Genomic DNA, 57,671 nt, shown 5'->3' on the forward strand with positions numbered 1-57,671 from the left:
TCGTTTTATTGATTAGAACTAGTTGTTCTTTAGTTGGATAGATTCGAAATTTATAAGCTTTGTTTACGACCATTGGTTTCACCCCCTTATAGTTATTATTAACCACAGAACGTATGTTTGTCAAAAGATTACTTTGGCTTATGCCAACCGCCATTCATCTCTCCCTTACCGTTGGGCTCTCGCCCTTCACACGCTTGAAGGGGGAGTCTTCTGGCAGGAAATGATAAAAAGAATCCGTTTTGAAAAAAGATTGATCAAAATGGATTCTTCTTCAGCAGATTTAATTTGGTTTTTATAAAAAAAGTTTGATTATTTTCTACCTATGTTGTTCCACAATCGCGTTCGATAATTGAAGATCGTTCGCGATGCGAGGCTATTGTTTAACATCTTACATTTTTGCGTTTGAAACCAAGCTGCCCTTTATCTACTACCTTTTGAATACTTTCGGAAGCGAGTAGGAAACTGCTTTTTTTCTTGTCCCGTTTGACTTCTACTGGGCCTACTGCCTTTGCGGTCTCGACAGCCTTTTCATGGAGCGGCAAATATGAAGTCCCCACTGTATATATAAAATTATTCATAGCGTATTTAGTTCGTTCTGGAGAATCGTGTATCGTATTTTCCACATTTTCAAGCATATTGGCAATCTTGCTTTCGGAAAATTCACCGTCAGGGCGATTACCCAAAAGCCAGCAGTAGCAACTCCAGCCCGCTGACATTCTCAGCTCTTCACCGCTTGCGATCCATTTATCGGCAACGTCTTGTGCAATATCTGTTTCAGCTAAAGTTACTGCAACCACATAATCGGACAGCATATAAAAATACGCCGCATCCATCCAACGCTCAAAATCCGCCTTAGCCATTGCTTTTGGGTCTGCAATTATGCCTGCAAAGTACATTGCGTCGTAGTTCCCTGTGGCGTAAAGCTGCTCAGCCAAAGGTTGATTTTTTTTTATTTTCTTGGCGATTGGCTTCATAGCGCCTGTAGCCACGCCAAAAAGCGGCTCGTGCGCACCATTGGATTCGTAAATTTTCTTGGTTCGTTCCTTGCCGAGAGCTTCAAGCTCCTGCATAACCATTTGTAAATTCATCGTTTAACACTTCCTTCTTTTTGGAGGTTTTTCCTCCTTAAGGTTTAAGCCCATCTAATCCATCCCCATTAGCTGATAACAAATATTTACATTTTTTAACAAAACCGTCTCAACATGTGCGGAGTGTATGTGGTAACACATATGATGTTGGTAAGTTCACACTCGTTTATCCCTATATTAAGAAAACAGATTCTCTCATATTCAATTAAGGCACCCTTTAATGGAATAACTAAGAAGCTTCTTAGCTGGGTTAGTTCCAGAGGAAAGCTGCCATTTCGGCAATTGGAGATTAAAATAATACACTCGTTATTTTAATCATTAAAACTGGGAGTAATTTATTTGTTTATTCTATTCCTCAACCTTGTTCTATTCTTTTTCTATCAACATCTTCTACCCAATTGAAGTATTTTTCTGAAAGCGGACGGATTCGGTTTGCATCACGAGCAATGACTTCACATCCTCGATCATCATATACAAAGAAGATAATATCTTTAGTGATGTTTACAAAAAAGACATCAGGATAATCAATTGGGTTCTCACCGAACTTTGGTTTTAATGCAAAATCTTCATTACTTGCTGCTTTAAGTAACTCATTAACACGGATGTCAATTCGTTTACATAACAAAGAAAATTGTAGCATCTCAAATTCTTCGGCTTCGTCCACCTCAAAAGGATAAGGGTAAGTTCTCACCTGTGATAGGTGTTATTGAGAATCTATCAAGCTAATAATATCAAGGAGCCAATATCTTATCAATAGTGTGTACCTTATTGATAAAAAATAGACTGAACGGTAAAAACCGATCAGTCCATAAATAATTATCTTACCCAGATAAGCGCGCGCCCTTTAATTGAATAACTCATAAGTTTTTTATTAGCTAGCATTGGAAAATTTTTTTTATCCCTCCTCATCAATCTCATCTTCAAATTCAGAATTCAATACAATAAATTCTTTTAAGTTAGAAGCTATTTCTTTACAGTTTCTGTTTCAAGGACGCTAATTTCCGCAGCCGCTGCCCAGCCGTTAACACCCGCCGTTGCTTCGAGCTTGACATATGATGCATCTGTCGGATCAAAAGTTGCTACTTTCTCCGCATTGTCATTTGCCCAAGTTCCGCTTGCAACTTTAGTAAAGGTCACTCCATCTGTACTTACATAAACGTTATATCCTGTAATATTTCCGTTGCCACCTGATGGCCTTGGTAAATACGCGACCTTATTGATTGGGTAAGTTCCTCTAAGATTTAATGTGATCGATTGAGGAAGTACATCAGATTTATCCCACTTTGTATGCCAAAAAGTTTGTGAATTTCCGTCAATCGCCATGGATGCTGAATTATTTTCACCAACCGTTTCCTGACTTGTCGCCGCTGCCGTCATTTGAGACTGAGGGATCTTATTAACAGTTACTTTAATACTTGTTATCAAAGGGACGTTATTGGGATTTTTCACCCCATTTGGCAAAGTTACAGTTCCAGTTACAGTAAAGGTCTGTACAGTCTTTACTGTGGGATCATACTTTGAAGCATCTACATCCCATGTCACTTTGGCATCGCCACCACCACCATCGGTAACCAAGGATACTGTCTTTGGCAATCCAAGGGCGTCTGCTGTCTTCGCCGCTCCGATTGCCACCCCTGTTTTGTCAGCAGGTGCAGTGATGCTCTCTAAATTAACACCTTGAGGCGTAATGTCAATGTCCTGCGACGAACGGTTATACATGGAATCCGCAGCGAATACTCGGAGGGTATATGGAGTAATCGGCGACAAACCTGTAATCTTGTATTCCCTGTGTTCATCGAATGGCTTGTCTAGCGGCAGCGAAAGACTGTTAAACGATTTGTCAACTTCCCCGGTAAGCTTGTTGATAAGCTGAACATTGTATTCCAACACACGCACATTGTCATTGGCTTGCTTCATTGTAAAAGTAAGTTCGTTGTTTTTGAAGGAATTGATCGTAATACCCTCATCAAACTGCGGAGCGATGAGTTCTCTTGTATCGCTTTTGCTATACGTAAAGGCATCTTTGCCTTCGCCAACGTTGACTACAGAAGGTATGCCTACAAATTCTTCTGTGCTTAAATTATAATGTTTGATGATAACTTTTGTACCATAAACCTCTATAAAATTCGAGATGCGAGGTGTGGTATTATAATTGATATATGCACCTTCAATATATCCGCCGGACGGACCGCCATCAATATAACTAGAATAATTCGTCGAACCAGCATCGAAATACGATGCCGCACCTTGATAGAGTGAACGTTCGTCGGTCGGATCGTAATGCGTATGACCTGACAGATAGACTACCTGCGACAAATTATTGTCAGCAATATATTTACCTACATTATTACTTCCTGCGGTGCTCCATGCCGATCCCCAATTGGTTCCGCTGATAGGGAAATGAGAAGATACAAATATCGGTTTGGTTGGATCGTAATCCGCTTCTTTTTTAATTTGGTCAAGGAAATTTTTAGCTTTTCCAGACGTGTTGTTGTTGTCATAATTTCCGTCAAAAACCACAAGATTATATCCTTTTATCTTGACCCGATAAGCATCGTTAAAGAAATTGTTATCGTACGATTTCGTAGATTCGTTCCACGCGCCCGCCGAACCGACAGGAATTAATTTTTCGGCGCCGCCCATATCATGGTTGCCTCTTACCAAATAAAGCGCGATATTGTCAAATAAACCTTCATCTTTAAGTTTATTGTGGACTTTTGTCAGCTCATTCATCCACAGATATTCGATAGCATTGTTACCGCCGGTAACGTCGCCAGGAATCAACATTACGTCAGCCTGCGAGAATATTTTCAGGCTTTTTCTGAAATCATCTTCCACGCGCGCGATTGCAGCAGGATTACCACTGATTTCCGTATCGCTGTTCACAATCATATTTAAATCGGCGGGCGTTGCTGTTTTATTACTTTTTTGATAGATGAAGATGGCATTGGTTAGTTCACGTTCGTAATAATTGATGGTTTCCTGTGTATATAATTTTACTTTTTGCGTTGTTGCAACCGAAGTTGCCGTATTCAAAACCTTTTTCAAATAATCAAAATCGGTTTTGCTGAAGCCTTTGCCGAGACCTTTTGCTATTATTTTATTTCCCTCTGATATTGTGTCGTTAAGTGCATTCATATCTATTTTATTTACACCGTAACTCTTATAATTAGCTTGAACTACATCACTGCTAAATGCACCTTTCCAAACATTCAGATCAGCTATATCGAATGAATTACCGCCATGCTTGCCTAATCCGTCGCTACCTATATTTAATGGGTTCGAAGTATCTAAAGTTCCGACCCCCAGCGAAGTTTCAGCCATTTTGTAACCATCAATATACAACGATCCGAGCATTTTATCTCTGTCTACAACAAATGTCACGTAACGCCAATCTGACGCATTAAACGTGTCGCGCCCAAAGGAAATGTTCTTTTCTTTTGCGGTCGGGAATGCTAAATTCATGTTGACCGAATTGGCTGATGTGTAAATCGCCCAGCCTGCGTTAGAGCCGTTACTAAAATCCTTGTTTGATAATATGACCTGATTTTTGTTCGTGTCACCCTTATACCAGAAGGATGTGGTAAAACTGTCATTATCAAATTTCAAGCTATGCTTCGTACCGACATAATTACCGTCTCCGCTTTCTAAGTGCAGAGCTTTGGTCCCGGGTAATACACCGTCTACAAAACTATAATTTCCTTTCCCTTCCAAGTTCTCTTGATTTGCATCGTCCTTTAAATTATTGTCAAATTTCATCGATGCAATAAGGTGGTTGGCATTTAATACTGCGTTCGTGGGCAATGAAGTTGAAGTTTTACTGGCACCATTTCGCTTTGAAACTACAACGCGCATTTTTTTACCAATATCATTTAACGTTACGGTGTAGCTTTTGGATGTACCACCCGATTTCACATTAATATATTTATCGCTTATACGTGATTCCTGTACTTGCCATTGAAATGTTAGATGTTTGTCCTTTGAACCTTTACCCTTGATCACACTGGCGGTGATCGTTTGACCGTAAACCGGCTGCATATTGTCGATTTTGACGATTTTGTCGTTCGACTTGTTTGTAAGTGCTTCTGCGGTGGTCGATAACATAACGAATATCATCGTGAATGCGAGAGTAATAGATAAAATTCTTTTCATTACAGAAAACCTCCATATTTTAATTATTTTAAGAGTCTGTTCAAAAAGCTTGTAAAATTGAGTAAAAAACAAAACCGTAGCCAAACTTTGATGCAGAACTCATTGATTATATCGATCATGTCGACGACTCCATTGTGCTGGAGAAGGTCGCCCCGCTTTACAAGGATGGCGGGCATCCTCCCATCGAACGGGATGAGAGGAGATTTTTCATCACGGAAATCCCCCTTTCGTTTCCAATATTGGAACCTTGATTTTCTACTTCTACTGCTCTCATTAAACTGAAATGGTGCTTTAATCCTGATACGCCGATATTTTGAAACATCACCTCCCAGAATAAGGGGAATAGATGACAATAGACGCCACCTTAAAATAAACATAAAATATAACACACCCACACAAATTACCTCTTGTATAAACAAATAATATACAATCATTATTGATTTTCTGTAAATATTGTGTGAATTATTGTTGTTTTATGAAAAATTACACAAAAACACACAATTACACATAAATAACTGATGGTGGAGTTTATTTTCCTGGCTGCAAGAAATAAAAGATTTACTTTGCTACTTGAAATTTGAGGAGAGATGCTAAAATGAGATAAACTGAGTTAAAAAACACATAAAAAAAAGGAAAGTAGACGGCTACTTTTCCTCCAAATTAATCTTATTCACAATTTCAATACCTTCTTTTTTATATTTCTGCAGTACCTTTTCGGAAAGATTTGAATCAGAAATAATACGGTCAACCCTTTCAAAATGGCAGACTTTCAATAATGATGCAACATCAAATTTACTGCTATCCGCTAGCACAATGCAACTTTGAGAATTCTCAAGCATTTTCTTTTTCACTTGGTATTCACCTAACCCGTAATCCGTCAGCCCTTCCGTCAAGGAAATACCACTGATGCTCATAAAAAAAGTATCAATGTGAAATCCTTTAAAAAATTCTTCCGCCAAAGAACCTACCAGGCATAATTCTTCATTTCGGAGTACACCCCCGGGCATCAAAATCGTATAATGAGGCATTTCTGAAAGTTCTTTGGCAATGATTAAGGAATTTGTTAAAACGGTAAGTCTTTGAAACCTGCTTTTTAATTCTTTCGCCAATTCGGTATTTGTGGTGCTGACATCTAATACAATGGATTGTCCTTCTGTAACATAATGTGCAGCAATCTTCGCTATTTCCTTCTTTTCCTCAATATTTTTGGTTTCCCGCAATGAGAAATTGATTTCTTGACTGTTCGCATTATCTAAAACCGCTCCACCGCGCACCCTTCTTATATACCCTTCTTTCTCGAGATATTCAAAATCCCTGCGGACTGTTTCGGTAGACACACCAAACATTTTTGTGATCGAAGACACCTTGACTAACTTATTTTTTCGCAAGCATTCCATTATATTTTCATGACGCTCATGAGCTAACAATATTTTCACCTGCTTTAGTTATTAGGTAAATTTGGTATTTCTTAATTTTCCTTATTCTATAAATAACACAAATTCGCATAATTTCACAACCTAACTCATATGAGATTTTTGTAAAGTTTTTACATATACTTTCTTTAAACGTACATACAAGCTTTCTCAGTATTTTTCTACAAAACTATCCAATATAAATATGATATGTTTGAATGAACATAACTTTTGGAAAAATAAAGAAATAACCAAAAGGCTAGGAAAACATATTGAGGAGAAGAAAGGCCGTTTCATTACTGTTGGTATTTAGTATTTTTACTGGATGCACACAAATTCCCCCGAAAGAGATTTGTCTGAAGAAGGAAGCTGCTCCCTCTTCTTGTTACTGAATGATGGAAGATGTAGGGTGAAGAAAATATTTTTTATCCAATGTCTTCAATTCTTATTTTTTAATATAATGAACACCCTTTCTTCTATGAAAGTGCCATGTCTGGTAACATCTTTTTTATCTTACGCCCCCATTACTTGGCTTGTGATTGGACTAGTGATTTGTTATCTTCTTCCCTTTTTCGTACGAAAAAAATATAAATTAAATGAAAGGCAATAGATACTGGAACACCAAGATATATTGTCATCTTAGTACTTTCATCAAATGCTAAACTTATTTACACTATCAAATAAAACCAAATGCTAGAATTGACACTAAAGGATAGAGTGGTGTGTGAAAACCCAGTTCACTTACCTTTCCCCCTTCAGCTATATAACGTTTACGGAAAAAATACTGGGAAGCAGCGATACTCATCCAAGATAGCATAGATACCATACCTGCTACAGAAAGAATCCATGTATAAATTGTATCCGCTGCCACATTTGAAGCGAGAAGAGAAATGCAAGAGATTCTCATACTGGCAATTAAAGCAAGTAAAGGTGCACCTTTTTTCGTTAATTTTTGAAAGGATCATGGAGCCATTTTAGAACTTGAAAGAGAATACAACAGTCTTGTTGTAGTATAAAGACCAGAGTAAGCAACTGATATAAGCGAAGTAATGATTACAAAGTTCATAATATCAGTTGCATAAGGTATTCCAATGTTATCTAGGGCAGTAACAAATTGACTAACAGTGGGTTTAATCTCTTGCCAAGGTACGATGGAAACCACAATAATCATCGATAAAACAAAGAATAAAATGATCCGATAAACAGTTTGATTGATTATTGTTTGCTTTAGGTATTGTTTTTTTTTGGAGATTCACTTCCCCCTGAGGAAATTCCTACCAGTTCAGTACCACCTAACGAGTAGTTTACTGCCATCATAGCAATAACTACAGTCAATACTCCATTAGGGAAGAACCCAAATTCTGCTAAGTGCTTGAAATAAGGGGCAGATGTTTCCCCATGAATTGGAACAAGACCAAATATCACTGCTCCGCCTATTAAGATAAACTAGACAATAGCGATTACTTTAATACTAGCAAACAAAAATTCTGTTTCTGCAAAGCTACGGGCAGAGAGAGCATTAACTGCAAATGAGGTAACTCCAGCAATTAATGACCCTATCCATGGAGAAATATCTGGGAACCACCTTTGAATTAGCGAGCCTATCATAACAATTGTAGGCATTCATATGAGTAAACATTATAATGAAATTGAAGAATATCGTGACTTTACGAAACGACCTGAAACACACAAAGCAATTATCACAATGATTGGGTTAATCGAGATTTCAGAAGATTTCCTACTTCGTTATATCTATATATTTATCTGATATTATTCTGTAATTCTCATGATGTACTTTAGCCCACTCAGTCTTTTGAAATTTTAAATGCTTGAGACTTTGATTCACACACGCTTTATCGAATAATCGGAACCCTTGCTCAGTCGCCCAACTCCGGAAATAGTTATGCTCTGGGTGAGGAGGATTTTGATAGGCTTCAAGAAAGTGCTCAAATCCAGGCGGACCACCTACATCCTCTGGCGGTGCTTCCCCTGCCCAATCAAGCACGGTTGGAAAACCAAAATAATAATCCTCCACGACTTCCTCTAGTTTCACATGAATGCGCCAATCATCACTGAAATCATACACATATAAAAATTCACCTATGCGCTCCAGATAAGTATCAATTTTTATACGTTGCGGCTGCTTCACCCCAATTCCTTTATACGATTTGCTTTTCGCTTCATCTATTCGTTGTAAATTATTCGTTACAACAACATCATCTAGCTGAAACTCAAACAAATGAATTGGCTCGTACGGATATCCACTCTGAAAATTCGTTACATTTTGAATGACATCGTGCAAACGATTAAACGTAATCCCACCTGGTACAATAACTTTTCTCCACACAACTGGTTCAATATTTTCAAATTGAAATGCTAGGATGTAGGATTTCATAAGGAACCTTTCTTTTTCTTTCCTTCTAGTTCTAACTTTCTTCTGTTTTGATCTTCCTTAGGTGCTGTAAATGTATATGTTGCTCCATTATATGACCATGTTGCTCCATAAACATAACCATTTTGGATTTTCGCAAATCGAAAATTTGTATCATTAGTATAAGATTTCAAAAATCGGCCAGCAGCTTGAATATTATCACATTGTTCCAGTAACTCTCCGTTTTTATAAATTGTTATAGGCACTTTTCTATTACGCATGTAAATCTCCTTTTTTAAATAATTTCTTCTATTTCATTATAAGTTTAATTAACAAGAAATTGGAGCTTTCAGTGTAAAATAGTGGTATTGAGTTCGCAATATAGGAGGTTGAAATAATACCATTTAATATGAATCTGTGGAAAGTAGAACAAAATAAACTACAAGAAATTCAAAAAAATCGGCTTGATAGTGAAGATCGTTTAGAAAACTGGATTGCAGAGGATAGCAACATTTTAGGCTTAGATATTTTAATCATCGGGAAGCAAGTAGTGACTAGCTTCGGTGGACGGATTGATTTAATAGCTATAAAAAGAGACGGCGAACTGGTCCTGTTGGAATTAAAGAAAGATAGAACACCTCGTGACGTAATCGCTCAAGCACTTGATTATGCTTCATGGGTAAAAGAGTTAACAACTGTAGAAATAAAGGCATCACTGTAAAATATTTAAAACATGGCTTACATGGCTTAAAAGAGACATTTGAAAATCATTTTGAAACATCGCTACCACTAGAAATAAACAACCAGCATAGTATCGTAATCGTTGCTTCTGAACTAGATCCATCCTCTGAAAGGATTGTTCAATACTTAGCAGATGAATACAATGTAAACATTAACTGCCTCTTCTTTGATTTTTTCAATGACAATTCACAAGAAATGCTTGGCCGATCATGGCTTATGGATCCTGAAGCAGTAGAAGATAAAGTATCAGCAAAGAAGAAGGCCCCTTGGTCTGGTATTTATTACGTAAATGTAGGCGATGGTATTCATCGGAGATGGGAAGATTGCAATACATATGGTTTTATAAGTGCAGGCAACATCCTCGTTATAGCGGTCATATGAAGAAGCTACAAGTTGGAGATAAAGTGCTCGCTTACTTAAACGGTCGAGGATATGTAGGATATGGCATCGTAACTTCAGAAGCTGCAATGGTTAAGCACTTTGAATGGACATCTGGAAAAAAACTTTTAGCTGAGCCTCTCAAACAGGCAAACATCGTAAATAACTTAAATAATTCTAACAATGCATATTGGACAGTCGGGATTAAATGGATTGAATCATTAGTTGTCAACCAAGCATTAACGCAGCCGGGTATATTTGCTAACCAAAATAATGTCTGCAAACTACGAGATAAAGCAACGTTAGAATTTTTAGGTAGCAAATTTAAGTTAGATTAGCCTCATGTATGACAAAGAGCCGCTGGAGGGCGGCTCTTTTATCGTTATTTCAAGTTACTTATGTAAAAAGTCAACTATCAAAAGAATAGAAAAAGAGGGTTCTCAAAAGTACAAAGAACTAATGGAAAAACCTCTACTTTTAAGCTATATCACGGTTCAACGCTACCCCTTAATAGAGTATTGAAGACAAGCGCTCTATAAAATCAAGGGATATAAGCAATGATTACATCATGCTGCCCATTCCTCCATATTAGGCATGCCCAAACCACCTGCAGCAGCAGGTTCTCTGGTTTGTCAGCAACAACATCTTCTGTTTCCTAAGAAGCTAGGAATCCCCCTGCTGGTTTGAGAGACTCCGGGAAAAAGGATTATCCATTCAATAAAGGACATGCTGAATTTCCCTGTCATGTAACAGGAAACGCTGATTGCTCTCTTAAAAGCCTTTTTTGATAAACAATATTAGACAGCTGTACACTAACTTCATAAAGAACAAGCAAAGGGACAATAACCAATATGTCCGAAATTAAATCCGGGGGCGTAATCAGGACTGATACGATAACAAGGGCAAAATAAGAAATCTTACGTGACTTTTTCAGCCTTGTTGGATTTAATATTCCTAATCTTGTTAGGAACATGACCACTAGCGGCATTTCAAATAAAATACCGAAGGGCAAAATCAGGTTAATCATAAACCGAAAATATTTTTCCGCAGTAAACATCATCTCGAACTGCCCAGCGGAAAGTGAAGTCAGAAACCCTAATACAATAGGAAATAATACAAAATATCCAAAAGAGATCCCTGTGATAAATAAGATAAATAACCCAGGGATAAAACGAAATGTAACCTTCCTCTCATCTGGTTTCAATGCTGGTGCTACAAAGCGCCATACCTGAAATGCAGCTAGCGGAATAGTTGCAGCTATTGCACATACCGCAGCGATAATCATATAAACCCACAGGATCTCACTCGGACCGAGAACTGCAAGTTTTCCTTCTAAATCGTTAATAAGCAGTTCGTATATATCCTGTACGAATATGAAACTCAATATGAAGAAAGCAACAAAACCTATTAGAGTTTTAATAATTCTGCTTCGGAGTTCCTCCATATGCTCAATAACATGCAAATCCTTGCTTTCCATATTTGCTCCTCCTTTTTGGTTACTTTATGTACAAACCAATGGCTTCAAACTCGTGACAAGCAAGCATTTCAATAATCGAGTTTGAAGGAAAAAAACGCGGAAATACTATTTGACCGGTCTAGACTGGATTTTTTTGAACCCATTGGCAACTACTATTCCAATCTTCACATAAAAAGAAGCAGACGAGTCTCCCCGCCCGCAATCTCATCATTCCTATTTCCTATTTATCCCTCTTTTTTAACTGGTGCCACCTCAGACTTATTCTCTTTTTCTTCCTCTTTATCTGAATCGGATACTAATCCTTTTGTTGCACTTTTGAATTCTGATAAAGTGCGACCAAAAGCCCGGCCGATTTCCGGCAGCTTGGAAGGTCCAAAAATAATTAGAGCGATTACGAGCACGATGACCAACCCAGGAATTCCGATATTTGAAAGCATTTTCAGACCCACTCCTTATTTAGATATTTTTTCAACTTTTTAGTATATGTTAACAATTATTAATCCTGATCAAGTTATCACTCTAGATAACTATTAATTAGTGACTTTCCCCCGCTTGTTCATCCTTTGTTTTTCATGTGCACGGTTATGGGCGCGTGTACGATCTTCTTCGACTTCATTAGTTTTTTGGACACCTTCAGCAACGAGGGCTGATGATACTTTTCTGAGTCCAGCTTGATCTTTATCAAAAACAAAGGATGCTCTTGTTGAAATATCTGCCCCAGGTTCTGTTACGAATGGAACCACACGGTAATCCGCCCTCCATTGCTCTGGTGTTACCTTGCATCGGACATACCCACGGTAATCATTGAAGAATTTAATATGTGAATTTTGGCTTAATATTTTGTCAGTATCTGCTCGCTTGTCTGCCCCGTTTCCACCAGATGTGATGGATGTACCGACAAATTCCACACCGAAAGTCTTTGAGTTTGGATCATTGAAATCAGTTTTTAAATTGGAAGCCCAGCTTGCATGTACATCACCAGTCAATACAACCAGATTTTCAATGTTTTTGCTTTTTACTACATCTATCAAACGGTCGCGTGCAGCCGGATAACCATCCCAAGAATCCATGCTATATTTTGGAGAAGTAGGTGTTCCATAATTCCGCTGTGCAAAGAATATCTGCTGAGGAAGCACATTCCACTTTGTTTTTGAATTTGAAAGATTCTCAGTTAGCCACTGCTCCTGCTCTGGTCCGAGTAATGTACGCTTCGGATCAAGAGACTCTGGCGTTTGTGGTGAGCTTCCATCGCCGTTTGCCTGATCATCACGGTATTGTCGTGAATCAAGTACAAAGAAAGAAGCCAGATCACCATATGAGAAATTCCGGTATAAACGCATATCAGCCCCCTTTGGCAATGACGATTTACGAAGAGGCATATGCTCGTAGTAAGCCTGATAAGCAGCTGCCCTGCGTTTGATAAATGCCTCCACTGATTGTCCCTTTTCCGGAATTACATTTGCATAGTTGTTTTCAACTTCATGATCATCCCATGTCACGACCCATGGAAATGCAGCATGTGCTGCTTTTAAATGTATATCAGAACGGTATTGAGCGTATCTGTTTCGATAGTCCTCAAGTGAAATAATCTCCGGACTGTTATGTACACGGACATTACCGGTAGATGAAACATATTCATTTGGGCCGTACTCATAAATGTAATCGCCAAGGTGAAAAACTAGATCAAGATCTTCTTTTGCCAAATGTTTATAAGCTGTATAATAGCCATGTTCAAATTGTTGGCATGAAACAAAAGCGAATGTCAGACTCGAAACACTGGAACCTAATAACGGAAGTGTTTTCGTTTTCCCTGTCTGGCTTACTTCCCCTCCACTTTTAAAACGGTAAAAATAAACCTTGTCAGGTTTTAACCCGCTTACTTCCACATGGACAGAATGACCCAGTTCTGGCCTGGCTATTTCTTTGCCATTCTTTACAATTTTTCTAAAATGCTCATCCTTTGCAATTTCCCATTTAACTGAAACAGCTTCATTTGACATTCCGCCGCCATTCAACGGATCTGGAGCCAACCTTGTCCATAAAACAACACTATCTGAGAGTGGATCACCAGAAGATACACCAAGAGTAAATGGATAATCGCTGAATTTAGGGGCAGCATTAACCTCAACCCCTCCCATTGATTGCGCAAGGGCAAGACCCAATGAAAGTCCGGCAAGCTTACTCGCTCCCTGGATAAAGTTCCGGCGGTCCATATTTTTGCCTAAGCTTTCATCGCTCCAATTCTTTATCAATTCATCCAAAGCTTTTTATTCTTCATTGATCTTTCCCTCCTAAATAATTCTTTGAATCTGGTTTTAGTATAGGGGGGCTTTTTAAAAGACATATTAAGGAATGTAAATCACTAATTTCCCAATTAGGTATTTAGATACAAGTCTTTGGAATCTCGTAAACAAAAAAACAATATGACTTATCCATTAATTGATTAATCCCCATAATATCCCACATAGGTTTACAGTCTTTTTTCCTAATTTTCTTCATAAATCCTTTATTTAATCGTTACAAATATATAGGGTTAAGCCCGTTTAGGTTGCATCTATTATTGCTTCAAATCGCGCGATAATCGTAGCTCAAAAACCGAAGGATGCCGTCGTCGTTGAAGATTTATTCCCCTCGATTTGCGAATCATTTTTGTAACCCAAACGAGAAAATCTGGGTTTACTGCTGCTTCTTTATTTCACTTAATAACATTAACTTTCGTCCATGGCCAGAATTGCTGACTCACCTATCATTTTTAAGTCAAGTGTACGTGACTTTATTTCAGGATGAGTCAAAAAAGTACAAGCTTAAAATGCTAAGATCAGACAAAGTAGGGAAATATTTAGCAGACCAAGAAGGAATAACCCTTTATTATTTCACAAAAGATGATTCTAGCGTCAGCAATTGCAATGGTCAATGTAGTTAAATTTGGCCGCCTTTCCATGCAGATAACATCATCTCCTCTTAAGGATTCGACAAAAAAGAGTTTAAAACAATCATAAGAGATTACGGATAAAAGCAAACAACGTATAAAGGGCATCCACTTTATTATTATGTGAAAGATAAGCAGGCAGGTGATGTAAATGGACAAGGCGTCAATAATGTCTGGTTTGTATTAGGAAAAAAGTTTTTTGAGAAATAATTTTGTTTAGTTTTAAGTTAGAAAACTTAAACTCTCAAAAAACCGTTTCATATTTTTGAACTTATTGAGAAGAAAATTTCAACTTGATGGCAATTGGGTTCTACTACAAAACACAGATATTATTCGAAATCGTACTTTTTACTTTAGACCCCATTAAAGAATAAATAGGCTCTTATGATATTAATTTGCTATGTTTAATGATATTGTTGATATCAATATAAAAATAAGGGAACTTCCATTTGTAGGAAGTTCCCTTTCTTATTCCATTAAAGCCCCCATTTTTATAAAAAGAAATAATTGGGGAACATTATAAATACTTCAATTGACTTCCCCATGATAGTTTGCAATTTATAATATGTAAAGCTAATTACTAAAAGCCCGAATGCAAACAATATACTTCCAGCGACTAAAAAGCTATTAATATAGCTCTTCACTATAATGTTATAAGTGTTTGTATCTGCTCCACCTTGTTTTATCAACCAATTTTCTGCAAGAGATGTACCAAAATAAACACTAAAAAACAACATAACAAATCCAATTATTCCAATTAGAGACCCTAAAATTAATGTACCTTTTAAATTATCTTTAGTCATACTACTCCCCCATATGTAAATAATGAAAATACTAAACCAATATTTCCTTTAACGGAATGACCAAATACCAAAAAATGGTAAAATTTGATAATCTGAGTCTACCATAGGTAGCTTCCATTGAAAACAGGTAACTAAAAAACAATCCTTTTGCTACCCTGGTATCGTCATTTCGATACCTTATTTGGTTACGTTTCCCTATTTCAAAGTACCAGAAGTAGGTCTCATTAATTTCTACGATGCCTTGAAACTACTCAAAATCCATCTCTTTTAAAGCAAATAGGAGCTTGTATCTCCAATAGAAAAGGGTTGCATAGTGAATACCGAGAAGCCCCGAACTCACCTTACAAACCTATTCTTTTCGCATCATAATAACCCCGGATATGGAGGCAACACAGAAGACAATAATTGTTTAGAAACAGGATGTTCTAATCGTTCAAGTTGTTCCATATCATCTAACCATTCAACAACCTCACCTTTGTAGATTACCGCTAGTTGGTCTGAAATGTAATTGACAGCCTGTAAATCATGAGAAATAAAGAGATATGAAAGTTGAAACTCTTCTTTTAATTGTGCCAAAAGGTTTAATATTTGTACTTGAACAAGAACATCTAAAGCACTTACAGCCTCATCAAGTATAATTAACTTTGGCTTTAAGGCAATCGCTCTTGCGATATTGATTCTTTGTAGCTGTCCTCCGCTGAACTGATATGGGTATTTAAGAATATCTTCCGGGCATAACCCTACGATTTCCAAAAGCTCCTTTACTTTCTTTTTCTCTTGAATAGACGTAAGCCTCTCGTAATTTCTTAAAGGCTCAGCAATGATCTCCCCTATAGTCAGTCTTGGGTTAACAGCGCTATAACAATCTTGAAAGACAACCTGCAGATTTCGCCGTAACTCCTTTAATTCTTTTGCTTTTAAACAATAAAGGTTCTTCCCCTGGAACCATACTTCTCCCTCATCCGGCTTTTCGAGACCCAGAATAATTTTGCCCAGGGTACTTTTTCCAGATCCACTTTCTCCAACGAGGCCTAAACATACTCCTTCTTCCAAAGTTAAAGATATGCTCTTAATGGCTTCAACATATTTACGCTTCCCAAAAACAGAGTTTCCCAACAAGTATGTTTTCTTTATACCTTTCAACTCAAGCAAACTCACTCTTCATCCACCCAACTCTTTATCTTGATTTTACACATCTTACTAGATGGTCTTTTTCAAACTCTTTAAATTCAAGATTATAACTTGAACATGTATGATCTGCGTCCTCGCATCGTTCTAAAAAAGGGCATGTTTTTTCTCTATTTATTAGATTGGGGTGCGAAACGCTGACACGCTTATCACTCTTAATCTTTCTTCTTGTTAATCCAAGTCTGGAATCTAACAAGACTCGGGTATAAGGGTGCATTGGGCTATTGAACAACTTCAACACTGGTGCTTTCTCAACGATATAGCCGCCATACATCACAGCTACTTCGTCAGCTACCTGAGCAATCACCCCTAGATCATGTGATACTAATAAAATGCATGTATTGTATTCTTTCCTTAATTTATCCAACTGTTTCAAAACCTGAAGTTGATTTGTCGCATCAAGTGCAGTTGTCGGCTCATCAGCAATAATGATAGATGGACTTAAAGACATGGTAATCGCAATCATAACCCGTTGCAGCATCCCGCCGCTTAGCTGAAACGGATATTGCTTCAAGACATTCTTTGGATTAGGCAGGTCCGTTTTTTCTAAATACTCCACAGCCATTTTCCGCGCTTGCTGCTTCGTAATAGGCAAATGAGTTCTTAGTGTTTCAATAAAATGCCGTCCTATCGTCCTCACAGGATTAAAGGCGATCATAGGGTTTTGCATAATCATAGCGATCTCACTTCCCCGTACTTTCCTTAAGTCTTCTGTGGAAACATTTAAAAGGTCTATATTATTAAACTTGATGCTCCCTTGTACCACCTTTGCCTTTTCAGGTAAAAGATTTAACAAAGACATGCATGTCATCGTTTTCCCTGATCCACTTTCTCCGACAAGCCCCAACACTTTCCCAGCCTCAAGCTTAAAACTGACATCATTGACAGTTTGAGTCAGTCCATTTGGGGTCGTTACAATAACATTCAAATTGTCTACAATTAAAATGGGGTGTTGTCCCATCTTTCAACCTCCCTTCTATTCCTTTTTTAGGTCAAGAGCATCCCTCAAAGCTTCGCCAAACATGTTAAAAGCAATCACAACGATGAAGATCATCATCCCCGGGTACAGCATCAATGAAGGGGATTCTCTAAAAAATGGCTTACTATCATTGATCATCATTCCCCACTCTGCCTCTGGAGGCTGTATGCCAAGACCTAGAAAAGAGAGACCGGAAATTGCTAAAATTACCCCTCCGATGTCCATAAAGATTAATACAACAACTTGAGAAATGATGGCAGGTAAAATATGTTTAATGACAATGACTCTCCTTGGTGTCCCGCATATTTTGGCTGCTAAAACAAAGTTTTGCTCCTTTACACTAAGAACCAAACCTCGAATGACGCGTGCATAAAAAACCCATTGAACAAGCACCATTGCCAAAATCAGATTTCCAAGACTCGGTCCTAAAATTCCGATTATTGCTAAGGACAGAAGAAAGCTTGGGAATGCCATAAGAATGTCACACATTCTCATGAAGAGATAATCAACCTTACCACCTATAAAGCCAGCATAAATACCGAGTGGGATACTAATAATCATCATTAATCCCATGACAAGGAAAGCTGTTCCCAAAGAGGTTTGTGCTCCATAGATTAATCGGGACAATATACATCTCCCTAAATGATCAGTTCCCAATGGAAACTGAGAGGAGGGCCCTTGTAGCTTCTGAACGATATCAATTAAGTTCGGATCATTAGGGGCCAAAAAAGGAGCAAAAAAAGCAAAAACTGTCAGGAAGGAAATAATCATGATGCTGATCATCATGAGCTTATGTGTCATCAGCTTTCGTTTCACGTTTTGCACCACTCTTATTTCACTCCTTCCCAACGTATACGGGGATCCAGGAAGGAATATGTAAGATCCACAAGAAGATTACAGACCACAAAGATAACACCCATAAACAATACACAACCCTGAATCATCGGATAATCTTGATTTAATATAGATGTGACAAATAACTGGCCCATGCCTGGCCAAGCAAAAACTGTTTCAACAATAACTGCTCCGCTTAGCATGTTTCCTAAGCTCATTCCAAGTCCAGTTATCACAGGTAGTAAGGACTTTTTTAAGACATGCCTAATAACGATTAGTCTTTGGCGCAAACCTCTCGCTCTAGCATAAACAACAAATGGCTCATTCAAATTTCCCAGCATACTAGCCCGAAGCAATCGCATATACGTACCTATATACGCAAAAGCCAATGTCAAGGAAGGAAGCACTAGATTAGCCAAAGTCCCCCTTCCCAATACAGGAAATAAATCTAACTTTATAGATAAAAAATAGATCAACAGAAATCCAAGCCAAAAGGTTGGCATAGAGACACTTACAAAGGCTATTATTCTGCTAAACTGATCAATAAATTTCCCCTTGTAAATAGCAGAAATCATGCCTATAGGTAAACTAATAACAACAATAAAGATAAGCGCAGCAAATGTTAATTGAACAGTTGGAAAGAAATGTATCACAATTTCTTCCCATACAGTGTTATTGGACACATAAGACATTCCTAAATCCAATTGCAGCACTTTTCCCAGCCACTCAAAGTACTGGACATATAAAGGCTTGTTTAAACCAAGCTCAACTCGAAGGGCTGCCACTGTCTCATCCGTAGGAGGAATATGTGACGCCCTTAAGTAAGCTACTGCCGGATCTCCAGGAATTAAGTGAAGCAAGATAAAAGTAATGAGCGAAAGTCCAAATAATATTGGAATTAAACTTGTGAGACGTTTAAAAATAAACCAACTCATGTAGCACTCCTTAAGTTGTTTTTAAGTATCCCCGTTTCAATTAACGTCAATTGAAGTTAAAGGGACCTCAGCTTCTTGAGGTAAAAAATCTACTCCACTAATGTTTTTTTGATACACTGCTATATTAGACTGATAAGATATCGGTAAATAAATTGCTTGTTCGTGCAATGTCGTTAATATTTCTGAATATAGTATTTTTCTCTCTTCTTCGTCTGTAGTTAATAATACTTTCTTAATTTTCTGGTCTAATTCTTTTTTTACTGGCAACCCTAGTTGAGCGTTATAATCTGGACCACCATTTTCTGATTTTGTCGTCATAGAAGCTAAATAGGAATGTGGATCAAACGGTACAGCCCAAGTAGATGTAAATAATAAATCAAATTCACCTTGAAATGCATTTGTCCAAAAAGTATTAGTTTCTTGACTAGTCAACTTAACATCAATTCCCAGCTTTCTAAAATCACCTTGGGTAAATTCTGCGATTGACTTTTGGATGTTGTCTGTACTATTAAACAGTAATTCCAATTGCAATTCTTTTCCGTCTTTTTCTCTAAATGGTTTCCCCTTCACTTGTTTCCATCCAGATTCATCCAATAACTGTTTTGCTTTTTCTGTATCATATTCATGAGGCTCTATATTAATTTTCGTGTAAGGCAACATAGGTGGAAACAAAGTATCAGCCTTTTTTTCCATACCATAAAAGATCTTATCAATAACAGCCTGTTTATTAAAAGCATGTTGAAGAGCTAACCGAACTTTAAGATCTTTAGTCGCTTCTCTGTTTGAGTTAAGAAGCAGTGTTCTTGTAGCAGTAGGTTCTGACAATTTAGTTTCATATTGCCCTGAATTCTTCAAAAATTGGAATGAATCTTGGCTAATGACCCCGTTTCCAAATATAAAGTCGAGTTCTTTTTTCTCAAAAGCTAATACTCTTGACTCTCCGTCAGTAATGACTTTAACAACCACCTTATCTACTTTAGGCTTAGTACCCCAATACTGTTCATTCCTTTTAAAAACAGCAAACTCATTTTTCTTATATTCGCTCAACACCCATGGTCCTGTGCCAATCTGAGACTTGAGTCCGTCCTTAAATGTGTTTTGACTGTCAGGAAAAGCAGCTTCTCCTACAAATCTCAACGGTCTGATGTAAGTTAGTTCTTGCAGAGTTGGATAATACGCGTTGTTCAAAATAAGTTTAAATGTATATTTATCTATTATTTCAGTACCTTTGATTTGGTTAATTAATTCCACCCATTCATGTTGTTTGCGATTATCTAAAATGGTATCAAAGTTTTTCTTAACGATTGCAGCATTAAAGAGGGAACCATCGGAAAATTTAACATCTTTCCTCAGATGGAATACATATTCTTTTCCATCTTTCGATATATCCCAGCTCTCTGCAAGCCAAGGCTGAATTTCTCCGCCTTCACCGTAATAAACAAGGGATTCATATACCATAGCCTGGGAAAAAAACTCATTCGGAAAATATGTGTGTGGATTTAAGTCACCTATATCCCCAGGCCAGGAAAAAGTAACAACTTTTTGTTTATCTTTATCTGATGTATTTTCTTGATCTATTGTTGTGTTGCTGCAACCAGTAACAAAAATTGTGAAAATTACTAGTAGTCCAACAAAAGAATGGAATAAACTAGACCGTTTTAAGTACATGTTTTCTCACCTTCAATTATGGAATTTTAACTATTTGAAAATTATACAAAAAAAGCATTTCCAACCAGATTTAACGGTCAGAAATGCTTATTATTTAAGAACAAATTCGTCTTCTAGCACTCTAACACCTCCCTATCTCCCGTAGGTTTAACAGCATTTCTAGAACGGGCAGGTCTTCTGACTTAGGTTCATCATCTCCATGCGTCTTCCCGGATATTATCCAGTGACTTTCTTGCATAGGACTCACCATTACAGCGGCGGGACCGTGCCGGATTTTGCACCGGCTTCCCTTTTAAATATTCGCTATTAAACGAATATACCCATTCCAATACTATATGAAATTTTCCCTCATCTTCATAGTAAAATATAGAGCTTGTCAATCGTAAAATTAGTATGTCGAAACCATTTGGTACTCTTAACAATTTATTAGTTTCATCCCTAAGTAATTTTTGATAAACCCAGCTACTAATCATATCCATCCTAGCAATAAACGAAATACAGGTAGTAAAAGGAGAATAAGCATGTTCTCTTTAACATGTAACAAACATATTAATTTTCCTAAACTTAACTGTTTTACGCTTGCAACTCTCTCAAAATGGAAATATTCACTTTGAAAATTAACTCAAAAAAAGTTTACCTAATACAAATTATATTCGTTATCGCAAATTTATGCTATATCAAATTAAAGTCCTGATGTTTTTTAACGGCTCGTTAGGTATGGATAGGCATACTCTTATACGAACAGTAATCTGTAACGACATATATCGTATGATAGTGAGGAGAATTTTCTTTTTACAGATCTGTATTGCACCCTCCGAATTTACTTTCATTTTTTATAAGTGAATACTCACTTAATTATTTAAAATCATCCTAATTTATGTAATAATAAAATATACTACAATAAAGGAAAGGTCTTGAGGGGATTTTCGTTGGAAAGTATGGAACTACTACATAAAAAAATAGAGACAATGAGGAAAGAATTAATATTTACTGCCTTAAAGCATGGGCTCACCTCAAAAAAAACGTTACATTTGAGCCAAGAACTTGATAAACTCTTGAATTTACTTGTACATGAACAGGAGTCTCTACATCCAATAGGCTTTCAATAAGGAGGAAAGGTTGCTACCACCATAACAAGTAGGCTCGAAGCCTGATTCATATTTATGCCTTTCTTCCATAGGGCTTCATGGTTCAATAGCGGGAAAACAGGTGAATTCCCACCTAAAGCGTTCATTAAAAGGTTGGCAAAAGGGGTTCTATCTAAATGTTAAAACAAAGTTGATTGGAACGAAAGGTGCGAGACTCCTGCGGGAAAAGCGCGTCCAAGGAAGACCCCACAGGCGCAAAGGGCGCCGAGGATGCTCCCGGACCGCCCGCGGAAAGCGAGTGCCCTACGTTCCAATCAACGTTCAAATTTTACAAATCCTCAAAAAAACTGTAGACAAACTCAATTATTTATCGAGTTTGTCTACAGTCTGAAGCATTGGTATAAGTACCAATGCTTTCTAAAATATTAACTTTAACTTCAAAGCTTTACTCTTTGCAGACGAAGTGCATTTATTACAACGGATACTGAACTAAATGCCATGGCAGCACCTGCTAACCAAGGGGCAAGTAGCCCAATAGCCGCAATCGGTATGCCTATTACGTTATAAGCAAAGGCCCAGAATAGGTTTTGTTTAATATTCCGCATCGTTTTTCTACTCATGAGGATAGCATCGGCAATGCTGTTTAAATCTCCACGAATTAAAGTAATATCCGCAGCTTCCATGGCCACATCTGTCCCCGTACCGATAGCCATACCAATATCAGCTAGGGCAAGTGCTGGTGCATCATTGATTCCATCTCCAACCATAGCCACTTTCTTTCCAGCTGCTTGAAGTTTTTTCACTTCTTCCGCTTTCCCTTCAGGAAGTACTTCCGCAATGACCTGGTCAATGCCAACTTGGTTTCCGATGGCATGGGCAGTCCTTTGATTATCACCCGTTATCATGATGACCTGAATATCCATCTCTTTTAACCTTTTTATGGCTGTTTGAGAAGTGTCTTTTATGGTATCCGCCACAGCAATAAGACCTGCATATCCACCATCTATGCTAGCCAGCATCGCGGTTTTGCCTTGCCCCTCAAGGTCTTCCATGGCCGGTAGTGCTTTTGTAATATCCACGTTATTTTGCTTCATTAATTTCCGTGTACCCACCAGTAACACTTTTTGATCCACTACAGCTTTTACCCCGTAACCTGGAATAGCCTCGAACTCCTGAACCACTGCAAGTGATATTTTCCTTTCTTGAATTCCTTGAACAATTGATTGTGCAAGTGGGTGTTCAGATTGTTTTTCAGCGGCCCCGATAAGAGATAAAAAGTGTTGTTCACCCATTCCATTTTCGATGAGGACATCGGTTAACACTGGTGTACCATTAGTAACAGTTCCCGTTTTGTCTAAAATAACCGTATCAATATGGTGAGTAGTTTCCAGGTGTTCTCCACCTTTAAATAAAACACCGAACTCTGCGGCACGCCCTGACCCGGCCATGATTGATGTTGGGGTAGCCAAACCTAAAGCACACGGGCAAGCTATTACAAGCACCGCAATCATCGCTTCAAAGGCTGGTGTAAATTCACCAGGATTAACCCAGATCATCCATACAAGAAAAGTTAAAAGGGCGATTCCGACAACAATGGGTACGAAAACACCAGAAATTTTGTCAGCAAGTCTTTGAATTGGAGCTTTAGACCCTTGAGCGTCTTCTACCACCTTGATGATTTGCGAAAGAGCGGTATCTCTGCCGATTTTTGTGGCCTTCATTTTGAGAAAACCATTTTTATTCAGGGTTGAACCAATCACAGTATCTCCCATGCCTTTATCTACTGGAATGCTTTCTCCTGTTAACATGGATTCATCGACGGCAGAGTTCCCTTCGACTACCTCTCCATCCACCGGGATTTTTTCACCTGGCTTCACCAAAACTGTGTCTCCAACAATGACTTCTTCTAGAGGTATTTCGCGCTCTTCACCATTCCTCAGCACCAACGCTGTTTTGGCCTGAAGTCCCATCAATTTTTTAATGGCTTCTGATGAACGTCCTTTTGCTTTTGCTTCAAAGAGCTTCCCTAAAAGAATGAGGGTGATAAGGATGGCACTAGTTTCAAAATATAGTTGTGCCGTATGGTGGTGGACTCCAATTGAGATGATCGATTGATAGACACTATAAAAATAGGCAGCAGACGTTCCCATTGCAACTAATACATCCATATTCGCACTTTTGTTTTTCAAAGCCTTATATGCCCCTACATAGAATTGCTTACCAATGATGAATTGTACAGGCGTTGCGAACGCCATTTGCACCCATGGATTCATGAGGAAATCCGGCATATAAATAAACGAAGTAAAACTAAAATGACTTACCATCGCCCATAACAACGGGAATGACAAAATAACGGCGAAAATAAATTTTCTCTTTTGTTTTTGAATTTCTTTCTGGCGAAAATCCACCGATTCCTTGTTATCATCCTTGATGAACGCCCCGTAACCCAACTTTTCCACTCGTTGAATAATATCAATTGGGGAAGCTTCAGAAGGATCATATTCAACGGTCGCGTTTTCAAGTGCCAGGTTTACATTAGCCTTGGATACTCCATCCATCTTATTTAGTCCTTTTTCAATACGTGTTGCACAGGCAGCGCAGGTCATTCCCGTAATGGTAAACTCTTTTTTCTCTTTTACCACATCATAGCCAAGATCTTGAATTTTCTTTTCAAAGTCCTGTGGGCTTAACTTTTCTGCATCATAAGTAATGACTGATTTTTCAAGGGCCAAATTAACAGTGGCCTCTTCAACACCTTCCATTCTATTTAACCCTTTTTCAATTCGTGTTGAACAGGCAGCACAAGTCATTCCTGAAATTTGCATACTTGTTTCTTTTATATGGTTGCTCACTTTATCCCCGCCTCTTTATACCACCATGGGGTATAATATATTGTAAAAAAGAAGTGCTATAAAAGCACCCTTATTACTTATTCAACATCGTAGCCTTGATCATCAATGGTTTCTTTTATTTTTTCAAGTGATACTTTTTCATTATCAAACGCAACATCTACTTTTCCTGCGTCTAAATGTACTTTTACACTTTCTACACCCGAAAGCTTTCCTACATTCCCTTCAACTGCATTCACACAATGGCCACATGACATTCCAGTTACTTTCAATGTTACGTTTTCCACCCTAATCACTTCTCCTTTATTTTTTCATTAATTTTTGTATCGTTACTAGCACTTCGTCAATGACCTCGGTATCCCCATCATTCAGTCGGTCTACCACACAATTTCTTAAATGACCTTCTAATAAAATCTTTGCCACACTATTCATGGCACTTTGTGTCGCAGCTATCTGGGTAATAACATCATCACAATAAGTATCTTTTTCGATAAGACCCTTAATACCTCGAATTTGACCTTCGATACGATTTAAGCGAGTTGTTAAATTCTTTTTCACTACTTCAGAGTGATGACTTTTTCGGCCGTGGGAAGAGGTAATACAGCATTCGTCCTTTTCATCTTCAATGAACGCATCTTGCTCATTTATTTTTTTATCCATCTCTCATCCCTCCTTAACATTACAATACCATACCCCCCTATCCTATGTAAAGAGAGAAGTTTATGTGTCAATATTTCTTTATTCTTTGCTTTTTAAGGATATCTATTCCGTGGAAATCTTTTTAACAAAACCACACACAAACTACACAATGCGCAGCTAAACAAAGGATTTAAACTACCTGAGTCTACTAGTCATCCTGGATGCAAATAAAAACACTCACCTCCGGAGAAATGAGTGTTTTAAGATCCTACTACCTTACGCTGGCATAATCCCGATAAAGTTCAAAGGGTATTGATTACCAAACAAATAATCCAACAATCATAGCACTTAACAAGGAAACAGCCATCCCACTAAGCAACAACTTCCAAACATTCCTTCCGATGATGTGCGATTTTTCTTCATCGAGGATAGAATTGAACGTTCCATAAATCATCCCCACTGTACTGAAATTGGCGAATGAGGTGAGATACGTAACTGCCACTGCTACTGTATGCGGAGCCATGCCACTAATTTTATCTTTTAAATCGAGCAAGGCGACAAACTCATTAGTTGCAAGCTTGATTCCCATTAATTGAGCAACATATGTAGCGTCCTGCCCTGATAATCCAAGCAGGAAAGCAAATGGACTAAAGATTACAGAGAAGATTTTTTGAATCGTTAACCCATCCACAAAGAAACCAAATATACCGTTAATGCTGGCCGTTAACGCAACATAACCGATAACCATAGCCATTATGACAATGACCATCTTGACTCCAACCAACATACTGTTAGAAATTGTGGAAAAGAAATCTTTACGTTCCTCTTTAGTAGGAACATAAACGACATCTTCTTCTTTACTGACACTGACAGGGTTAAGCATGTTTGCAATCAGCAATGCATTTAAACAGTTTAAAGGAATGGCGACAAATACATATGTTGCAGGTACCATGGATAAATATGCTCCAATAATGGAACCACTGATACTACTCATACTCATGATTCCAAATGTCAGTAAACGCTGATCTTTTATTGAACTGAGTTGAAGGCGGAGAACGGCAAGTGCTTCGGTATTTCCAAGAAACATCATCTGGATGGAAAAGAAACTTTCAAGTTTTGGCAATCTAGAGACTTTTGAAATGAGCCATCCTACTTTATCGATAATCCATGTGAGTATACCGAAATACGATAATATATCAAAGAACGTTATAATGAAAATAATTGGCATTAAGGCACTGAAAAAGAAATCAACTTGCTCATTTGCCATAACAGACGGAAAGACAAAAGAAATCCCTTCATTTGCACATGAAATCAACCAAGTAAAGAAAGATGCAATTTGATTAATGACCCATGCCCCTATTTTAGTCGATAACATAAACCAAGTAATAAGTAACTCTAACACTAGCAAGGTAAGAATGGCTTTCCATTTAACATTTTTTTTATTAGGTGAACAAAGGTAAACGATGCCCATCACAACTAAAACACCTAGTATATTCAACAAAAAATACATGCTATCATCCCCTTTGATTTATCTTTTCCAATTTATTTAATATAAAAGCATTATTTAATATAAAAAGCCCTTATTTTTCACTCTTTCAGCCGCAGGACAGAAAGAATGAAAAATAAGGGCTTTTAAAAACAAAGTAGCTTGAGTCAAATAAGAACCTTTTATAAGCAGCAATATCAAACTTACTTAGGGAACGAGTGACTTTATACCTGTTAGACCTCTTTTATTTCATACTTCCCTGTAGTCCGGCATTTTTATGGCAGCCAGGTAGAAACTATCAGACCATACCCACTGATATTATACAAGGATATTAATTTAACGCATTTATAGGAATGAGTAACATTGTAAATTAATTTATTTGTAAATACAATACACCCTCTAATAATCGGAATTATTATATTAATATATTTTTTCAGATAATTAATGAAAGAAAACTTATTGTTCCATCAATTAGTTTCATTGTCTTTACAGTATGTTAACCATTACAACTTCTCTTTTACATTAATATCCATTACTTATTCTAAACAATAATATTAGTTGTTAACTACTTCCTAAGGAGCAAAGTCAGCAAGTATCTTATATTAGCTTTTCTATACATTCTCAACATTCACCAACATGATAATCCTCCCGATTCCCTAGATTGTTGAAATGGCTCCGCGAGAATGATCCGAATGTTTACAAAACTTTGCAAAATCATGATTTAGTGTAGAAAATGCCACCTTTGTCCTTCCAGCGGTAAAAAGTTGAATCTCTAGGATTTTTAATTGTTAACCTTCCTTTTAAACCTGTGGCACATTCCACAATACGACTCTTTTACCTATATTTCCTAATTCACTCAACTTAAAGACTATTATTCTAGAATTAAAAAATTGACTTATCTATATTACAAAACTAATATAGATAAGTCAGCTTTATGGAAGGTGGTTTAAGATGAACTATCAGGCACTTTTGCAAATGAATACCATTTTTATTAGTATCTTAATTGAATCCCTTCCCTTCATCCTATTAGGGGTCCTTATATCTGGAATAATCCAAATGTTTGTGTCAGAAGAAATGATCGCAAAGATTATACCGAAAAATCCAGTCTTGTCTGTCTTATACGCAATAGGTGCAGGAGTCTTATTTCTTGCATGTGAGTGTGGAATTGTCCCGATTACCCGCCGCTTAATTGCTAAGGGGGTTCCTCTTTCAGCGGCCATTGCCTTTATGCTTTCTGCTCCTATTCTTAATCCAATTGTTCTGTTTTCCACTTATATTGCGTTTGGGAATAGTTGGAGTATGGTTTTCTATCGTGGCGGAATTGCACTTTTGGTCGTCTTAATTATTGCATGCATTCTACCCTTTCAATTTAAAACAAATCAGCTGAAACATGAACATATCGGACATACAGATCACCATTCTCATACATTTAAAGACAAAGTAAAAGGAATGTTTAGACACTCGATTGAAGAGTTCTTTTCTGTTGGAAAATACTTAATTATTGGCGCACTTCTGGCAGCTGCCATTCAAACCTTTTTGAAAACTTCCCTATTGCTTGAAATTGGTCAAGGAAATCTATCTGGGAATGTAGTTATGATGGCTTTGTCTTATGTCATGTCCTTGTGTTCTCAAGCAGACGCCTTTGTTGCAAGTTCTTTTAGAAGTACCTTTTCGACCTCTTCTCTAGTTGCTTTTCTTGTATTTGGGGCCATGTTCGATATCAAAAATACGATAATGCTTTTAGGTACGTTCAAAACAAAATTTGTTTTATGCTTGATGGCCTATATATTTATTTCCGTACTTGGCTTAACTTTATTGTTTATTTCTTAAAGAGGGTGTTATATATGGTACGTTTATTTATATTACTTGGACTTACTTTTTTATTTATGCATTTACACGCCTCTGGGAATATATCGAAATATATTAATATGGAGTATTCTTATGTTTCACAGATCGCTATCTATATACTTGCTATTTTTACATTAATGGGATCCTATCTTTATTTAAAAGAAGGAGATCAAGAAGAGTGTGAAGAGTGTCATCGAGGACATGATCACTCTCATGAAAACAAGGTTTGGAAAAAAATCATTACTTACTCGCTATTTTTGATTCCTATTTTCACCGGCCTCTTTCTGCCTGTTGCCACAATGGATTCAAATATTGTAGAAAAAAAAGGATTTCATTTCCCTGTATACGATGACACAGATGAATATAGTCAGCACCAATTTCTGCAGCCTGATACGAGTCTTTATTATGGTAAGGATGACTATTTAACTATAATGGACAAGTCGCTCAAAAGCTTAGTTGAACAAAATAGCCTTCATTTAACCGATGAAAACTACCTTAACGATTTAGAAGCCATCTATTACTCTCCTGGAAAATTCACCGGTAAACAAATTACGTTAACCGGATTTTCGTACAATTCAGAAGATGTAGCCAAAAACCAAGTATTTTTGTTTCGTTTTGGGATCATTCACTGTGTCGCAGATTCTGGGGTATTCGGAATGTTAATCGAATTTCCGGAAGGGATGAATCCTAAAAATGATGAGTGGTATTCCGTGACAGGAGAATTAGAAACCATTTATTATCAGCCATTTAAAAAAACCATTCCGATACTCAAAGTATCATCATATAACAAAACCGTTGAACCTAATGACCCCTATGTATATAGATAATATTAGGAACTTAGCCATTAACAGGTAAGGATACGATATCCTTACCTTTCTTTGTTAAAATCCCTGTGTTTCCCCTTACATTTAATAGCTTTTCAAGAGGATAAAATTCCGGAATTTTCTTAAGGACTTGATCCAATGGTTGGGTCATTTTTTTAACGACTTTGTACTAATCAACAATGGTCTGTGCGCTAGGAAAAGCTGTCCGGATGCTATTTACTATAAGACAAAGAGAGCAATCTTAAGATTACTCTCTCTTTTGTTTATGAGTTTTTTATATTCTATTTGTAAACTGAGTTTGTATTTAACGCATTCATTTCAAAAAAAGATTGGCTCTTATTCCCTCTAATATATGTCTGCTTTGTAAATAATCCTGTTCCCGTTCTTGTTCAACCTTTATACGTTGCTCCAGTTTTTGAGCATATAGTGCATAACCGATCCCATGAGCCCGAAACATAGCTTTTTCCATTGCCGACGTGTACGTTAAATCGAGAAAATTAATGAAGAATCAACCCTTTCCATATTTAATATCGTATACAGCCTATCATTGAAAGAGAAAACATGCAAAGCTGCTCTGGACCTGTATTTACTGATATTCGGGCTTCTAAACGATTGGTCTTCATTCAGAGCATGTAAACGCCACATCCCTCCCTCTCCCTTTATTTTCCTTTTTTTATGTCATAAATATTAAAATACTTTTCTTCATCTTTTAATAAAAGTGACTGAATAAAATCTTAGAGTATGGTCTTCAAAATAACCAAAAATGTATTTTCCCTCTATATTTAATTGGGTACCAGTCTAAGAAGGTCAATCAGTAAAACGTGATAAACTTATATTCAAAGCACCATTTAGCCTATAAGTGAGAAAGTCTTTCAACATAGACAAATCAAGGTATATTTTCACTCCTTAATAAATGTCCAGAAGTATATGTATAAAAATCTGTTTATTTTAAATTGACTGTTTTTTTTGTTTGTACTATAGTTATGCCTTTAAGATATATATCTTTTTAGGCAATAAAGAAATCAATTTTGAAATAGAACTCCTACCGGTTCATGCAATTTATGAAAGAGATTTAAGTGATAAGTTAGGTGTAAGTAGAGCCCCTGTAAGCGAATCCCTATCTTGTTAGAAAGAGAAAAATGGATAATTTCAAAGCCACGAGTTGGTACGTTTATTAATGGACTTACAGAAGAAAATGTAATTGGGAATACGAATTATTTTTGGCCGCTTCTAACAAAAAAATATGTGGAAATATTACGGCAGAACTAATAAAAGTTTTAGGAGTGAATAATATGAATTATTTAGTATTTCAGATGGAATTAGGTGTTGGGAATCCAGAAAAAAATAGGGAAAACATTGAACGTTGGTTACAAGCTAACTACACTGATGATTTGGATGTTGTAGTACTTCCTGAAATGTGGTCAACGGGTTATGCATTAGAAGAATTGGAAGAAATATGCAAAGTGGATGGTAAGCAATCAATTGAATTTTTACAATCACTGGGTAAGAGGTTTAATGTAAACTTAGTAGGTGGCTCGATTGCCGTATTAGAAGGGAAAGATATCTTTAATCGAGCCATAATTGTAAATCGAATGGGTGAGATTGTTCACACATATGACAAGATGCACCTTGTTCCTATGTTAGATGAGCCCAAGTTTTTAACGGGCGGCCATAATCAAGTTAAAGTATTCGAACTTGAAGGAGTGAAGATGGGGATTATCATTTGTTACGATTTACGATTCCCTGAAATTATTCGTGACTTAGCATTACAAGGTATTCAAGTGTTACATATCGTAGCAGAATGGCCACTCGCAAGGGAAACACATTGGAACATATTACTTCGTGCGCGCGCAATTGAGAACCAAATGTATGTTGTTGCATCAAATGTGGTGGGGACAAAGTTAGGAGTGGAATTCGCAGGTTCCTCACAAATTGTAGATCCCTGGGGAGACGTTATTCAGAAATTAGATCAAGAAGTTGGTGAATTAAGGGCTACTTTAGATTTAGAGAAAGTACCGCAAATAAGAAAAGAAGTTCCTATATTCGATTCCAGAGTACCAGAGAAGTATAGAAAGTTATAAAGTAGAAGCTACTTTAGAGTTCAATCTTTGAAGTAGCTTTTTAGGTTTAATAATAGTTCTAAGCCACTTGTAACACCTAGAGTTTCATGGTAGTTCAATAGGCAAAAAATTTACATAAAAAAAACCCTTAGTTACTCTCATAGGGTTGGTTTGTATCTCTTTTTATTTGAGTTTCTAACCCAATATACATGAAATTAGGCTTATATACTTACCTTTTCTCTATCTGTAAGGTTAAGTAAACTCCCTTAAAACCTTTTTTATATTTTCTAATTTCTGGTGATTTAGTTTCAGCATTCCATGCCCTTCTTGAGTCTTTGGTTTGCCCAGTGAAACTGTATTATTTAAGAGTTCATTAAATTCTTCTACCTCTGTTAACTTACGACCAAGTTTTGTTTCAAATTTATTTATCAAAAGCGCAACAGCCCCAGACACATGTGGTACAGCCATGGATGTACCTGATAAGACGGCAAATTGGTTACCAGGAAAGGTTGATACAATTTTCTCCCCTGGGGCCACTAAATCCACTTCACCATTAGAATTACTAAATCTGGATATACGTTCACGCAGGTTAACTGAGCCTACTGCCACAACTTCCTGGTATGCAGCTGGATAACTGTACTCGTTTGTTTCGGCATTTCCATCGCCTTCATTACCCGCGGCACACACGACCATTATATTAGATTGAACGGCGTTTATAATCGACGAATGTAAGGCCGGGTCATCATCCGGTCCCCCTAATGACATAGAGATAACCCGTACTTTTTCACCATTAGGGCCTGTCCAATTGACAGCGTAATTAATAGCTGAAGTAATGCTTTCTGTTGTTCCTTCTCCTGATCCATTTAAAACCTTAAGTACCAGCAACTTCGCTTTAGGTGCTGCACCTACAACTCCAAAACCATTTTCTGCTGCTGCAATGGTTCCGCTGACATGAGTCCCATGTCCGTTATTATCGGCAAAGTTGAAAGGATCACCATAATAATCTTCCGTGAAATTATATCCTCCAATAATTTGACCAATTAAATCAGGGTGATCTGGTTGGCATCCTGAATCGATTACGGCTACTACTATGTTCTCACCCTTAAACCCTTCTCTCCAAATAGAGCGTGCACGAATCATTTTAATACCTCTTGGAACTTCCGAAGTGGTTTCTGTTATTCCTTCTACTTGGAAGGGTACTAATTGAATATTTGGCAATTCTAGCCTCTCCCTTCATATTGACCCTAAAACGGGCGGAAGCATCGCCTTTTTTTGTCATGACAAATAAGGGAAACCACACTTAAAACCCGTTTGGGAAAGCTGAATCCAATAACATTGATTTCAGCCTTTCTTTATCCTATGAATGGAGACAAGCTTTTGCTATAAACCTTAGTCTAATTTGATATTTTAGTTTACTTAGGCAAAGATTGTTTTATATATAGGAGAGAAAACCCACATTCAGTCAGAACCTTAGTAAAAATATTTATTACATAAACGACCTTATCGGAAAGGAAAAAAAGCTCCATCATCGGAGCTTTCAGACTGTAGACAAACTCGATAGTAATGGAGATTGTCTACAGTTTTTTGAGGGGTTGTAAAATTTGAACGTTACTTTCCACTCCAGGCACTCGCTTTCCGCGGGCGGTCCGGGAGCCTCCTCGGCGCCTTTGCGCCTGTGGGGTCTCCCTTTGACGCGCTTTTCCCGCAGGAGTCTCGCACCTTCCGTTCCAATCAACTTTGTTTTAACAATTAGATATAACCGCTTTTGCCTACAATCTTTTTGGTTTTAAAATAGGAGTATTAAAACTTGAGGTGATGACGATGCTTTCGAAACATAATTCTATTCAGCGAGATCAACTTGAAATGATTACTTTGTATCAACTGGTGCCAGCGAACCATTTGGTTCGTAAAATTGAGGCGGCCATTGATTTCTCTTTCATTTATGACTTGGTGAAAGATATGTATTCAACGGTCGGGCGCCCAAGTATTGATCCAGTTATTTTAGTTAAATTGACATTCATTCAATATACCTTCGGTATTTCGTTCAATGCGTAAAACAATTGAAGAGGTTGAAACGAATATGGCATACCGTTGGTTTTTAGGTTACGGTTTCCATGATAAAGTACCTCACTTCTCAACGCTCGGGAAAAATAATGAGCGTCGCTTTAAAGATACAGACCTGTTTGAACAGATTTTTTATCGTATCTTAATGACAGCTTTAGAAAGAAAGTTAATAAGTGCAGAGCACGTATTCGTTGATTCCACACATGTGAAAGCCAGTGCGAATATGCTAAAATCCGAAAAGAAAATCGTTCGTAAGGAAACACGAGCATATCAAGGACGCCTTCAAGAAGAAATAAATCAAGATCGTGAAAACAATGGAAAGAAGCCTTTTCCACAGGATAAATTTGATAAAGAAGAAACCAAAGAGATTAAAGAAAGTACAACTGATCCTGAGAATTGCTACTATGTAAAAGATGAACGAACAAGTACTCAACAACAATAAAGAGGGATATCGCGAGTACAAATCTCCCAAATACATTTGTAAGACATGTTCATTTTTATCACAGTGTACAGAAAGCAAAGACCATCAAAAAGTGGTGACGCGCCATATCTGGCAAGAAAATATCAAAAGGGGTTCGGAATTAAAACATTCCGAACCCCTTTTGTCGACAAACTGAAAGATCCCTGATCGGTAGCTTTTGCTCTTCCATTATAAAAACCATCATGATTACCTATATCATGCATAAATTCAAATATGGACAAGGTAAAGGGTGAATAATTGATGACTAAACGAACTCCTTTTAAAAGAACTATGATTTTTAACAATGCCGCATTCATTACAAAGATATTGGGACCCCAAACGGAATAGTAAACTTAGCATCTCCGGATCCTCTGCCGAAAAAGCAACTTATGAAACAAGTTTGTATATCTGATTTTGCTCCTGTTTTCTTGATAGGTACGTAATTATTCCCACTTATTTCTCTTTTTGTTTGTCTTCCCAAGGCTCAAATGAAAATGGAATTCCAATCATTTTAGCAGTCAATTCATCATAAGAAACTAAATCTTTTTTTGACAACTCCTTTAAAGAGCGTTTCCCCATCGCTCTTAATGCCATTTTCATTTCTTCTATACTTGCTGTAAAGAATTTCTCTGCTGCTTTTACTCCATCCTCTATCTTAAATTGATCCTTGAATTTACCTTGATTCCAAACAACTTGTGTAGGTGGTTCAAAGGGAAGAGCCTTCAATGCTTGATTATGTGAGACAGCAAATAATATGGCAGATCCTACATAAACAGCATCAGCACCGAGTGCAAGTACTTTTAAAAAGTGCCCGGGTACTAATAGCCCTCCTGAGACAATTAAACTAATTTGACCCTTCATTTTTCTCTTTTCTAAATGATTAACAGCACGGACAACTGCGTGCAATGTCGGTATTCCCATGTCATCGGATAAAATGGGTGGTGCACCGTGTGTGGCTGCTTGGCCGCCGTCAATCGTAATAAAATCAACACCGAGTTCAATTAAATGATCTATATCTTCTTCAATTTTTCCACCTGCCGCCATTTTTACACCAATGGGAACACCACCAGATATGCTCCGAAGTTCATTAACAAGTTTTTTAATATCTTTTAATGTTTGATTTTCAAAAAAATGTTCAAAAATGACTCCATCTTCATTTTCTTTAAGCCCCATCACTTCACGAGCCCGACCTGTTAAATTTTTGGGTGAGATTTTCCCACCCATTCCAACTAGTGCGCCTTGTCCAAACTTAATTTCAATCATATCGGCACGCTTAATAAGATCTTCTTCTTTTGACCATTCTGTTTTTGAAAACTGTAAAATATATTTTCCTGCTTTATCTAATTCTTCAGGTATTACTCCGCCTTCTCCGGAATTAATCGCGGTTCCTACATTTTTCGCTGCTTCCGCCAAAGAAAGCCTAGTTTGTTCACTAAGTGCGATACCATAGGCCATTGCTGTAATCATAAGTGGAATTTTTATTTTCATTGGTTTTTTTGCTTTTGGCCCAATAGTTACCTTAACATCAACGTCTTCTTCCCCATCAATAGGAAACGGTGTCGTTTGTGCAGGGATAAAGGTAATTGGATCTAAATGCGGCCATTTTTTTGAAGAGCCAAGTGGGCGATGCAGGACGTCCCCTGTTTCTGCACGCAAGCTATTTTCAAGCATATTTTGAACGCCCATATGCCTTAAGCCTGGCATCAACTCCATAATATTTTCTTGATAGCTGTCGGTTAAAATGATTTTCCCCATCTTCTTAACTATACGTTTCATAATCCAACGCCAACCAACTAGCATAAATAAAAATAGGACAAATATTATTGCAATCATCGCAAAAGATAAATAGGATAGAATGTTCGACATATTCACTTCTCCACTATCAAATTAATTAAAAGTTCAGCGTTGTTGTTATTTACTATAAAAGGTAAAATATGTTATTTTATTTAGATATCACTCACCACGTTATAGGGTGAAAGTCAATACAAGTGAGTAATTGAAAAATACTTGTAGTTATAAAAACAACACCAAATGATTTTCTAATTTTTTTCACACTTAACTAGTTGATTAAAAATAAAGGAGATACTTTTCATGAACTTACTAGATGACAACGCTCACCGTCCTTGGCCAATACCTTCAAAAAAATGGATTATGCGACAATCTTGGAGAAATCTCTTGTTTACCCATTGGCCTATACCAGCTGAAACCCTGAGGCCTCATATTCCTCCTCATTTAGAAATTGACACCTTTGATGGATATGCCTGGTTAGGAGTTATTCTCTTCGTTATGGAAGGAATTTATCCTCGCGGATTGTCTTTATCACTAACCCCTAAATTTTCAGAAATCAATGTAAGGACATATGTTCAATGTGATGGTAAACCCGGTATCTTTTTCATGTCTCTTGACGTCGAGGACTGGGCCTCCTATACAATAGCCAAGAAATGGTTTCGTTTGCCCTATTATTCTGCACAAATTTATTTTGAAAAAAAAGGACAAACCTTTCATTGTCAAAGTATCCGAAATGGAAAAACAAATACTTCAATTGGATTTAATGCAAAATACACTCCGATATCAGAAGTTATTTTCCCTAAAAAAGGAACTTTAGACCATTGGCTCACTGAACGGTATTGCTTGTATAGTACGGATAATGGAGTCAATATCTATTGCGGAGAAATACACCATCGTCCTTGGCCGTTACAAAAAGTAGAGGCAGAAATATATAGTAATACACTTTTTACTCCCTTTAATTTTGATCTTACTGAAATCAAACCAATTTTTCATTTTTCTGAAGGTGTTGATACACTTATATGGAATATTAAGAAAACACGGTTCTAGTTAAAAAGGTTCCTAAGGATTATTCATATCTTTCGAATTTGGGGATTAAGAAACTTCAATACACAAGATCCCCTCACAACTAATACTTACGTACCTAGCGAACCACTTTCTGGTAATCCTATTTCTTAATGAGTACTATGCAGATAATTAATTTAAAAAGAAAAGATTTTGGTTATATCAGACGACGAAATTTTAGATGGAGCATACTCTCATTTTCTGAAGTAATTTTTGGGAGCACAAGAGTTAAAATATATAAAATTTAATGAATCGCAATTATCCCCTCTTATGGTTATTAAATTTGGCAAGAGGAAAGTTTATTTAACGTAGTCGTATTAATCCACTTTTACATGCAAATAAAAAGAATCCATTTTATTTAATGAGCAGCTCTTAATGGCCGTTCCGATACTATCTTATAACGACTACAAAAATAATCCTTAGCGAGTAAGTAATTTTGAACCTCCCTGCAATATACATAAAAATTATTAAACATTATCTTGTAATACAAGGTATATAACTTTATAATAACCCTATACCTTGTATTACAAGATATAGAAAGAGGTGACATTCATTTGTCCACTACACAGATGATGAAAGGGATATTGGACGGGTGTTTATTGGCAATCATCAAAGATAAAGAAGTATATGGGTATGAGTTAGCTGAAAAATTAGAGGGATATGGATTTAATTCATTTAGCGAGGGGACCATTTACCCTTTACTGATGCGTATGCAAAAAGAAGAACTGGTAACATCAACATTAAAAAAATCAACTGCTGGTCCTAAAAGAAAATATTATTCACTTACACGAAAAGGAGAACAGGAATTAATAAACTTTATGGAACGATGGGATTATTTGCAGGGCAATGTCAATCGGGTTTTAAACCATGAAGCAAAAAAAAATTAGTTTTAATAATAAAAAAAGGGGATGAAGAATTGAAAAGTAATGCTGCAAACCTATCTACTAAAAGCAAATCTTTCTTAGAGGATCTTCGAGTATATTTATTTTCCAGCGGCAAGAATTCAGATGGCATTGAAAGTATTGTGGAAGAATTAGAGGTTCATCTTATGGAAGCAGAGAAAAAAGGGAAGTCAATCGACAACATTATTGGCCAATCACCTAAAGAATACATGGATCAGCTATCAAACGAGATGACTACTGATTACAAATCATGGTTTAAATATATCGTCATTATCATTTTTGGTGCTTTTTCTTTCACAATAATCAATGATTTATTCAAAGGAAACCTTTCCTATTCTCTACTGGAACTAATCGGTCATATAAGTATTGCTGCGATTTTTATATTGGGCATTTTTAGTGCGTTTAAGTATATTTCTGCAAACAGTATTTCAAGAGTAAAAGAATTTGCAATTTATTATGTACTTGGAATGCTTCCGCTTGGTCTGTTTATTGGCTTGATTTTCTTAAATAGAACAATTGAAACGCCTGTGATTCAATTTGGGACTACGGGGACGATTATTACAGCAATTATTACTTTTGTAATTCTTATGGCAATCTCGTGGTGGGCTAGATCATGGGTCATCATTATTATTTTAGCACTTTTATCATTACCGGATTATTTGCTAAGACAATTTGCACTTCATGAAGATACCCAATTAATAGTAGGTACACTTATTAGCTTTGGAGGCATTGCAGTATATCTTTTAATTTCGAGAAAAATGAGCACAACTTGATTAACAGTAGGTCCAATATTTAAGTGAAAAAAGGTATGAGGTGATTAACCTCTTACCTTTTCTCAGACTATAAAAGAATATGAGTCATCCGACTGAACGATATTTTCATCTGTTTTTACATTGTTCCATATAAATAGAATTACAAAAATAATTACGGCTGAACACCTTCTTTAGAGGCAAAAGCACCTCTATATCGTGCAGCAGGGTGACGCTCGCTGAGACGATTTACTCCAAAAAGCTTATGACGAAGTGTAGCTGGTTCACCGTGCTCAGCACGAGCTAAACCACGCTGGCGAAGAACAGGCATTACTTGATTGATAAACTCTTCATAAGAACCAGGAATGGTTGCATTTATTACATTGATTCCATCGACGCCTGCATCGCTCCACAGTTCAAGCTGGTCTGCAATTGTTTCAGGAGTCCCTACGATACGTGTCGTTTTACTACGCATTTGGACAATGTCTTTAACAACAGGCGTACGTCCTGGTGTGCTTTGCTTTAACCATTCGAATGTGCTTCTTACTCCCTCAGTTTCGATATTTTCAAGCGGTGTATCAAGCCCAACATTTCCTAGGTCAATCCCCATACCCCCTGCCATATGAGCGATCATCATATCGAAATCAACCTTATTATCTAGTTCGTATTCTTTACGCCGAGCGTCTTCCTCGGTCTCACCAACGACGAAAGACAACCCTTGATAAAAGTGAATATCATTACCATCCCGACCATTTTGAATAGCAATACGTCGAGTATCATTGATTAGCTTACGAGCATTTTCAGGATCAGGTGCTACAATAAAGACTGCCTCAGCATTACTGGCCGCAAAGTCTCGGCCTGCAGGTGATGATCCTGCTTGAAACAACACTGGCGTTCGCTGTGGTGATGGTGCAACAAGATGCGGACCTTCGACTTTATAGCGTTCACCAACATGGTTTATTTTATGAACTTTTGCTGGAGCTGCATGAATTCCACTCTCTCGATCTTGTAATAGCGCTCCCTCATCCCATGAACCTTCCCAAAGTTTATACAAAACATCTACATATTCCTCCGCCCATTTGTATCGCTCATCATGTGGGACAAGTTCATCGTAACCAAAGTTACGAAAAGCATTCTCCAACGAACTAGTAACCATATTCCAAGCTATACGCCCCTTAGAGATATGATCGAGCGTTGAAACTCGGCGAGCAAAATTAAAGGGAGGTTCCTGCAGAGGAGCTGCCGTAAAAGCTAACCCTAGATGTTTTGTATTCACTGCAAGAGCCGACATTAAAACTATTGGATCATTACTGGGTATTTGCAAACCGGATTCAACATGAAAATCCCAACCGCCACGGTGGTCACCGTACAAACCGATTACGTCTGCGAAAAAAATGGCATCAAAGCCACCCTCCTCAAGTCTCTTAGCCAAAGAAACCCAAAGGTCTACATCGTTAAAGTTCAACTGATGACCTTCTTCATCACGCCACATTCCGTGAGTGATGTGAGATGCAGTATTCATTACAAAAGCAGAAAATGAAAGGGGTTTAGTCATGTTATTTCGTCTCCATTCTTTGAAATAAATTCATTTTTTCAATTTTCACAAGCCTTAAAAAACACGTGTTTGGTTTTCATCAAAACACTCTCTCTAGTCATTAATTTGAAATAATGCTTTCTACATAACTACGAACCTTCTTTTCTGTTAGTTCTCCAGAAATGGTTTGAGTAATCTCACCATCTTCATTAATTAAATATGTAATAGGGAGATTATTAACCTTATATTGCTCAATAGCTTCCCCGGTCCGATCAAGTAAAATGGAAAAACTCAGTTTTTTTTCTGAGACAAATGGACTGACTATGATTCTTGGTTCTTGCGCATTTACAGCTAGAATTTCAATTCCCTTATCCTCATATTCCTGATGGACGTTATTCAAATATGGCATCTCCTTTTCACAAGGTGGGCAATAGGTTGCCCAAAAGTTAAGTATCACACCTTTTCCACGATAATCTGAAAGTTTCACTTCATTACCATTTAAATCTTGCAAAGTAAAATCAGGAGCAAGATTACTTTGATCTATAGTTACGGCTTCTTTTTTAATAATTAAATTCGTGTAAATTGTATAACCAAGTCCTAACACTAAAATCGCAGTCACTAAACTTTTTATAAAGAAATTCACTGGCTTTTTTTCTTTACTCATTAGAATGCCCTAGCTCCTCTCAATTACTTACCTGGAAAGATAGTTCCGGCATTTCATGCAAAGTTTTATAGCTAACATGTGCAATCACTTTTTTCTGTCCTTGATCAAAAAACTTTGTTTCTAACAAATACTTTCCATCTCCCTTATTTTTAGGAAAGACTGATCCAATTGATATTCCATTTTCAATAATTTCAAATTGAACATCAGCCTCTTTGCTAACATTTTCGGTCCCATATTTCACTTCTGCAGTAAATGCGACAGCTTCATTGATCTTAATTTTTTTAGGATTACTTTCCAATAATACTTTCAACGACTTCGGTTGCTCTAATTGTTGTTTATTACCTAAATTGGAACATCCTATTAACAAAAAAATTGATAGTATAAATATTATTGATTTCACAAAATAGCTCCTTCATCAAAAGTAAATTCTCTTCTATAATCTATTAAAATCAAAATTGCAGAGAGAACCTCATCATCATTCTTTTAACTAAATTACTTAGTCTTCTTCGTTTCCTATTAGTATTTTTTTCTCTTAATTGGCCTCATTTTTCAAGTTTGTCCAAAAAAGAATACGTTTTTTGATTTTTTCAAAAGTAAACATAACCAATAAGATAACGATACTATTAAAAATTAATCCAGCTAGAACATAATCATATTGAGTAAAATCAGTATAGAACTGGATAAAGTAGCCCATCCCTGATTTAGCTCCAAACATTTCTGCAGTCATTAATATTAGAAAAGATAAATTAAGTGCTGTTCCTGTACCACTTAATATAAATGGCGAACTTGCTGGAATGATTACCTTTAAAATCAAGTCTTTCTGCTGTAACCCGATTGTTTTTGCATTATCCCAAAAATGATTATCAACCAATAACACACCTTGAATCGTACCCAAAAAAATGGGCCAAAAAGCTGCAAGGAACAGAATAAAAATAGACGCTAATTCAAATGTTGGTAACAAAGCAATAGCATATGGAATAAATAATGTTAACGGCAGTGGACTAAAAGCATTGAAAAAGGGTGTTAAGATTTTCCTTGATTTTTGATGAAGACCAAAGAACAGTCCCCCGACAATTCCTAGTAGTAGAGCTAACACAAAACTTGGGACTAATAATTTCATAGAACTTACAAACCCTTGAAATAGTTCAATTAATGCTTTAAAGAATGCCATAACAACTATTTCTGGAGATGGGAAAATAATTGGGCTTAACCAACCCGTGAAATTAGTAATATAAAACCATATGGCGAGTAAAACAATTGTAATTATCGTTGTATATATATAGATAGAAAAAAACTTTTTCATCATATTCTCCTTATCATTTTAAGTCTAAGTTTTGCTCATTATATCTTTGTAATACTTGTTTATAATATTCATCATTTGGATTCCCTTTAATCAGCTCATCTAATGCTTCTTCATACATAGAAAGATCGAAGTGATTTTCAAGATTAATAGTTTCTACGTCTGAAATATACCCAATATCTTGCATTTTTTTCCATGTATTAATAACTTCCCTTTTGTTTGGGTCTGCAGAATTGATTAAATGTTTCTCATTAACTATTTCGTTCACTCTTTCTTCCGGTAATTGTTTAAAAGTAGGTTTCGAGGCTTCCAAATTTTTCTTTGGATTTTCTAATTTCACACGTTCTGCTTTTATTAACCCTTTCATAAATTTCTTATAAGCAACTGCCTTATCACCAGTTATATTGCCTCTTACGGTAACTCGGCAGCAAAGATTATTTGGACTTAGATCATTACTCCAAAAAATAGGTGTTAATCCTAATGCCTCTGTTTTTGTCATATGCCCTGTATTGGAAAGTCCAACATCTACTTTTCCAGAATTAACAGCTTCAAGTACATCTGCCACACTTTTTACTTCTACAAATTCAACATCTTTATGAATATCAATTCCAGCATCATCTAGCGCTGACTTAAAGACAACATCAAGTGTCCCTAAACGAATAGTCGCAATTTTCTTTCCCTTGAAATCTTCTAATGTTTTATATTGACTTGCATTTTCTTTTTTTGTGACAACCGGCTGTCCACCTTCCATATGACCTCCAACAAATTTAAAATCTGCACCTTGGGCAATATAGTTTAAAGGTGTTGCTGTACCAAATGTTAATGCAATATCTATTTTGTCGGCTTGTAAAGCGTCCAATCCCCCACTTGTAAAGGAAACCATTTCCACCTCTAAATTTTCATCCTCAAAAAACCCTTCAGCTCTAGCAATATCTGCTAGAGGTGCTCCATATAATTGACCATATCCAACCTTTAATTTATATGTTTTCTCTTGCGTAGATGCTTTTTCTTCATCTCCATTACAAGCTACTAACGTTAAAACAAAGAACATCACAATACTTAAAATCGACTTTCTTTTTCTCACACAACCATCCTCCTAATCATTTTTACTATTATTTAAATTCCTTCTCCTACTGAACGAATTTCATGACCTTGTTCTAATTTTTCAAATATTCCTTTGTTCATAATGTCTAAAATATAATTTCTTAATTCAATAAACTCTAAACTCTCTATTAACTTTTTACGATTTCTTGGCTTAGGAAAAGGTACATTAATAGTCTCAGCAAGACTTCCAGGTGATCCAGGTGAAAATATCACAATTCGATCCGCTAAAATAATTGCCTCTTCAGCATCATGTGTAACAAATGCGATAGTACGCTGCTGTTCATAATTTACTTGGAGAATCAGATCTTGTAGCTGAATTCTTGTTACTGGATCTAAGGCACCAAAAGGCTCATCCATGAACATTAAATCTGATCCTAAAGAAAGTGCCCTCGCAATTGCTGCACGCTGCCTCATCCCACCTGACATTTCTCCTGGATATTTCTTAAACGCATGACCCAACTGGACTAATAGAAGATAACTTTGGGCTAAGTGCTCCAATTCCTTTTTTGTTTTTGATTTTTTTAATCTCTGCTTTAGAGCAAGAATTATATTTTCTTCTGCCGTTAGCCAAGGGAACAAAGAATAATCCTGAAATACAACTGCACTATCTGGTAGGGATTTTGCTATTGAATGTCCGTTGACAAGTATTTCACCCTTCTTTGGTTGAGCTAACCCTGTTAATAAGCGAAGAAGAGTACTTTTTCCGGAACCGCTAGGGCCCATAAAGACGACAAATTCCCCTTCTTTAATCGTTAGATCTATATTTTTCAGAATTTCTACACCGTCATAATCAAAAGTAATTGACTTAGCTTCAATTTTATTTCGTACATTGACCATTTCTTCATTCACTGTATAAACTCGATCAAGGACTTTTGCCATTATCGATCCTCCAATTCTTTAGATAATTATTACAAATCAAATGTTGGTCAACTGGCCATTGATAAATGGTTTTATGGTGGTATAAAGCTTTCATCCGCCAAACCATTTGCATATTTTGAGAAGAAAATAAACAAAAACCAGAGACGAATTCCGTATTTAGAAACTGTCTCTGGTTATCCAGTAAACAAAATATTAAATTCCAATAAATTTAGTAGTTGTAAAAGACATCAAGAAATAAATCTATCAATATAGCGGATTTTTCCATTATTAGAATACTTATTCTTTCTACCAAATTTTTTAATTTATTTTCCATCTCCCCACAGCTCAAGTGGTAAATTAACTAACTCCTTACCTATTTGTTCGCGAGCCAAATTGTTTGAAGGAGCCATAGGGATTCCTCCTCTAGCATCGCGGTAAATTCGTTCAAAAACCCCCTCTATGTATCCAAAACCACCTGCTACATCCATTGCAACCCGAGCTGCAGAATCTGCTAATTCTGTAGATTGAACTTTAAGTTCTGTTACCTCAGTATTAAGTTGAGTTAAAGGTTGGTTGGTCTCAAGTAACTCATCATAATGTCTAGCTAAATCAAGTTGCCAAGCTCTTAGACCTGTAATTTGAATTTTTATCTCAGCCAATTTTTGACGAATTACTTGATAATCCGATAGGCTTTTGTTGAAACCTTTATGAATCGTTTTTGTTACATGTGCTACCGCTTCATCTAGAGCACCTTGCGCCACACCTAGCCATACTGCGCTTAAACCGAGGACCGTACCGGTGCCATTCAATATATCTCTGCTAGCTGCGTTCAATAAATCACGATGACTTACTTTCACATTTTTAAACGAAAGTGGTCCACTATGATTTCCGCGTACACCTAATGCTTTCCAAGGTTTAGCTTTTATCCCTTCATCATGACCATTCACAATAAAAAAACTATGATCACTCGGATCGTCACTATTTGCGGTACGGGTTTGAACGACATAAAAATCCGCTTGTCCTCCACTTGTAGTAAATGACTTCTCAGCATTTAGAATAAAATCTTCACCGTCTCGTTCTGCCTGACTTAAGTTATACCAAACATGCCCCCCTGTAGCTTTTTCACTTACTGAAAAAGTACCGATAGCCCCTTCACGAATGGGCAATAACCACCGCTCTTTTTGATTATCATTACCAAAAATATTAATTACTTGGGCTGCACCAACATGCATCGCATATACAAGAGCTGTAGACGCATCTACCCTGCCAATTTCTTCTGCCACAACGGACAATCCTACATAACCTAGGTTTAAGCCCCCCCATCTCTCAGGAATCGTTACCGAAGTCCACCCTTCTTTTGCCAGGGCTTGTAAATTCCCTCGTGGAAACATGCCTTCTCTATCAATTATGTCTGCATTTGGTTTAATTACTTTTTCAACAATCGGTCTAATCTTTTCTCTAATTTCCTGGATGTACCCTCTTGAATATATATTTTTTTCTAATGCTGCATTGCTCATTTTTATATCCTCCAACTTTTTGTTTATAGATAGAAATCTCACAATTATAGACTTTTCTATATCAAACTCTATATGCTAATGAATACAGGGAGAAAAATATTAGTAGATCGCTTAATGTCCTTAGCAACCCATCTACTTAAAAGTAAATTTGCTTCAGCGGAAGCTTAGTACCGTTCACAACGTAATTACCGATAGCACGTGCTTTGTAGACAGTTGGATTATGAGAAGCTATGGTACGGATATTACGCCAGTGACGGTCGAGATTCGCTGACTTTCTCGTTGCAGATGCTCCTCCGACTTCAAAAAGTAGCGTGGAAGCTTGCAATGCAAGATCGTCCACAATAACCTTCGCCTGAGCCGCTCGAAGTGAAGCATCATGACTTAAATCATAGTCAATCACGCCGTCGACCGCTGAATTCACAGCAATGTCCAGTGCATCTACAGCAGCGAGAACAATCGCTTCTGAGGCGAACGCACTACTTGAGAGCTGTCCAACAACCTGTTGTAGTTGCGGGTCAGCAGATGCAGTGTCTGCAGCAGCAAAACTAAATGTTCGAGTTCGTTTATGAACCAAAGCGGATGCGTCTGTCACTACATTACGCAATATGCCTGAAATAACCGCATGGAGATAAAGCTGTAAATATGAATTGAAAGGCGTCCTGTCATCACTGATTACAGTCACTTCACCTTTATTGACAAAAACATTGTTTAAATGTGTCGTGCCACTTCCAGTCAATCTTTGTCCGATTCCATCCCAATCGTCTTTTATTATGACACCTTCACGATCAGTTGGGATGATCACTGAAACTGGTATTCCATCTAAGGTAGATGCCGTAACAAATACCCAGTCAGCATACAAGGTACCTGTACTAAAGTACTTCGTGCCGTTCAATCGGTAACCCTCACCTTCAGGGGATAAAGTGGTTTCAAAGGCCAAATGCCCCACATTTTTCGATGAAAGCTCAGTAAAAGCATTGCCAATGATTGCTCCATCTGCTATTCTTTGTAACCACGTGTCACGTTGTTCACTTGCAGGATTTCGAAGTAATTCATCCACGTTGGAAAAATGAGAACGAAGGCTATGCGCGATATCTGGATCGGCTTCAGCTAATCGAATGATGACATAGAAAAGTTCACGAATACTAGCACCGCCACCCCCTAGTTCAACCGGTAAACGAAGAGCACCAAGTCGGGTTCGTCGGATTAAATCGATTGCATAATAAGGGCGAGCTTCGCTACCAGAATTCCGACGATTCTCGGCATCTATTGCAATATCAGTAATCAATTGATCTAATTCAGCAGAGCCAACTTTTACTGGTTCAGTAAAAGTTAGTGAAGTTAAACGATCTTTGTTAACACCAAAATTTAATTGTTTTTGATTAGACATTTTATAAATAACTCCTTTAGCATTTTAAATATAACTATTCATATCATATTAGTCGTATTTATTTATAAAAAAATTATTAAATAGTATTATGCTTGCTCATATTACTGTGTAGTTCCTTTCAGGACAAAAGCATCAATAACATGCAGTAGGATGACGTTCATCATTTTGTTTAATCAAATACTTTTTATGTAGTAAATCATTTTGAGCTCTCTTGAAGACCAATTTTTCTATATTGATTCCCTACGTGGTTTTCTGGTAAACGGGCTTTTTTCCCAAATAGCTTTTCTCTGAAAGTCCCCTCTTCATATTCCATTTTTACTAATCCTCGACGTTGAAGTTCTGGTATGACAAGTTCAACAAAATCTATAAAAGTTCCTGGTGTTATCGCATATGCTAGATTAAATCCATCGATGTCTGTATCCTCAATCCATTCCTCAAGCGTATCAGCAATTTGCTCTGGCGTTCCGATTGCCACAGGACCCATTCCACCAATACCAGCAAAATTCGCTAACTCACGTACTGTCCATTTTTTATTTGTTCTTGCTTTTGTCAAACTTTCAAGCATTGATTTAATTGCATTTGTTTCAATATACTCAATTTCCTGATCAGGATCATATTCAGAGAAATCTACTCCTGACCAACCACTTAGTAAGGAAAGGGCACCTTCATAACTTATATATTTCGATAACTCTTCATACTTTGCCCATGCCTCTTCTTCAGTTCGTCCCACAATTGGTGTTAGTAATGCGAATACTTTCACACTTTTTGGATCTCTTCCCTGCAAATTAGCTTGTGCTCTAACATCTTTAACATATAATGATATCGCTTCTTTTCCAGGACCAGAAATAAATGTGCATTCTGCATGTTTGCCTGCAAATTGACGACCACTTGCAGATCCACCAGCTTGATACAAAACAGGGGTTCTTTGTGGTGAAGGCTCACACAAATGAATGCCTGGTACATCAAAATATTTACCATGATGGTTGATTTCGTGAACTTTTGTTGGATCAGTATAAATTCGTTTCTCTTTATCTTTCACAACTGCATCGTCTTCCCAGCTACCTTCCCACAATTTATAGCAAACTTCTAAATATTCATCGGCTATATTGTATCTTTCTGCATGTTGAAATCTATTACCGATATCAATATTTTTCGTTCCACTTTCTAAATAGGAAGTAACAATATTCCAAGCAATTCTACCGTTTGTTAAATGATCCAATGTAGACATTCTTCGCGCAAACGTATATGGGTGTTCAAACGTTGTCGAGCATGTGATTCCAAAACCTAAATGTTTAGTTGCGTTAGCCATCGCTGAAACGAGCAGAATTGGATCATTTACCGGTACTTGTGTTGCTTCACGGACTGTAGTTTTTTTATCTCTACCATACACATCATAGATCCCGATTACATCCGCAATAAACAAACCATCGAACCGTCCTTTTTCCAATGTTTGCGCTAACTCCACCCAATATTCAATTTCATTATAGCGATGGGATTGATCTTCAGGATGTACCCACAAACCCGGTGATTGATGACCAACACAATTCATATCAAATGCATTTAATAAGATTCTTTTTTTGTTCATTTTATTTGTCTCCTTTTCTGTCCTTTTGAAAACTGTTAGTGCCATAAAAATTTGAGAGCATCCGGTTATAAAAAAACAAAAAACCAGAGACATCTTCTACAAAATCAGAAATTGTCTCCGGTTGACCGGCAAACCTTATATAACTATTCCTATGTTATTACTTTGTTTTATATTAGCGGGCATACTTCATATTGTCAATACACCTTATGCACTTTTCTTCATTTTTTGCTGCACATTTTAATAGGTGCTTTTTCCTTAAACCTCACAATAAAAAATAAAAGATTATCTAATAGACTATCATTCTTACGAAATAGATAGCAATTATGTTTTTATCACCTTAACTGGACCAAATCGTGGTAAACCAATGACTGATGGTTCTGTACGTTCTTTAATTAAACGGATGAAGAAAAAAACAGGAATAGATTTTGCCCCTCATATACTTCGGCATACATATGTCACAGAGTTACATGAAGCAGGAGTAGACATAAAGGTTATTAGGACATACCCACGTTCAAACAACCATACAGACTTATATCCATGCATCCGATGAAACCATACGTGGAAGCTAGGAACAGGCTCAATCAAATAAAAAGATGGGGAGAAGAGATAAATAATGATACAGAGCAAATTGGAAATTAAACCCCTTCCCCACCATTTGGAACAGATAAATGAACCATTACTTTGATATTGGGCAAATGATGTGTGGAATGTACAGGAATGCCCCTTCTTAGATAAACGGAATAGAAATCTGTTTTTTTTTGTGTAATATGACGATTGCCAAAAGATAAATTGGAAGTCTTTTGTATTCAACAATCGGGCCAGATTCTGGAGTAAGGAATAAAGCTATTTTCTTATAATGAGGTTAATTATCAGGAATATAATGGTAAAGTTAGTTATGGTTTTTAGAGTGTTAATCAATTTTAAATATGAACTAGCTTTAAGGAGGGTAAAATGGAAACGAAAATAAATATCAATAATTCAACACATTTTTCCTGGCTGTCACGCTGGCCTCAGTGGACTGGGTATGCTGCTGCTCTATGGTCCCTTATATACGGGTTACTCGGGGCGTACTGGTTATTAAGAGGAAACGGATTTCCTTACGGTAAAAACGATCCAAGGGCAGAAATGTTGGGATCATTTTTATCCAATTTTAATGTTAATGTCGGGGGTCCAGTCATTGCCATAGCTGGATTGGTTGGAACGGTAGTAGCTCTAGCGATGGTAATGACATGGGGGAGTCGTTTTCCGCGTACAATATTACTCTCCTTTTCGTGGATAATGAGTGTGACACTTATATTTGTAGTTCCAGATTCTAGAATTGTACAGAATTTTGCTTATTTGTTTCTACTTCACTTTGATCTGCTGGACTGGAAAGTTTTTAATCAAGTTTTTTGTATAGTTGGTGGGTTCATTTGGGGAGCTACTGCAATAGCATACTTTCGTCTTACACAAGATGCTTGCGGTAATTGCGGCAGAAATGACGCTAACGAAGTATCATTAGTGAAAGGAGCAGAATGGGGAAAGTGTTTTACCTATATAGCCGTCGTTATGGCGGTGCCATACGGTATTGTCCGATGGGCGTGGGCCTTAGGTATTCCTCTGGGGACAACCAACTTATCAATGGTTGGGAATGAAGACATTGTATTAGTTGAAACTATACTGGGTGGATTATGTATTGGCGGTGGAATTCTGACCCTTGGACTTATTCAGAGATGGGGAGTGATTTTTCCAAGGTGGTGTTTATTTCTAGCAGGTAAACCAATTCCAATCTGGTTTGTTGTGGTACCTGCTACATTGATGTCGGCTATTATCACGATAACGGGCATAAAGCTCAGTCCACAAATCATATATATGATAGTTAATGGTTCAATTACTCATGAAAATTGGGGACAATTTGTTCCTTTTTTATTCTGGTTACCATGGGGAATATCCCTAGGGATAGCAATTCTAGCTTATTATTTAAAGAGACGAGGACGATGCAAGCATTGTGGTAAACTTTAGCTCATCATTTTAATGGTCACATAAATAAACCAAGAGTAAGAATTTAGGTTACTAATAGACTATTTACATGAGATTTTTTAATTTCCTTCACTTTGCTATTGGTTGATATTCAATTATAGGGCGCTTTTCTGAATTGTGCCTTTTCTTTATGTATAGGGAAATAAGAGGAGGTAATCGCTATGTCTTATGCGTCATATAAAATTCGTATTTTTGCCTTCTTATTAGATTATCTTGTTATAGTTATATACGGTATCTTTGTTGTAGGTACCATATCCTTCATACTTCGATCATATATTAGCCCTTTATTTTCAAGTTCCACCGTAACAGCTGAACTTACAGGTTTTTTTATGATGACGCTTCCGGTTTCACTTTACTTTGTTTTGTGTGAGTGTTCTAAATGGCAAGGAACATTAGGAAAGAGAAAAATGGGCATCCGTGTTATTGACAGTGCCGGCAAGCGTATTGGAATAGGTCGCTCAGTTTTCCGAACTGTTACCAAGTTTCTTCCTTGGGAGGTTGCACATTTTGGTGTATGGCACTTAATGCTTCCATCTGCCTTTTCTGAGGTTACCGTTTATATAATCTTAAGTGCGGCCAATCTTGCAATAATAATATATCTAATTATTCCTCTTACTAATAAAAAGGGGAAAAATGTTTATGACTGGTTAGCGGGTACTGAAGTAGTTCACTGATAGCATTTATATTATAGTCACTCTTCAATAAAAGGGCGCGATTATGGAAAATGATGGCTAACGACTTTGAATCGTTAGTCATTTTTAAATCATTCTTTAAATACATGTCTATAATGAAAGAACACACTTAAATACTAACTTTTTTATAAAAAGGTATTGATAACCGGCTGTATCTGTATAATGCTCTTCAATTACTAAATCTGATTCATGGTGTAATAAGCCATCAATAACATGTACTGCATCTCTTGCATTGGTATTAATAACCTTGGTATAAAAGCTTGAAAATTGATCACTTGTAAACCGATATAAAGTGGCACCTTTACCTGATCCATAATGAGGATTAGCATAAGCATGTAAAGATGATACTCCTACTTGTACCCGCATTCCATCTGATGAAGATGTTTTTCCATCACCCCAATTAGAAGCTAAAGCTAGTTTCGACTATCATTTGAATATGAGCCATCAACAGCAGCTTTGCATTTAATAAAGAAAGAATTTAGCTGGTAAAAAATAAATATAGTTTTTCCTAGTAAGACTCCTTATTTATTCTTTGTATACTATCGAATGCTTCTCCACATTAACTCCATATAACACGGTTATAATGATACAAGAGGTGATACCATGAGGAACTATCATATTCTTGTAGTAGAGGATGATCAAGAGATTCAGGAATTAATTAAACAATTTTTAATGACACAACACTATACTGTTGAAGTAGCATCAGATGGATTAGAGGGAATGAAACAATATAATAAGCAATCCTTTGATTTAATTCTTTTGGATGTGATGATGCCAAACCTTAACGGATTTGAAGTTGCCAAAATGATTCGAAACCAGTCAAATGTACCAATTATTATTCTAACCGCTTTAGAAGAAGAACAAGATCAAATGAAAGGTTTTGATCTTGGAATCGATGATTATATAACTAAACCTTTTTCTTTTCATGTTTTGATTAGACGAGTCGAAGCAGTACTAAGAAGAAGCTATGATCAAAGTACAACTAATCATTTAATATTTAAAGAAATTCATGTTGATTGTGATGCATATAAAGTATATGTAAATAAGGTTGAAATACCATTAACAACAAAAGAATTCGAAATGCTGCAACTACTACTTCAAAATGAGAAAAAAGTACTCACAAGAGAAAGCATCGTAGAAAAGATTTGGGGATACGAGTATTACGGAGAAACACGAATTATCGATACACATATTAAAAACATACGAAAAAAGTTAGATATGCCTTACATTAAAACAGTAAAGGGTATTGGTTACAAAATCGATGAATAAGATCTTAAAAACCATGAAGATGAAGCGAATTACCTATAAACTCTTTTTGATTACATCCCTTATTTTGTTAGCATTTGCAGTCCTGATCTATTTAACCTTATACTTCTTTCTCCCTACATTTTATGAGCAGTATAAAACCAAGCAGCTTCAGACAGGAATAGAAGAAATAATTGATAAATCTAAGGATCTCTCATTTCAAAATGCCCTACCACTTTTTGATGAATATGCCCAAAAAAATAACGCAATGATCTATCTTCAAAATGATGAAGGAACTATTATTTATTCTCCCTTTTTATCTTTTATTCGTGGAAATACCCAAGCATCATCCAATGTAAAAATCGAAACCGCAAAGCCAATAGGAATATCCAATTCATATGATGTTACCATGCCAATTCAATTCCAAGATGGTAACTTAACGCTAGTAGTGTCCGCAACATTTCAACCTATTAATGAAGCTTCACAGGTCTTGGTACTTTTCCTTCCTTATATCAGTATCATTGTAGTTGTGATTGGTGTTGGAAGTGCTTATTTATATTCGAGGTTTATTACAAGACCACTCATTTATATTAATAGAGGGGCACAAAAGATGGCGAACTTGGATTTTTCCGAAAAAATTGAGGTTCGTTCCAATGATGAATTAGGGGAATTATCCAATAGTTTAAATGATATGTCACTTAATTTACAACAAACTATGCTTGATTTACAGAAAGCGAATCAGCAATTAAAAAGCGACATTGAAAAAGAAAGAGAAATAGAAAAAAAACGCAGGGAATTTTTTTCAATTGTAGCACATGAATTAAAGACTCCTCTCACTATTATGAGAGGATATGTAGAAGGGATGATATATAATATTGGCCCTTATCAAAATCGCGACCAATACTTAAATAAAAATCATCAAATTATTGAAGGTATGGAACAACTGGTTCGCGAGATTTTAAGCCTTTCAAAATTAGAACAACATACCTTCAAATTACAATTAGAAGAAGTAAATCTGTCAGAATTACTTGATTCAATCACAACAACTCTCGGCTTTTTTGCTTCTCAAAAAGACATTCAAATAATAAAACAGTTTGGTACTCACCTTTCTGTTTATACAGATCGTGCCCTTTTAGAAAAAGCCTGTAAAAATATTATTCATAATGCGATTATGTATTCACCGCATGACGAGAAAGTATATATAAAGCTAACTCAGGAATCAAAACAAAACCACATCCAATTTCAAGTCATCAATACTGGGGTAAACATTAAAGAGGAGGATATACAGCATATTTTCAAACCATTTTATCGAATAGAAAAATCAAGAAATCGAAATACTGGGGGAAGCGGCTTAGGCTTATATATAGTAAAACAAATTTTCGAAACCCTTTATATCACGTATTCTATGAATAATTCTGAACAAGGTATACATTTTACAGTTACCATTCCATTATCCATAAAGTAAACAACAAAAGAGTCTCATCCCATTTCTATAAATGAAATGAGATGAGACTTTTATTTACTTTTCAATAATTTTTTCATAATCATAAACACTCCAAACTAAACATTAGTGATGTTATGTCTAGTTATGGCATACCATCATTTATATTTAACTCTTATTTTTGAAGTGAATCCCCAATTGTTCATTTACTCAGAAAGGAACTAAAAAGAGAAAGAGACTATTTATAAAAATTAAAACGATAAAGGATTAAGCAAAAAGATTCTATATTAAAACATATAGAATCTTCCAGGCTGTAGACAAACTCGAAGAAAAGCGAGTTTGCCTGCAGTTTTTTATTTTAAAAAAAGTTTCAGTTGATTTCAGAAATCCGCTCCCTTTCCGCCGACTGTCTGCCAAGCCTCCTCGCCGCAAGCGTCTGTGGTGGTCGCGGCTAGCCAGTTATTCGGCAGGAGTGTCGCAAATTTCTTCAATCCAGTGAGTTTTCATCCCATATAAAACATAAAAAAATTATGTAATAAAACCAAGTCTTGTTTTTATAATCATGGTTCGGGGTGAGACTAATCCGAACCTCCTTTTGTCGACAAACTCAAAGATTCTATATTCAAAAATATAGAATCTTCAAGCATGTATTATTTATTAATTATACTCATTCATTGGAGACTTCATTAATTTACCTTTTGGATCTTTCCTTCATGGGCCCGCCTTACCCCATTTTCGGTCTTCGTCAGACCCCTCCTCTTGATCAGAAGGGGGCATTTGACTTAGGTCCATTTCATTTTGATTAGAAGTGAACCTAACCCCTGGATTCTCCTCTAAATCTTGAAAAATATCCGTTTCTTTTTGATTTAATTCTATATTTTCCACTAAATCCAACACTTGTGTAAATGAACCAAATAAAACTATGGGACAATAAAGTAATGGAAGTTGCAATTTTTAATCCACATCTTTCTCATTCCTTTTTCATGGAGTTGAAACATTTTCTTTCTACATTTTCACTAATTAAATATTACACTGTTTAGTTATATTTCATATTTTATCTAACAGTGTTACCGAAACGAGAAGTGTTTCTATTATTCATTTGCCTTACAACTCTTTGATTACTAACTTTCTTTTTTCGAGATACACCGCTTTATCCGATTGCTTAGCCACCTCTTGCGAATGAGTGACGACAATGATACATTTATTTTCTTTATGAGCAAGTTCTTTAAATAACTCGATAATTTCCCTGGAAGTTTCTTGATCTAGGTTCCCAGTTGGTTCATCAGCAATTAATAAATCTACATTACAAGATAATGCACGAGCAATCGCCACCCGCTGCTGTTGACCACCGCTAAGCTGTAATACCTTTCTTTTTGCTTCTACTTCTGTCAGCCCTACCTTTTCTAATAACTCAAGTGCTCTTGCTTTTTTGTCTTTCACATCGACTCGTGTAATCTCCATGGCAGTGACTACATTTTGAAGGGCCGTCATATACGTAATCAGATTATATGATTGAAAGATAATCGAGACATGTTGGTTTCGATAGGAATCCAGACCGATCTCCTGTAAATCTTTTCCTTTGTATACGACATTCCCACTACTTGGGATATCTAACCCACTTGCTAAACTAAGGGTCGTTGTTTTTCCTGATCCCGATGGTCCTAAAATGGTATAAAAGTGTCCGGATAGAAACGCAAAGTTTACATTATCTAATATCGTGATTTTTTTATTATTGCTTTGATAATGGTAATTCAAATCTTTAAACTGTAAAATCGTGTCCATGTGTGTTCCTCCTATTCATCTTTTAATAATATTTCTTTTGGTTTCAATCGAAGAATCGATAATGCTGGAATAATGGTTGATAAGATCACGATTAATAGGCCTAATCCCCCTAATTTCAGCACATCTTGGGATGTTACACTTACATCAATAGTATCAATAGGATCCACATCTTGACCTAGGTCACTACCCATACCCGCGCTTGTAACCGCAAACCCTGCTCGTTGTCCAGGATTATTTTCTTGCTCTTCAGAAGCCGTAATTTCTTTCTGTAATAAACTGTCTCCCATTTTTTGAGACACTGTCCCACCTGTAAATATGGAGAGGCTAAAGGCTAAAACAGCAATACATAATACTTCTACTAAAAGTTGTCCTATTAATTTCCCTTTTTTCTCGCCAATCGACAGTAAAATCCCTAATTCCTTCCGTCGTTCTTTTATGGTCAACATAATGATAAGACCTAAGATAATGGACCCTGTAATGGAAACCAGGTAGATGATCCATTTTGAAGTGGCTGCCATGTTCTCAATAGGGCCTACCATTTTCTTATATAATTCATCATGAGCATCTAGTTTAAATAGGTCAAAATCAATGTCTGTTTTCTTTCCCGCTGCTTTAAAAGCATCGATTTTCTCTGGATCATTTAAGTAATAAATGGCTTTATCAATGGGGGTGCCCTTCATATCCTTATTGTCCGAAAATTCTTTTAATGATTCGAGCGAAACATATATTTTGTTAGATGGATCCAAGAATGCTATTGGTGCTTTTTGGCCACCTGTGTCGGATGCTTCATAAATCCCTATTATTTCTACCTTTATTGTCGATTTCCCATCGTCTTTTTTGATTTTTACCTTGTCACCAACTTTTAGCTTGTTTTCTTCAGCTAACTGTTTTTCGACCAGTGCTACTTTCTTACCTTTGTCTTCTGCTGTTATGCCACGCCCTTTAATGATCTCCTCCGTTCCTTCTGTAAATCCTTGCAATAAATCAGTGGCTCTTGCGCCGACCAATGATATATTGGGCATGTCCCTATCACCTTGACCTCCAACCATGGCAACCGAGCCTGCATTTTCACTTTCTTCAAGCTCAATGGGAGTAAAGCCCTCAGCTAAACCATAAGCTTCTTTTAGATAGTTGAAATTTTTTACATAGGGTGATTTAGCTAACTTATCTGCTTCCTCTGTAGAAATTTCCGGAATCTTTATTCTTTCATTTGGATTTTCTTCCATCTGTTTTTCCATCTTTTTTTGAAGCTTTTCTGGATCTAATCCTAGCGTTACGTCAACTCCCAATTTTTTTCTAGCGAGATCACTCGCTGTTTCCGTGACATTTTGCATCGCGAATCCTGCCAACACTAGATTCGTCACAACTAAAAATACCGCAAATAAGATAAGGGATTTTCCCTTTCTTGCTTGAACACTTAAAAATGCGCGTTTGATAAAATTCATTTTTCTTACCTCCTTGTTGATATCTCTAATGTATAGGACCTATCTGGATTCTATATGGAGATATCGAGGAGTTTCTATGTAGAAGTTTGATGTTTAAACTAAACATTATAAAAAAGCTGTTTAGGTCATGTCCACGCACCCGTACGTCCTACCTTATCTACTGATATAATAGATTCAAAAGGTCCACCAGTAATTTTCACTGGTGGACCTTTTAATACGAATGCACCCGTTAGCAGAATAAGCAACAGTTATATAACGATGTCAATGGATATCTTAATATAATTATTGAAGGTGCACCTTATCCAAAAAAGACCGTCTCTTTAA

The 57,671-nt window shown here is 36.7% G+C and carries 52 protein-coding genes, 7 pseudogenes and 2 riboswitches; of the genes and pseudogenes, 19 read left to right on the forward strand and 40 right to left on the reverse strand.

Annotated elements, in window-relative coordinates:
- From ACQKMR_RS17435 to ACQKMR_RS17470, 8 genes and pseudogenes are all read right to left on the reverse strand, one after another.
- Nucleotides 1-154: helix-turn-helix domain-containing protein (locus ACQKMR_RS17435; RefSeq protein WP_427698507.1), on the reverse strand; the 154-nt coding region annotated here is incomplete at its 3' end.
- A gap of 226 nt (nt 155-380) precedes the next feature.
- A complete protein-coding gene (locus ACQKMR_RS17440) occupies nt 381-1,088 on the reverse strand; it encodes a DNA alkylation repair protein (protein ID WP_427698425.1) in 708 nt (235 codons plus the stop codon).
- A gap of 355 nt (nt 1,089-1,443) precedes the next feature.
- Nucleotides 1,444-1,791 (reverse strand): annotated as a pseudogene (locus ACQKMR_RS17445) (DUF3885 domain-containing protein); the annotation flags it as partial.
- A gap of 260 nt (nt 1,792-2,051) precedes the next feature.
- Nucleotides 2,052-5,240: a discoidin domain-containing protein gene (locus ACQKMR_RS17450; protein ID WP_427698426.1), complete on the reverse strand. Its 3,189-nt coding sequence runs from the start codon at nt 5,238-5,240 to the stop codon at nt 2,052-2,054.
- A 157-nt stretch (nt 5,241-5,397) separates the two neighbouring features.
- Nucleotides 5,398-5,562 (reverse strand): hypothetical protein, encoded by a 165-nt coding sequence (locus ACQKMR_RS17455; protein WP_427698427.1) that lies wholly within the window; start codon nt 5,560-5,562, stop codon nt 5,398-5,400.
- Between the two features lie 322 nt (nt 5,563-5,884).
- On the reverse strand, nt 5,885-6,667 hold the full coding sequence (locus tag ACQKMR_RS17460; RefSeq protein WP_427698428.1) for a DeoR/GlpR family DNA-binding transcription regulator: 783 nt from the start codon (nt 6,665-6,667) through the stop codon (nt 5,885-5,887).
- Between the two features lie 661 nt (nt 6,668-7,328).
- Nucleotides 7,329-7,904: pseudogene (locus ACQKMR_RS17465) on the reverse strand (amino acid permease).
- Nucleotides 7,880-8,275: pseudogene (locus tag ACQKMR_RS17470) on the reverse strand (hypothetical protein). Before ACQKMR_RS17470 ends, ACQKMR_RS17465 begins: the two co-directional pseudogenes overlap by 25 nt.
- Nucleotides 8,276-8,279: 4 nt before the next feature.
- On the opposite strand from ACQKMR_RS17470, the gene ACQKMR_RS17475 reads away from it, so the two are divergent.
- A complete protein-coding gene (locus ACQKMR_RS17475; protein WP_427698429.1) occupies nt 8,280-8,420 on the forward strand; it encodes a hypothetical protein in 141 nt (46 codons plus the stop codon).
- Here the strand turns inward: ACQKMR_RS17475 and ACQKMR_RS17480 are convergent.
- Both ACQKMR_RS17480 and ACQKMR_RS17485 read right to left on the reverse strand, forming a co-directional pair.
- The gene (locus tag ACQKMR_RS17480) at nt 8,391-9,047 is read right to left on the reverse strand and encodes a plasmid pRiA4b ORF-3 family protein (protein ID WP_427698430.1); all 657 of its coding nucleotides are present in this window, start codon (nt 9,045-9,047) and stop codon (nt 8,391-8,393) included. The genes ACQKMR_RS17475 and ACQKMR_RS17480 overlap by 30 nt on opposite strands.
- Nucleotides 9,044-9,304 (reverse strand): hypothetical protein, encoded by a 261-nt coding sequence (locus tag ACQKMR_RS17485; protein ID WP_427698431.1) that lies wholly within the window; start codon nt 9,302-9,304, stop codon nt 9,044-9,046. The genes ACQKMR_RS17480 and ACQKMR_RS17485 overlap by 4 nt, the downstream gene beginning before the upstream one ends.
- A 128-nt stretch (nt 9,305-9,432) precedes the next feature.
- On the opposite strand from ACQKMR_RS17485, the gene ACQKMR_RS17490 reads away from it, so the two are divergent.
- From ACQKMR_RS17490 to ACQKMR_RS17500, 3 genes are read left to right on the forward strand one after another with little or no spacing between them, the layout of a single operon-like run.
- Nucleotides 9,433-9,744: a hypothetical protein gene (locus ACQKMR_RS17490; RefSeq protein ID WP_427698432.1), complete on the forward strand. Its 312-nt coding sequence runs from the start codon at nt 9,433-9,435 to the stop codon at nt 9,742-9,744.
- Nucleotides 9,699-10,145, forward strand: a complete 447-nt coding sequence (locus ACQKMR_RS17495) for a hypothetical protein (RefSeq protein ID WP_427698433.1) — start codon at nt 9,699-9,701, stop codon at nt 10,143-10,145. The genes ACQKMR_RS17490 and ACQKMR_RS17495 overlap by 46 nt, the downstream gene beginning before the upstream one ends.
- The gene (locus ACQKMR_RS17500; RefSeq protein ID WP_427698434.1) at nt 10,142-10,480 is read left to right on the forward strand and encodes a hypothetical protein; all 339 of its coding nucleotides are present in this window, start codon (nt 10,142-10,144) and stop codon (nt 10,478-10,480) included. Before ACQKMR_RS17495 ends, ACQKMR_RS17500 begins: the two co-directional genes overlap by 4 nt.
- A 404-nt stretch (nt 10,481-10,884) precedes the next feature.
- On the opposite strand, the gene tatC is transcribed toward ACQKMR_RS17500, so the two are convergent.
- The 3 genes from tatC to ACQKMR_RS17515 form a co-directional block, all read right to left on the reverse strand.
- Nucleotides 10,885-11,619, reverse strand: a complete 735-nt coding sequence (gene tatC, locus ACQKMR_RS17505) for a twin-arginine translocase subunit TatC (RefSeq protein WP_427698435.1) — start codon at nt 11,617-11,619, stop codon at nt 10,885-10,887.
- A 224-nt stretch (nt 11,620-11,843) separates the two neighbouring features.
- On the reverse strand, nt 11,844-12,056 hold the full coding sequence (locus ACQKMR_RS17510) for a twin-arginine translocase TatA/TatE family subunit (RefSeq protein ID WP_427698436.1): 213 nt from the start codon (nt 12,054-12,056) through the stop codon (nt 11,844-11,846).
- A gap of 93 nt (nt 12,057-12,149) precedes the next feature.
- Complete coding sequence (locus ACQKMR_RS17515) at nt 12,150-13,880, reverse strand: alkaline phosphatase D family protein (protein WP_427698437.1); 1,731 nt, start codon at nt 13,878-13,880, stop codon at nt 12,150-12,152.
- 548 nt (nt 13,881-14,428) lie between these two features.
- On the opposite strand from ACQKMR_RS17515, the gene ACQKMR_RS17520 reads away from it, so the two are divergent.
- Both ACQKMR_RS17520 and ACQKMR_RS17525 read left to right on the forward strand, forming a co-directional pair.
- A complete protein-coding gene (locus ACQKMR_RS17520) occupies nt 14,429-14,542 on the forward strand; it encodes a hypothetical protein (protein WP_427698508.1) in 114 nt (37 codons plus the stop codon).
- Between the two features lie 102 nt (nt 14,543-14,644).
- Nucleotides 14,645-14,758 (forward strand): annotated as a pseudogene (locus tag ACQKMR_RS17525) (hypothetical protein); the annotation flags it as partial.
- A 281-nt stretch (nt 14,759-15,039) separates the two neighbouring features.
- Here the strand turns inward: ACQKMR_RS17525 and ACQKMR_RS17530 are convergent.
- From ACQKMR_RS17530 to nikA, 7 genes and pseudogenes are all read right to left on the reverse strand, one after another.
- On the reverse strand, nt 15,040-15,351 hold the full coding sequence (locus ACQKMR_RS17530) for a hypothetical protein (protein WP_427698438.1): 312 nt from the start codon (nt 15,349-15,351) through the stop codon (nt 15,040-15,042).
- Between the two features lie 187 nt (nt 15,352-15,538).
- A pseudogene (locus ACQKMR_RS17535) lies at nt 15,539-15,676 on the reverse strand (IS1595 family transposase); the annotation flags it as partial.
- 38 nt (nt 15,677-15,714) lie between these two features.
- Nucleotides 15,715-16,509, reverse strand: a complete 795-nt coding sequence (locus ACQKMR_RS17540; protein ID WP_427698439.1) for an ATP-binding cassette domain-containing protein — start codon at nt 16,507-16,509, stop codon at nt 15,715-15,717.
- 19 nt (nt 16,510-16,528) lie between these two features.
- Entirely contained in the window at nt 16,529-17,500 is a 972-nt protein-coding gene (locus ACQKMR_RS17545) for an ABC transporter ATP-binding protein (RefSeq protein WP_427698440.1), read from the reverse strand.
- 15 nt (nt 17,501-17,515) lie between these two features.
- The gene (gene nikC, locus ACQKMR_RS17550; protein ID WP_427698441.1) at nt 17,516-18,346 is read right to left on the reverse strand and encodes a nickel transporter permease; all 831 of its coding nucleotides are present in this window, start codon (nt 18,344-18,346) and stop codon (nt 17,516-17,518) included.
- Nucleotides 18,347-18,348: 2 nt separating this feature from the next.
- Nucleotides 18,349-19,287: a nickel ABC transporter permease gene (nikB, locus tag ACQKMR_RS17555; protein ID WP_427698442.1), complete on the reverse strand. Its 939-nt coding sequence runs from the start codon at nt 19,285-19,287 to the stop codon at nt 18,349-18,351.
- 36 nt (nt 19,288-19,323) lie between these two features.
- Nucleotides 19,324-20,955: a nickel ABC transporter substrate-binding protein gene (gene nikA / locus ACQKMR_RS17560; protein ID WP_427698443.1), complete on the reverse strand. Its 1,632-nt coding sequence runs from the start codon at nt 20,953-20,955 to the stop codon at nt 19,324-19,326.
- Nucleotides 20,956-21,105: 150 nt separating this feature from the next.
- A riboswitch (cobalamin riboswitch) is annotated at nt 21,106-21,294 on the reverse strand.
- A gap of 599 nt (nt 21,295-21,893) precedes the next feature.
- On the opposite strand from nikA, the gene ACQKMR_RS17565 reads away from it, so the two are divergent.
- On the forward strand, nt 21,894-22,064 hold the full coding sequence (locus tag ACQKMR_RS17565; protein ID WP_427698509.1) for an aspartyl-phosphate phosphatase Spo0E family protein: 171 nt from the start codon (nt 21,894-21,896) through the stop codon (nt 22,062-22,064).
- A gap of 416 nt (nt 22,065-22,480) precedes the next feature.
- Here ACQKMR_RS17565 and ACQKMR_RS17570 read toward each other — a convergent pair whose 3' ends face one another.
- The 4 genes from ACQKMR_RS17570 to ACQKMR_RS17585 form a co-directional block, all read right to left on the reverse strand.
- Nucleotides 22,481-24,868, reverse strand: a complete 2,388-nt coding sequence (locus tag ACQKMR_RS17570; RefSeq protein WP_427698510.1) for a heavy metal translocating P-type ATPase — start codon at nt 24,866-24,868, stop codon at nt 22,481-22,483.
- Between the two features lie 104 nt (nt 24,869-24,972).
- Complete coding sequence (gene copZ / locus ACQKMR_RS17575; RefSeq protein WP_053345683.1) at nt 24,973-25,179, reverse strand: copper chaperone CopZ; 207 nt, start codon at nt 25,177-25,179, stop codon at nt 24,973-24,975.
- A gap of 16 nt (nt 25,180-25,195) precedes the next feature.
- Entirely contained in the window at nt 25,196-25,552 is a 357-nt protein-coding gene (locus ACQKMR_RS17580) for a metal-sensitive transcriptional regulator (RefSeq protein ID WP_427698444.1), read from the reverse strand.
- Between the two features lie 295 nt (nt 25,553-25,847).
- Nucleotides 25,848-27,041, reverse strand: a complete 1,194-nt coding sequence (locus ACQKMR_RS17585) for a nucleoside transporter C-terminal domain-containing protein (RefSeq protein ID WP_427698445.1) — start codon at nt 27,039-27,041, stop codon at nt 25,848-25,850.
- A 218-nt stretch (nt 27,042-27,259) separates the two neighbouring features.
- A riboswitch (purine riboswitch) is annotated at nt 27,260-27,363 on the reverse strand.
- A 605-nt stretch (nt 27,364-27,968) separates the two neighbouring features.
- On the opposite strand from ACQKMR_RS17585, the gene ACQKMR_RS17590 reads away from it, so the two are divergent.
- Entirely contained in the window at nt 27,969-28,847 is an 879-nt protein-coding gene (locus tag ACQKMR_RS17590; protein ID WP_427698446.1) for a permease, read from the forward strand.
- A 14-nt stretch (nt 28,848-28,861) separates the two neighbouring features.
- Nucleotides 28,862-29,692: a TIGR03943 family putative permease subunit gene (locus ACQKMR_RS17595; protein ID WP_427698447.1), complete on the forward strand. Its 831-nt coding sequence runs from the start codon at nt 28,862-28,864 to the stop codon at nt 29,690-29,692.
- 480 nt (nt 29,693-30,172) lie between these two features.
- On the opposite strand, the gene ACQKMR_RS17600 is transcribed toward ACQKMR_RS17595, so the two are convergent.
- The gene (locus ACQKMR_RS17600) at nt 30,173-30,334 is read right to left on the reverse strand and encodes a hypothetical protein (RefSeq protein ID WP_427698448.1); all 162 of its coding nucleotides are present in this window, start codon (nt 30,332-30,334) and stop codon (nt 30,173-30,175) included.
- Nucleotides 30,335-30,981: 647 nt separating this feature from the next.
- Here ACQKMR_RS17600 and ACQKMR_RS17605 point away from each other — a divergent pair.
- Complete coding sequence (locus ACQKMR_RS17605; RefSeq protein WP_427698449.1) at nt 30,982-31,770, forward strand: carbon-nitrogen family hydrolase; 789 nt, start codon at nt 30,982-30,984, stop codon at nt 31,768-31,770.
- A 231-nt stretch (nt 31,771-32,001) separates the two neighbouring features.
- Here ACQKMR_RS17605 and ACQKMR_RS17610 read toward each other — a convergent pair whose 3' ends face one another.
- Nucleotides 32,002-32,967, reverse strand: a complete 966-nt coding sequence (locus ACQKMR_RS17610; RefSeq protein WP_427698450.1) for a S8 family peptidase — start codon at nt 32,965-32,967, stop codon at nt 32,002-32,004.
- Nucleotides 32,968-33,570: 603 nt separating this feature from the next.
- Between ACQKMR_RS17610 and ACQKMR_RS17615 the strand changes: the two are divergent.
- A pseudogene (locus ACQKMR_RS17615) lies at nt 33,571-34,406 on the forward strand (transposase); the annotation flags it as partial.
- Nucleotides 34,407-34,726: 320 nt separating this feature from the next.
- Here the strand turns inward: ACQKMR_RS17615 and ACQKMR_RS17620 are convergent.
- Complete coding sequence (locus ACQKMR_RS17620; RefSeq protein WP_427698451.1) at nt 34,727-36,139, reverse strand: FMN-binding glutamate synthase family protein; 1,413 nt, start codon at nt 36,137-36,139, stop codon at nt 34,727-34,729.
- A gap of 225 nt (nt 36,140-36,364) precedes the next feature.
- Between ACQKMR_RS17620 and ACQKMR_RS17625 the strand changes: the two genes are divergently transcribed.
- From ACQKMR_RS17625 to ACQKMR_RS17635, 3 genes are all read left to right on the forward strand, one after another.
- Nucleotides 36,365-37,108 (forward strand): YqjF family protein, encoded by a 744-nt coding sequence (locus tag ACQKMR_RS17625; RefSeq protein ID WP_427698452.1) that lies wholly within the window; start codon nt 36,365-36,367, stop codon nt 37,106-37,108.
- Between the two features lie 569 nt (nt 37,109-37,677).
- A complete protein-coding gene (locus ACQKMR_RS17630) occupies nt 37,678-38,010 on the forward strand; it encodes a PadR family transcriptional regulator (protein ID WP_427698453.1) in 333 nt (110 codons plus the stop codon).
- 29 nt (nt 38,011-38,039) lie between these two features.
- Nucleotides 38,040-38,798, forward strand: coding sequence for an HAAS domain-containing protein (locus tag ACQKMR_RS17635; protein WP_427698454.1), 759 nt, complete (start codon nt 38,040-38,042; stop codon nt 38,796-38,798).
- Nucleotides 38,799-38,949: 151 nt separating this feature from the next.
- Here the strand turns inward: ACQKMR_RS17635 and ACQKMR_RS17640 are convergent, their stop codons facing one another.
- The 9 genes from ACQKMR_RS17640 to ACQKMR_RS17680 all read right to left on the reverse strand — a co-directional run bounded on the left by ACQKMR_RS17640 (nt 38,950) and on the right by ACQKMR_RS17680 (nt 48,723).
- Complete coding sequence (locus ACQKMR_RS17640) at nt 38,950-40,329, reverse strand: LLM class flavin-dependent oxidoreductase (protein WP_427698455.1); 1,380 nt, start codon at nt 40,327-40,329, stop codon at nt 38,950-38,952.
- A 100-nt stretch (nt 40,330-40,429) separates the two neighbouring features.
- Nucleotides 40,430-40,972, reverse strand: a complete 543-nt coding sequence (gene resA, locus ACQKMR_RS17645) for a thiol-disulfide oxidoreductase ResA (RefSeq protein WP_427698456.1) — start codon at nt 40,970-40,972, stop codon at nt 40,430-40,432.
- Nucleotides 40,973-40,991: 19 nt separating this feature from the next.
- Nucleotides 40,992-41,372, reverse strand: coding sequence for a FixH family protein (locus ACQKMR_RS17650; protein ID WP_427698457.1), 381 nt, complete (start codon nt 41,370-41,372; stop codon nt 40,992-40,994).
- Nucleotides 41,373-41,504: 132 nt separating this feature from the next.
- Nucleotides 41,505-42,275 carry an ABC transporter permease gene (locus ACQKMR_RS17655; protein ID WP_427698458.1) on the reverse strand — a complete coding sequence of 257 codons (771 nt, stop codon included), beginning with the start codon at nt 42,273-42,275 and terminating at the stop codon, nt 41,505-41,507.
- A gap of 13 nt (nt 42,276-42,288) precedes the next feature.
- Entirely contained in the window at nt 42,289-43,356 is a 1,068-nt protein-coding gene (locus tag ACQKMR_RS17660; RefSeq protein WP_427698459.1) for an ABC transporter substrate-binding protein, read from the reverse strand.
- Between the two features lie 32 nt (nt 43,357-43,388).
- The gene (locus ACQKMR_RS17665) at nt 43,389-44,255 is read right to left on the reverse strand and encodes an ABC transporter ATP-binding protein (protein ID WP_427698460.1); all 867 of its coding nucleotides are present in this window, start codon (nt 44,253-44,255) and stop codon (nt 43,389-43,391) included.
- Between the two features lie 302 nt (nt 44,256-44,557).
- Nucleotides 44,558-45,751 (reverse strand): acyl-CoA dehydrogenase family protein, encoded by a 1,194-nt coding sequence (locus ACQKMR_RS17670; protein ID WP_427698461.1) that lies wholly within the window; start codon nt 45,749-45,751, stop codon nt 44,558-44,560.
- 136 nt (nt 45,752-45,887) lie between these two features.
- The gene (locus ACQKMR_RS17675) at nt 45,888-47,138 is read right to left on the reverse strand and encodes an acyl-CoA dehydrogenase family protein (protein WP_427698462.1); all 1,251 of its coding nucleotides are present in this window, start codon (nt 47,136-47,138) and stop codon (nt 45,888-45,890) included.
- Between the two features lie 196 nt (nt 47,139-47,334).
- Nucleotides 47,335-48,723 (reverse strand): LLM class flavin-dependent oxidoreductase, encoded by a 1,389-nt coding sequence (locus ACQKMR_RS17680; protein ID WP_427698463.1) that lies wholly within the window; start codon nt 48,721-48,723, stop codon nt 47,335-47,337.
- A gap of 331 nt (nt 48,724-49,054) precedes the next feature.
- Here ACQKMR_RS17680 and ACQKMR_RS17685 point away from each other — a divergent pair, with 331 nt between their 5' ends.
- The 3 genes from ACQKMR_RS17685 to ACQKMR_RS17695 all read left to right on the forward strand — a co-directional run bounded on the left by ACQKMR_RS17685 (nt 49,055) and on the right by ACQKMR_RS17695 (nt 51,416).
- Nucleotides 49,055-49,273, forward strand: coding sequence for a tyrosine-type recombinase/integrase (locus ACQKMR_RS17685; RefSeq protein ID WP_427698511.1), 219 nt, complete (start codon nt 49,055-49,057; stop codon nt 49,271-49,273).
- 401 nt (nt 49,274-49,674) lie between these two features.
- A complete protein-coding gene (locus tag ACQKMR_RS17690) occupies nt 49,675-50,724 on the forward strand; it encodes a hypothetical protein (protein ID WP_427698464.1) in 1,050 nt (349 codons plus the stop codon).
- Between the two features lie 179 nt (nt 50,725-50,903).
- Nucleotides 50,904-51,416 (forward strand): RDD family protein, encoded by a 513-nt coding sequence (locus ACQKMR_RS17695; RefSeq protein WP_427698465.1) that lies wholly within the window; start codon nt 50,904-50,906, stop codon nt 51,414-51,416.
- A gap of 159 nt (nt 51,417-51,575) precedes the next feature.
- Here the strand turns inward: ACQKMR_RS17695 and ACQKMR_RS17700 are convergent.
- Nucleotides 51,576-51,854, reverse strand: a pseudogene (locus ACQKMR_RS17700) (Tn3 family transposase); the annotation flags it as partial.
- Nucleotides 51,855-52,037: 183 nt separating this feature from the next.
- Between ACQKMR_RS17700 and ACQKMR_RS17705 the strand changes: the two are divergent.
- Both ACQKMR_RS17705 and ACQKMR_RS17710 read left to right on the forward strand, forming a co-directional pair.
- A complete protein-coding gene (locus ACQKMR_RS17705; RefSeq protein WP_427698466.1) occupies nt 52,038-52,703 on the forward strand; it encodes a response regulator transcription factor in 666 nt (221 codons plus the stop codon).
- The gene (locus ACQKMR_RS17710) at nt 52,696-54,144 is read left to right on the forward strand and encodes an ATP-binding protein (RefSeq protein ID WP_427698467.1); all 1,449 of its coding nucleotides are present in this window, start codon (nt 52,696-52,698) and stop codon (nt 54,142-54,144) included. Before ACQKMR_RS17705 ends, ACQKMR_RS17710 begins: the two co-directional genes overlap by 8 nt.
- 687 nt (nt 54,145-54,831) lie before the next feature.
- Here ACQKMR_RS17710 and ACQKMR_RS17715 read toward each other — a convergent pair.
- From ACQKMR_RS17715 to ACQKMR_RS17725, 3 genes are all read right to left on the reverse strand, one after another.
- Nucleotides 54,832-55,005 carry a hypothetical protein gene (locus tag ACQKMR_RS17715; RefSeq protein WP_427698468.1) on the reverse strand — a complete coding sequence of 58 codons (174 nt, stop codon included), beginning with the start codon at nt 55,003-55,005 and terminating at the stop codon, nt 54,832-54,834.
- A gap of 219 nt (nt 55,006-55,224) precedes the next feature.
- Nucleotides 55,225-55,902: an ABC transporter ATP-binding protein gene (locus tag ACQKMR_RS17720; RefSeq protein WP_427698469.1), complete on the reverse strand. Its 678-nt coding sequence runs from the start codon at nt 55,900-55,902 to the stop codon at nt 55,225-55,227.
- A gap of 11 nt (nt 55,903-55,913) precedes the next feature.
- Nucleotides 55,914-57,347: an ABC transporter permease gene (locus ACQKMR_RS17725; RefSeq protein ID WP_427698470.1), complete on the reverse strand. Its 1,434-nt coding sequence runs from the start codon at nt 57,345-57,347 to the stop codon at nt 55,914-55,916.
- Nucleotides 57,348-57,671 lie beyond the last annotated feature (324 nt).

Source organism: Peribacillus sp. NPDC096540 (genome assembly GCF_050278525.1).
In the GTDB taxonomy this organism is placed as follows: domain Bacteria; phylum Bacillota; class Bacilli; order Bacillales; family DSM-1321; genus Peribacillus.

Coding starts and splice junctions, on each gene's coding strand:
- ACQKMR_RS17585 (WP_427698445.1), bottom strand. CDS start 27,041: ATGTATTTTTTGTTGAATATACTAGGTGTTTTAGTTGTGATGGGCATC.
- ACQKMR_RS17640 (WP_427698455.1), bottom strand. CDS start 40,329: ATGACTAAACCCCTTTCATTTTCTGCTTTTGTAATGAATACTGCATCT.
- ACQKMR_RS17720 (WP_427698469.1), bottom strand. CDS start 55,902: ATGGACACGATTTTACAGTTTAAAGATTTGAATTACCATTATCAAAGC.
- ACQKMR_RS17695 (WP_427698465.1), top strand. CDS start 50,904: ATGTCTTATGCGTCATATAAAATTCGTATTTTTGCCTTCTTATTAGAT.
- ACQKMR_RS17680 (WP_427698463.1), bottom strand. CDS start 48,723: ATGAACAAAAAAAGAATCTTATTAAATGCATTTGATATGAATTGTGTT.
- nikB (WP_427698442.1), bottom strand. CDS start 19,287: ATGAGTTGGTTTATTTTTAAACGTCTCACAAGTTTAATTCCAATATTA.
- ACQKMR_RS17580 (WP_427698444.1), bottom strand. CDS start 25,552: ATGGATAAAAAAATAAATGAGCAAGATGCGTTCATTGAAGATGAAAAG.
- ACQKMR_RS17510 (WP_427698436.1), bottom strand. CDS start 12,056: ATGCTTTCAAATATCGGAATTCCTGGGTTGGTCATCGTGCTCGTAATC.
- ACQKMR_RS17450 (WP_427698426.1), bottom strand. CDS start 5,240: ATGAAAAGAATTTTATCTATTACTCTCGCATTCACGATGATATTCGTT.
- ACQKMR_RS17490 (WP_427698432.1), top strand. CDS start 9,433: ATGAATCTGTGGAAAGTAGAACAAAATAAACTACAAGAAATTCAAAAA.
- ACQKMR_RS17620 (WP_427698451.1), bottom strand. CDS start 36,139: ATGTCGAACATTCTATCCTATTTATCTTTTGCGATGATTGCAATAATA.
- ACQKMR_RS17520 (WP_427698508.1), top strand. CDS start 14,429: ATGCTAAGATCAGACAAAGTAGGGAAATATTTAGCAGACCAAGAAGGA.
- ACQKMR_RS17545 (WP_427698440.1), bottom strand. CDS start 17,500: ATGGGACAACACCCCATTTTAATTGTAGACAATTTGAATGTTATTGTA.
- ACQKMR_RS17530 (WP_427698438.1), bottom strand. CDS start 15,351: ATGACTAAAGATAATTTAAAAGGTACATTAATTTTAGGGTCTCTAATT.
- tatC (WP_427698435.1), bottom strand. CDS start 11,619: ATGGAAAGCAAGGATTTGCATGTTATTGAGCATATGGAGGAACTCCGA.
- ACQKMR_RS17605 (WP_427698449.1), top strand. CDS start 30,982: ATGAATTATTTAGTATTTCAGATGGAATTAGGTGTTGGGAATCCAGAA.
- nikA (WP_427698443.1), bottom strand. CDS start 20,955: ATGTACTTAAAACGGTCTAGTTTATTCCATTCTTTTGTTGGACTACTA.
- ACQKMR_RS17600 (WP_427698448.1), bottom strand. CDS start 30,334: ATGTGGCGTTTACATGCTCTGAATGAAGACCAATCGTTTAGAAGCCCG.
- ACQKMR_RS17655 (WP_427698458.1), bottom strand. CDS start 42,275: ATGAAAAAGTTTTTTTCTATCTATATATATACAACGATAATTACAATT.
- ACQKMR_RS17710 (WP_427698467.1), top strand. CDS start 52,696: ATGAATAAGATCTTAAAAACCATGAAGATGAAGCGAATTACCTATAAA.
- ACQKMR_RS17725 (WP_427698470.1), bottom strand. CDS start 57,347: ATGAATTTTATCAAACGCGCATTTTTAAGTGTTCAAGCAAGAAAGGGA.
- ACQKMR_RS17570 (WP_427698510.1), bottom strand. CDS start 24,868: ATGCAAATTTCAGGAATGACTTGTGCTGCCTGTTCAACACGAATTGAA.
- ACQKMR_RS17565 (WP_427698509.1), top strand. CDS start 21,894: ATGGAACTACTACATAAAAAAATAGAGACAATGAGGAAAGAATTAATA.
- ACQKMR_RS17705 (WP_427698466.1), top strand. CDS start 52,038: ATGAGGAACTATCATATTCTTGTAGTAGAGGATGATCAAGAGATTCAG.
- ACQKMR_RS17455 (WP_427698427.1), bottom strand. CDS start 5,562: ATGTTTCAAAATATCGGCGTATCAGGATTAAAGCACCATTTCAGTTTA.
- ACQKMR_RS17595 (WP_427698447.1), top strand. CDS start 28,862: ATGGTACGTTTATTTATATTACTTGGACTTACTTTTTTATTTATGCAT.
- ACQKMR_RS17675 (WP_427698462.1), bottom strand. CDS start 47,138: ATGTCTAATCAAAAACAATTAAATTTTGGTGTTAACAAAGATCGTTTA.
- ACQKMR_RS17475 (WP_427698429.1), top strand. CDS start 8,280: ATGAGTAAACATTATAATGAAATTGAAGAATATCGTGACTTTACGAAA.
- ACQKMR_RS17590 (WP_427698446.1), top strand. CDS start 27,969: ATGAACTATCAGGCACTTTTGCAAATGAATACCATTTTTATTAGTATC.
- ACQKMR_RS17670 (WP_427698461.1), bottom strand. CDS start 45,751: ATGAGCAATGCAGCATTAGAAAAAAATATATATTCAAGAGGGTACATC.
- ACQKMR_RS17440 (WP_427698425.1), bottom strand. CDS start 1,088: ATGAATTTACAAATGGTTATGCAGGAGCTTGAAGCTCTCGGCAAGGAA.
- ACQKMR_RS17665 (WP_427698460.1), bottom strand. CDS start 44,255: ATGGCAAAAGTCCTTGATCGAGTTTATACAGTGAATGAAGAAATGGTC.
- resA (WP_427698456.1), bottom strand. CDS start 40,972: ATGAGTAAAGAAAAAAAGCCAGTGAATTTCTTTATAAAAAGTTTAGTG.
- ACQKMR_RS17625 (WP_427698452.1), top strand. CDS start 36,365: ATGAACTTACTAGATGACAACGCTCACCGTCCTTGGCCAATACCTTCA.
- ACQKMR_RS17500 (WP_427698434.1), top strand. CDS start 10,142: ATGAAGAAGCTACAAGTTGGAGATAAAGTGCTCGCTTACTTAAACGGT.
- ACQKMR_RS17495 (WP_427698433.1), top strand. CDS start 9,699: ATGGGTAAAAGAGTTAACAACTGTAGAAATAAAGGCATCACTGTAAAA.
- ACQKMR_RS17690 (WP_427698464.1), top strand. CDS start 49,675: ATGGAAACGAAAATAAATATCAATAATTCAACACATTTTTCCTGGCTG.
- ACQKMR_RS17480 (WP_427698430.1), bottom strand. CDS start 9,047: ATGAAATCCTACATCCTAGCATTTCAATTTGAAAATATTGAACCAGTT.
- ACQKMR_RS17485 (WP_427698431.1), bottom strand. CDS start 9,304: ATGCGTAATAGAAAAGTGCCTATAACAATTTATAAAAACGGAGAGTTA.